Below are 48,487 nucleotides of genomic sequence, written 5' to 3'. Positions count from 1 at the left end.
GGACCACCGCGGGCCCGGTGGTCCAGGCGCCGCCTGGCTATCCGCCGCCCCTTCCACCGGGCCCGCGGTGGTCGCGGGGCTGATGCTGCGATCACCGTAGGCGCTGCCGTCGGCGGTCACCAGCAGGGCCCGCACGCTACCCCCGTTGAGCTGGGCGGCAAGCAATTCGGGTGATGTGTGAGCGGCCACCAGCGCATCGGCGCGCGAGGTGGCCGCCATGAGCCGGTCGTGCAGATTTCGTCGGGCCTGCAGCCCTAGGGTGACGTCGACGGTGACACCCAGCACCACCAGCAGCCCCGCCAGCAGTGCCACCACCAGCAGCACCACCCGGCGCTGCAACGACGGCGTCGGCGTGGCGGGATCGACCGCAGGTCCCGTCGGGGTAGCCGTCATGACCGTGGTTGTTGGAGCCGGTATCCGATGCCGCGAACCGTGTGCAGCATCCGCGGGCCATGGGCCTCGAGCTTTCGCCGCAGACTGCTGACGTGGACTTGCACCAGATTGGTGTCGTAGGCGTCGTAACCCCACACCGCGCTGAGGATCTGACGGGCGCTGACAATCCGGCCGCGTTGCTGCACGAGAAAGTCGAGCAGCCGAAGCTCGGTGGCGGTCAGTTCCAGCTGGTGGCCATCGCGTGCGGCCACTCCGGCGTCGACGTCGAGTATCAGATCGCCGACCTGCACCACGCGCGGTAACCGGCCCCGGCGCCGCAGCACCGCCCCCACCCGTGACACCAGTTCGGCGAGCTCGAAAGGTTTGACCACGTAGTCGTCGGCGCCGCCGTCAAGACCGCGCAACCGGTCGGGCAGGCCGTCGCGGGCGGTGATCAACACGATGCTGATGTCGCCCCACGCCTGGATGACGTTGATGAGGTCGAAGCCGTCGCGACCCGGCAACATCACGTCGAGCACCACCAGATCCGGCCGCAGGCCCTCCAGCACCTCTTCTAAACCTTCACCGTCGCAACGGGTTTCGGTGTGATAACCAACGTCGGCCAATGCCTCGCCGACCATTTCCCGGATGGTCTCGGAGTCCTCGACCACCAGCACTCGCGGTGCGCCGACGCTGAACCGCCCGATGCGCCCCGCCGCCGAACGGCCTGCGACGCGGTCCGGACGCGAACGATCGGTCATGGCTCCATTGTTAGCGTGCGGTGCTGAGATCAATCTGAAGCGCGCACGTTTGTCCCAACCAATTTTGACGACACGGGGAGCTAGCATGACCGCCCACCACGCCAACCCGCCACCCCCACCGGCGACCGGAGCCGCAGCCGGGCGGCGCCATTCCACCGGCGTGATGATCGGGGCCGCGGTGGCGGGGTTGGCGATCGGCGCGCTCGCCGTCTTCGCGGTAACCGGCGTCACCTGGAAAATCCGCGTCGAGCTGCCCGCCCCGCTATATCCGCCCGCGCTGTCGTCGACGCCACCGGTGAGTAATCTCCCATCACCGCCGGCAGCGCCGACCACGGCGGCGACGGGTACGCCGAGCAGCTCCCCTGCACCGCCAGCAGCGCCGCCGGCGCCGCCGTTGCCGCCGTTGCCGCCTGGTCAGTAAACCGCTCGAGCAAACAATTATCTTCAGGTCCACTTCAAGTACGGCCGTTACCGTCGCGATTACCGAGCACACCGACAGAAACCGACGACGTGAGGAGCCGTATGACCGCCGACGAAAACACCACCGGCCCTGTCGCACCTCCGGCACCTGTTGCACCCCCGCCGGCGGTGGTCGCCGACCCCGGTCGTGAGCGCCATCGCTTCTCGCTGGCCGCGCTGATCGGCGCCGGGGTTGCGGGCCTGATCCTGGGCGCAGCCGGCAGCGTGGCTGCGATCGCGTTTGCCTGGCTGATCAGCGTCGGGCCACCGCCACCTCCCCCGGGGTCGGGGCCCATGCAAATGCCGGGGCAAGCATTCAGCCACGGCCAACCGCCTCCTCCCGGTCCCGGCGGCCCACCCGGACCCGTCGCGGGAGCTTTCCGGCCGATGCCTGGGCCGATGGGCGTGCCGCGTGGTCCGCGACCGCCGGCACCACCGCAGGCCGCGCCTTTCGGCCCCGGCCAACCGCCGGGGGCACCGGGCCAGCCACCCGGACCGCCGCCCTCCACGCAAACCTCGCCGACACCCCGTCCCTGAGCGGTCGCTGAGCGGCACCCCCGCAACCGTCGATGTAAACAATCGTTTATAATTATAAACGTGCGTTTACCCCAGTCGGATGACCGGACGGCGCGAGCACGAATCCGTGACGAGGCGCTGCGGCTGTTCGCCGAGCGTGGGCCCGTCGCGGTCACGATGCGCGACATCGCGACCGCGGCGGGGGTGTCTGCGGCTTTGGTCATCCGCCACTACGGCTCGAAGGACGGGCTGATCGAGGCCGTCGACAATCACGTCGTCGCGACCTTCGACGTGCTGCTGACCGAAACCGCCGACCAGACCGGGGCATCGGGCCTCGGCCCGGCGGCGGTGCCCGGCCTGCTCGACGGCCTGGCCACCCACCTGCCGCCCGACTCGGCGATCCCGGCTTATCTGAGCCGGATGTTGATCGCCGGGGGTCCGGCCGGGTCGACGCTGTTCGAACGCCTTTTTCGGCTCAGCAAAGCGGTTCTGGACGCCATGGTGGCCGCCGGCACGGCCGGCCCCGGCGCCGATCCCGAGATACGCGCCGCCTTCTTACTGGTCAACGATCTGGCTCTGCTGACCCTGCGACCGCGGCTGATCGAAGTGCTCGGCGTGGACCCGCTCACGGCTACCGGGATGCAGCGCTGGGCCGGCGAGGTGTTCTCGATCTACCGCGACGGACTACTCAGCACCTGATGCAGGAATGGAGGCGAACAATGTCCTTATTGGCCTGGCTCGGCGCACGGCTGTTGCGCTCCCGCAGGCTCATGCGCGCGCCCGCCTGGATTTATCACGCACGCGCCGGTGCCCTGTTCGGCTCGCGGATTCTGATGCTCGAACACATCGGCCGCAAATCCGGAACCCGGCGCAATGCGGAGCTCGAGGTGGTCGATCATCCCGACCCGCACACCTACGTCGTCGCCTCCGGCTTCGGCCGGAAGGCCCAGTGGTTCCGCAATATCGAGACCAACCCGCACGTTAGGGTCTACGCCGGCAGCCGCGCCCCCGCGCGCGTCCTCGACCAGGCGCACGCCGACCGCGCCCTAACCGCCTACCGCGGCCGGCACCCGCGGGCCTGGCGACGCCTCAAGCTCGCACTCGAGCAGACCCTCGGCACTGCCATCAGCGACACCGACACGCCGCTGCCGCTGGTCGAGTTGCGCCTCGGCTAAACCCGGTCCGGCCCCTTGGCCGTCATCACCGCGAACAGTGCCAGGAACAGAGCCGCCGGGATCGCGGTTACGCTGAAGTCCCGCGCGCGAATATGGGCGCCCAGCGCAAGGACGAAGTACACCGTCAGCATTGCCGTCGTCAATCGCGCCAGCGCGGGAAATTGGGTTACCGAGAGCAGACCGACCGCCGAGGCGGCCTTGGCCGCGGGCAGGACCGGACGAACACTGGCCGGCACACCCAGGTCGTTGAGCAGCTTCTCGATCGGTGCCAGCGGGATTGCGCATGCCACCGCATCGCCGGCTTGAAACACCGCCAGCGCCGCATAGGTTTTCGGCGAGGTCAAAATGCCCATCGGCTGCTCCTAGCGCCCGAGCTTCGGCGGTGCCCCCAGCGGGCCGTCCACCGGCTTGCGGGCTATCGCCTCGGCCTTGGCCACCGCCTGGGCGATCGTCGGGTCGGTCTCGGTGGAGAACCAATCGGCGACCTCCTCGTCGTCGGCACCGGCAGCATGCTTGGGCAGGTCCTCGACCGGAGACGGCTCGAAGCGGAACACGCCGTCCTCCCCCGGCGTGCCCAACAGCCGGGTGAACCCCTGCAACGCCGCACCGAAATCGCTGGGCACCACCCACACCTTGTTGGCGTCGCCGCGGGCCATCTCTGGCAGGGTCTGCAAGTACTGGTAGGCCAGCATCTCGGGGGTCGGCCGGCCGGCCTTGATCGCGGCGAACGTCTTCTCGATGGCCTTGGCCTGCCCCTGCGCCTGCAGATAGGCCGCGGCGCGCTCACCCTGAGCACGCAATATCCGCGACTGCCGTTCGCCCTCGGCGGCCAGGATCGCGGCCTGCTTGGCGCCTTCGGCCGCAAGAATCTGCGCCTGCTTCTGCCCCTCCGCCTGCTTGATCGCCGCTTCCCGCGTGCCCTCGGCGGTCAGGATCATCGCCCGCTTTTCCCGGTCGGCCTTCATCTGCTTTTCCATCGACGCCTGAATCGATGGCGGCGGGTCGATGCTGCGCAATTCCACGCGTGCAACCCGCAGCCCCCAGCGTCCGGTCGCTTCGTCGAGGACGCCACGCAGGTGGCCATTGATCTGGTCGCGCGAGGTCAACGTCTGCTCCAGCGTCATGCCGCCGACCAGGTTGCGCAGCGTGGTGGTGGTGAGCTGCTCGACGCCGACGATGTAGTTGCTGATCTCGTACACCGCGGCCTGGGGCACCGTGACCTGGAAGTACACCACGGTGTCGATGTTGAGGGTCAGGTTGTCCTCGGTGATCACGGGCTGCGGCGGAAACGACACCACCCGCTCGCGCAGATCCACCCGGGCGCGGACGCGGTCGATGAACGGTACCAGCAACGTCAGCTGCCCACTGACGGTGCGGCTGTAGCGACCCAACCGCTCGATCACCGCTGCCTCGGCCTGCGGGATCAGCGCAACCGACTTGGCCACCACAATGATGGCGAATATCACCAGAACGGCCAGAAACACCAGGCCGGCAACGGCACCTTCCACCGGGATTCCTTTCTCGAGTTGCTACGCGTCTTTGAACACGACCGCGGTGGCCCCGTCGATGTGCACCACGGTCACCGAATCACCCGGTTCGAACACGTCGCCCTCGTTCAGCGGCCGTGCCGTCCACACCTGGCCGTCGATTTTGACCTGGCCTTCGTCACGGGCGACCCGGTTTAGCACCCGCGCGCTCTTGCCCTCCAGCGCCTTGATACCCATCGGCACGCCTTTGCCGGGGGCCAGCCGCCGCCGCACCGCGGGCCGAACCAGCACCAGCAACAGAACCGACACGATCAGAAACACCGCGCCGTCGGCCCACACCGGCCAGTCCATCAGCCAGCTGCTTCCCGCTGCCGCCAGCGCGCCGCCGCCGAGCATCAGCAGGAACATGTCGCCGGTCAACGCCTCTGCGCTGACGAGCGCCAACGCTGCGACGAGCCAGATCAGGGCGACGGGCATGCGCACAGAATACGCGTGATCCCCGGCAACCGCGGCCAACAACTACACTGCGAGATCATGTGGTGTCCCAGTGCAACGCTTTCGATGTGGGCCAACGCCTGGCTCGCCGGCAAGGCCGCGCCCGACGACCTCTTGGACGCGTTATCCCTCTGGGCGCCAACGCAATCGGTTGCGGCATATGACGCGGTCGCGGCTGGGCATACCGGCCTGCCATGGCCGGACGTGGATAACGCCGGGACGGTGTCGCTGTTGTCAACGCTGCGCGCCGCCACAGGCCGGGCAACGACGTCGGCGCCCGGCCCGCCGGATCGGCTGCGCGGGACGATCAACGTGGTGCTGCCGGTGCCGGGCGATGTGCGCGGGCTTTCCGCCGGAACACAATTCGAGCGCGACGCGCTGGCCGCCGGTGAAGCGATCATCATCACCAATCCCGATGACCCCGGCACATCTATCGGGCTGGTCCCCGAGTTCTCTTACCGCGACATCGAACAGACTCCCGACGACGATTCGGCCGTACCCGAGTTGTGCGCCTTGTCGTGGATGGTGTATTCGCTGCCCGGTACCCCGGCGTTGGACCCCTGCGAGCTGGGAGACGCCGAGTACGCCCTGCGGGCCGCGGTGCGCTCGGCAGCCGACGCGTTGGGCGCCATCGGCATGGGACCCAGCGCCGCCGGCGTCGCCAATCCGCGCGGCCTGGTTGAGCAGTTGCTGGAATCCGCACGGCAACACCGCATTCCCGACCATGCGCCATCGCGCGCACTGCGGGTGCTGGAGAACGCCGCACATGTCGACGCCATCATCGCGGTCAGCGCCGGCCTCAGCCGATTGCCCGAATCCGCCGCGGACCGCTTCACCCCGCGCCTGGCGGCCCGTCTCGAGCCGATCAGAGCGCAGTCGTCGTCGGAAGTACAGACTGCGTTCGACGCGCTGCGGCCGCTGACCACGGTGGTGCGGTCCGCGCGGATAGCCGCCGTCAGCGCGATCCTGCATTCGGCTTGGTCGGACTGACATCCAGTTCGCGCGCAACGCAATGCGGTGGACGGCAGGGCTCACCGTTGATGCCGGCCAGACAGCCGGGCACCGGATCGGGGCCGCTGACCCGCGACGGCGCGCGACCGTAGCGAAGTTCGTCGATCAAATCCGCGGCCAGCCGGGCGAACCGCCGATCGGCGTTGGGAGTGCTGGCCCGGGCGAATTCGATGCCCAATGCCTCTGCCTGTAAGCGCAATTCATGGTCGAGGTCCCACACCACCTCGATGTGGTCGGCGACGAATCCGAGGGGACAGACGATCACTGCGGTGGTACCCGCGTTCGCCAGCGCGGCGAGGTGGTCGCCGACGTCCGGCTCCAGCCAAGGAACCTGCGGCGGGCCAGAGCGCGACTGCCAGACCAGGTCATAGTCGGCATATCCGGCGGACTTTGCGACAAGGGTTGCGGCATAAGCGACTTGGCGGCTGTAGAGGCGGGGCCCCCAGCGCTGGTCCGCGGCCACCGGGATCGAATGCGCGGTGAAAAGCAGTCTTGCGTTAGCGGGCACGGTCGCCGCAGCCCCAGCGATGCTGGCGGCGAACATCTCGACGAACAGCGGATGGTCGAAGTAGGGCCGCAGCTTCACCAGCTCGGGCGCGTCCGGGGCGGCCGCCCGGCGGGCCCGGGCAACGTCCTCGGCATACTGCGCGCAGCTGGAATAGCCGCTCCACGCCGATGTCGCGAACACGGCGGCACGACGAATTCCGTTGTCGCGCATGGCTATTACCGCATCTTCGACATAGGGCTCCCAGTTGCGGTTGCCGAAATACACCGGCAGGCCCAGTTCGGCTTGCAGCTGGGCGATCAGCGCTCGGTTGATGCCGTTGATCGGTGATACGCCACCGAAATGCAGATAGTGCTCGGCCACCGCATCGAGGCGCTCGGGTGGCACACCGCGGCCCCGGGTGACGTTGTCCAGGAACGGCCGCACCTGCTCGGGCCCCTCCGGCCCACCGAAGGACAGCAGCAGGACGGCGTCAAATTCCATGCGGGCTAGAGCAACTGAGTGTGTGCGCCGCCGTCGGCGAAGATGATGTCCCCCGTGGTGGCCGGCAGCCACTCCGACAGCAGCGCGCAGACGGTCTTGGCGACCGGCGTGGGGTCCTTCATGTTCCAGCCGATGGGCGCCCGCTGGTCCCAGCCCTCCTCAAGCAGCTGGATCTGCGCGCCGGCCTCCTCACCCAGCGCCCCGCCGACAATGGCCGCCATCGCCAGCGTCCGGATCGGCCCGGCGGCAACGAGGTTCGAGCGCACACCGTACTTGCCGGCCTCGCGCGCCACGAACCGGTTGACCGACTCCAGCGCGCTCTTGGCGACCGTCATCCAGTTGTAGGCCGGCATCGCCCGGCTCGGGTCGAAGTCCATGCCGACAATGGAGCCGCCGCGATTCATGATGGGCAGCAGCGCCTTTGCCATCGATGCGTAGGAGTATGCGGAGATGTGGATACCCTTGGACACGTCCTCGTAGGGCGCGTCGAAGAACGGGTTGATACCCATCCCGCTTTGCGGCATGAAGCCGATCGAGTGGACCACGCCGTCGAGTTTGTTGCCCGCACCGATCACTTCGACAACCCGGTCTGCGAGAGTCGCCAAGTGCTCGTCGTTTTGCACGTCGAGTTCCAGCAGCGGCGCCTTCTGCGGCAACCGGTCGGTGATCCGCTGGATCAGCCGCAACCTGTCGAAACCGGTCAGCACCAGCTGCGCGCCCTGCTCCTGGGCTACCCGCGCGATATGGAACGCGATGGAGGAGTCGGTGATGATCCCGGACACCAGGATCCGTTTGCCGTCCAGCAGTCCAGCCATTGTTTGTCCCCTCTTGCTCTTAGTGGCCCATGCCCATGCCGCCGTCAACCGGGATGACCGCACCGGAGATGTAACTCGCGTCCTCCGACGCCAGGAAGCTGACCACCCCGGCGACCTCGGCAGCGGTACCGACCCGCTTCGCCGGGATGAATTGCAGTGCCCCCTCCTGGATCCGCTCGTCCAGCGCTCGGGTCATATCGGTATCGATGTAACCCGGGGCGACCACATTTGCGGTCACGTTGACCTTGGACAGCTCTCGGGCGATCGAGCGGGCCATGCCGATCACACCGGCCTTGGAGGCTGCGTAATTGGCCTGGTTGCCGATGCCCCAGCTACCGGAGACCGAACCGATGTAGATCAGCCGGCCGAACTTCTTTCGCTGCATACTGCGCGCCGCCCGCTGAGTCACCCGGAACGCCCCGGTGAGGTTGGCGTCGATGACCTTCTCGAACCGCTCCTCCGTCATCCGGATGAGGAACGCGTCCGCGGACACGCCGGCGTTGGACACCAGCACCTCGACCGGACCCTGGTGCTCCTCGACCTCTTTGAAGGCACGGTCGACGGCGTCGCTGTCGGTGACGTCACACTCGACGGCGAACAGCCCCTCGGGCGCCCCGGATCCGCGATGCGTGACGGCCACCTGGTGGCCGTCGGCGGCCAGCCGCTGGGCGATCGCCAGCCCGATCCCGCGGTTTCCGCCGGTGACCAGGACCGAACGGGATACGAAGGGGGGTTTGCCGCCGTCGGTGGCGGCCTCGCTTGTGGTGTCGGTGGCTGTGTCAGTCACCCCGTCAACCTAGCGTCTCGTTGAGGCAACGCCGAAATCGGCTCGTCGCATGTCGCGAACGTCAACACCAGGGCGAGAAATCGGGCGGGGCCAGATCTCGCCGTGGCGTTACATTCGGCGAGACGTCAGGTCGGCAGCCGGCGGTTGATCAGCAACGCGGCCAGGCCGGCCAGCGCCAGCACCAGCGCACCCAGGCGCAGCCAGCCCGCGCTGGCGTCACCTTTGATGGTCTCGTAGCCGATCTGCTGCTGCAGCGACGTGTACACCGCCTTCAGCTCGGCCAACGAAGCTGCGTTGTAAGCGTTTCCGCCGGAGAGTTGGGCCACCTTCTTCAGGGTCTCGTCATCGACCGGTACCGGCTGACGCTGACCGTTGATCTCCACGAAGCCATAGGGGGTGCCGAACGAGATGGTCGAGATCGGCACGCCCTGGTCCTTGGCGGTGCGAGCAGCGGTAAAGGCGCCCTTGGGGTTGTCCGGATTGGTCGGCATCGTCTCCTTGCCGTCGGAGAACAACACGATGCGCGCCGGCGGCGGCGTGTCGCCCCCACCGATCACCGCGCCGACGGTGGCGATGGCCTGCAAGGCGGTGAAGATCGCCTCCCCGGTGGCCGTGCGATCGGCGAATTGCAGCTTGTCCAGCGCGTTCTTGGTCGCGTCACGGTTGGTCGTCGGCGACACCAGCACCGTCGCGGTGCCGGCGTAAGCGATCAGTCCGAGATTGATGCCGGGGGTGAGCTCGTCGGCGAACTGCTTGGCGGCCTCCTGCGCGGCGACCATCCGGTTGGGTTCGACGTCGGTCGCGCGCATCGACTGCGATACGTCGATCACCAGCATCACGACCGCCCGGTTCCGCGGAATCCGGACGTCATGCGTCGGTCCGGCCATCGCGGTCGTCAACAGCACCAGCGACAACGCCAGCAGGATCGCCGGAACATGCCGCCAGCGGGAGGGCCGCTTGGGCGCCACACTCTCGAGCAACTCCATGTTGGCGAATCGCAGCATCCGCTTCTGGCGGGCCAGCTGCAGCACGATGTAGAGCGCCACCAGCCCGACGACGACAAACAGGAACAGGAAGAACCACGAGTGTTCGAAGCCGGACAGCGTCATCGGCCCGAGCAACGGCAGTGTCATATCAGACCCGTCATAAAAGATGCGAGCAGGTGTGTCACTGAGCCCCCGCCATGGCACCACGTCGGCGGGAGGCGACGAAGCGGACGATGTCGGCCAGCCAGTCGCGGTCGGTGCGAAGCGTCAGCACCGGTGCGCCACAACCGCGGAGGGTCCGGGCCACGTCGGCGCGGTGCGCCGCCGCCGCCCTGGCGAAATCGTTCTGCAGCTGTGTGTCGATGGTGAATTCGCGGGTGACGCCGCTTTCGGCGTCCTGCAGGATCACGTCGCCGATATCGGGCAGCTCGACATCGCGCGGATCCAGTACTTCGATGGCCAGCACCTCGTGGCGGGCCGCGATCGCCCGCAGCGGCCGCATCCAGTTGATCGGCCCCAGAAAGTCGCTGATGACCACCGCCATCCCTCGACGGCGTTCCGGCCGGCGCAGCGCGTCGATGGCCACCGCCAGGTCCCCGCGTACCCCGGCCGGAGCCTTGGGCATGGTGGCGATGGTGCGCAACATGGTGTGCTGATGCTGGCGGCCGGTACGGGCCGGCACCCGAGTCATCGTGGCGCCGTTGGCGACCAGGGCGCCGATCCGGTTGCCGCCACCGCTGTTGAGGAAGGTGATGGCGGCCGCCGCCGCCACGGCGAGGTCACGTTTCTCGCAGACGGCGGTACCGAAGTCCAGGCTGGCCGACATGTCCACCACGAGCCAGGTTTCCAGTTCCCGGTCGGCGATCATCTGCCGCACGTGGGGGTGGGTGGTCCGGGCGGTGACCGCCCAGTCCATCCGGCGCACGTCGTCGCCGGGCTGGTAGAGACGCGACTCGCCCGGCTCCGTGCCCGGCCCGGGGATCAAGCCGAGGTGATCGCCGTGCAAGACACCGTCGAGCTTGTGCTTGACGGTCAGCTCCAGGGTGCGCAGCGCCGCCGACAGCTTGGGGTCGTCGATGTCGCCACGCAGCAACGACGGCGGATGGACGACCGCCGGCGCCTTGCTTTCGGTCACCGGCCGCTAGCCGCAGCCGCCGCCTGCATTACCGGCGGTACCGAATGGCCTTGTTGCGGAACGGCGTTCACTTGCGGCAAGGCGACGGTCTGCAACACCCGGTTGATGATGATCTCCGGGGTGATCTCGTCGGCCAGCGCGTCGTAGGTGAGCACCAGCCGGTGCCGCAGCACGTCGGGGATGACTTCGATGACATCCTGCGGGATCACGTAGTCACGCCCGCGCACCAGCGCCAGCGACCGGGCGGCGGCGATGATGCCCAGCGAAGCTCGCGGAGATGCGCCGAAGGCGATCCAGCTCTTGACGTCGTTCATCCCGAGCTGTTCGGGTGCCCGGGTGGCGAAGACGACCCGCACCACGTAGTCGACCAGCGCGTGGTGCACGAAGTTGTTGGCCGCGATTCCCTGTAGCCGCACCAGGTCGCCGGGGTTCAGGATCTGCTTGGGCTGCGGCGGGGTGACGCCCATCCGGTAGATGATCTCGCGCTCTTCCTCAGCCGAGGGGTAGCCGACGTTGATCTTGAACAGGAAGCGGTCGCGCTGCGCCTCGGGCAACGGGTAGACGCCCTCGTGTTCGATCGGGTTCTGCGTCGCCATCACCAGGAACGGGTTGGGCAGCGGGAAGGTCTTACCGCCGATGGAGACGTGACGTTCCTGCATCACCTCCAGCAGCGCCGATTGCACCTTGGCGGGGGCACGGTTGATCTCGTCGGCGAGCAGGAAATTGACCACCACCGGCCCGAGCTCGGTGTCGAATTCCTCCTTGCCCTGCCGGTAAATGCGAGTACCGACGATGTCGGTGGGCACCAGGTCGGGGGTGAACTGGATCCGGGCGAACGTCCCGCCGACGACCCGCGCGAAGGTCTCCACCGCCAGCGTCTTGGCGACCCCGGGCACGCCTTCGAGCAATACGTGGCCCTTGGAGAGCAGGCCGACCAGCATCCGCTCCACCAGCTGGTCCTGGCCCACGATGATCCGCTTGACCTCGAAGATGGCCCGCTCGAGGGTGTGCACCTCGGCGGCCAGCCCGTCAGAACCACCAGGACCACCCGCGGATGCCTCATGGGCCGGCGCGCCGGATTGCCCGCCCGGACCCGGGTAACCGCCACCTGCTGCTGTCATCGACAACCCTCCACCGCTCGATCAGACACGACTGCTGATACGACCAACGTCGCGGGGCAGCGACGTGCCCGCGTTCAACTATTCCAGGCGCCGTGGATTCCGTCGACGCCGCGGTTCCTGCCCGGCCACCCTAGACCCTCCGGGCGGGACGCACCCGTCCGGGGGAAGCCGGACCAGGCGCCCCGACAGTCGCCGGAGCCGCACCGGCTCAGTACTCGATGATCCTGGTCACGAACGGTGTCATGCCGGCCTTGCGCACCGGGCTCACCGTGACCTTGCCGGCAAGGCTGGACGCTTCCAGCATCTGACCGTTGCCCAGGTACATGGTGACGTGCTGGCTACCGCCCGGGCCGTAGAAGATCAGGTCGCCGCGTCTGGCCTCGTTGGGCGGGATGTGGCGCCCCGCGTTGTACTGGTCACCGGAAAACCGCGGGATCAGCACGCCCACGCCCGCGAAGGCGTAGCGCATCAACCCCGAGCAGTCGAAGCCGACGGTCCCGGCGCCGGAGTCCACGCCCTTACTCGGCCCCTCCAGAGTGCCGCCGCCCCAGGAATAGGGGACTCCCATCTGTGATCCGGCCCGGCGGATCACGTACTCGATGGCCTGCCGGCCGTTGGCACGCGGAATCCGGCTGGGGCTGGTGTTGGCAGCACCGGGGGCAGGACTGCCGCCGAGGTTGATGCCCAGCCCGCCCAGAAACTGTCGACCCAAGTCGAGGGTGGTCTGGGTGGCCTGGGCGGTGGCCTGAAGCGACGCGTTGGCGACGGCCAGCGCATCTCCGGGTGCGCCCGCGCTGGCGGTTGCCGGCAAAGTCGGATCCCACGGACCGGGATCGGCGTCGGCCGGCGTCGCTACAGCAACCAAGAGCCCGGTCACCATCGCGGTGATCCAGGCCAGGTTGATCAGGCGAAATCGCTTGTGCCGCATAAATCCCCGTTCACCACTCGATGTAGCGCACCACGAAGGGCGTCATGCCGCTGGTGCGCACGGGCGCAACGCGGACCTTCAGGCCGATGTCGGGCGCCTCGAGCATCTGACCGTCGCCCAGGTAGATCGTCACGTGCTGGCTGCCGCCGGGGCCATAGAAGATGACGTCACCGCGACGCATCTGGGAAGTCGGGATCTTGCGTCCCAGGTTGTATTGCGAACCCGAGTAGTGCGGCAGCTTGATGCCGACCCCGGCAAACGAATACAAGACCAGGCCGGAACAGTCGAAGCCGGTAATGCCGGCCCCGGAGTCGATCCCCTTACTGGGACCCGCGGCATTGCCGCCACCCCAGGAATACGGCACCCCGATCTGTGACATGCCCCGACGGATCACGTACTCGCTGGCCTGACGTCCGTAGACCCGCGGAATCCGGCTGGCATGCGTCGAACCCGCCGGGGCGTTGGTGATCCCGGTATCGGTGGGCTTGAGGATGCCCAGCTGCTGCAGGAAGTTTCGTCCCATCTGGGCGGTGACCTGTGCCGAGGTCGCCGAGTAGCCCAACACCTGGTTGACCACCGCGATCGGGTCCCCGGGGATGTTGGCGCTGGGAATCTGCGGCAACGAGGGGTCCCACCCGTCCCAGCGGCGGCCGCCGCCGGGTCCTGTGCCCGGGTCCCACATCTCACCGGGCGTGCCCTGCCCGCCGGCCGAGGACCAGGCGACCAGCCTGGCCGCCTGCAGCCTGGCCTGCGCCTCGTCTCGTTCTGCGGCCAGGCGGTTGACTTCCTCGCGTTGTTCGTCGAACTTGCGCTGGGTGTCGGTGAGCGCGGCCACCGCCGCGTCCTGGCTGGCTTTCGCATCGGCAGCGGCCTTGTCGGCCTTCTGCTTGGCCAGCCGGGCCGCCGATTCCTTGTTCACGTGTTCGGTTCGGGCCCGCTGCAGGTTGGTCATCACCGTCTCGGTGCTGACGGTCATCGCCCTCGTCGCGGTCGCCGCGGCGATGATGTCGTCGGGGCTCTTGGCTGTCAGGTAGCTGTCGGACGGGCCATTCATATAGGTGGCCGCCGCGAAGGTGTCGAATCGGTGTTGGGCTGCGGAGATCGCCGCGTTGGCGTCCTTGACAGCCTGCTGGCTGATCTCGAGCTCATGTTCGGCAGCGGTGGCCTCGTCGCGAGCGGTTTCCACGGCGACCATCGCTTTGTTGACGCTCTCCTGCTCCATCTCCACGGTGGCGCTGAGGTCCTGCAGCCGCTGATTGGCCTTGGCGACCTCCGCGATCAGCGCGGCGATGGGGTCAGTGCCGGGATTGGCGGGTGCCAGGCCGGGAGTCGATACCAGCAAGATCACGCTCAAGACCGACGGAATGGCCGGCCGCACCAACCGTGCTGCCGATCGTGAAGCAGAGCCACCTCGGGTCCGTCTCATCGACTCTGGTCTCCTATGGCTCAAACCGGACGGACGGCAGTCGGCGCCGAAAGCGCTAATGGCATCACAATCATCATTCGCACCGTACGTCACACCTGACGCTAAAGAAACGTATGTCACAAAGTGCACCCTGGACGTGCAATTAATGTGACCGAATGGTGATGTGAAGCGTTTGCCACCGGCCAAACACACGGCCGGTGCACTACCCTCGGCCGAGGCTCACGTGCTGGCTAGACGCCCTGGCCGGTTTGATCCGACGTTGTGTCGGCGCTGTCACCCGAGGTTGCTGACCGCCGGGCGCGCAGCTGCATGAACCGGGTGCCGACGGCTGCGGCAAGCACCGCAATCAGCATAAAAATGGTCAACCCGGCCCAGGGAAACTCCGGTGTGTCCAGCTCGTGCAAGAAATTCTGCGCGGACTGCACCGGGTTGCCCGTCTTGGAATGGTCCTCCCCCGCCTCCAGCGTGACCCGCGGGTACTGCGTGCTGTAGCTGCCGACGTAGCTGGGACTGAGCACCAACACCGTCGCGTCCTTGTAGTCGGCGCCCACGACGGTCGCGACATCCCGCAACGGAGTGTCATTGGGCGGGTTGTGGTCCAGCAGGACGATCTTGAGGTTGATGCCCTCGTCGTGAGCGTGGTTGACCACCTCGAGCAATCCCGGCACGGCCGCCGGCGGCGCGCTGACGCCGACCGCGGCGACTTGTGCCTTGACCGCCGTCATGTCGACGTCCTGTGGAATGTAGACCGGCAGGAACGGGATCGTCTGGGGTAACGGCAGCTGGCCTGCGGTGTCGTGCCAGGTCATGGTCTCGCTCCTCTCACACCTCCCGCGGTGCTACCGGAACCGTACGCGTTGAAGTTGCGTCGCCAGCGTTCAGTGTGCCCGTCGGGACGGCAATTTCGCGATGTATCCGCCCTGGCGACGCACTCGAAGCCAGCAGAGCGCCCTCGACACTGCTGCCGTGTCGTCGGTATCCCGGCCAGTCGAATCGGCGGGGGCTTTTCAACTCGCGCCCGGCACGACAAGACTGAAGGGCACGGGTACCAACCGCAATGCAGGACAACCGTACTGTTAAAGTGGCTGAGCATGTGAAGCACCGTCGACACGGCCCGTCGGCGGCAGAACTGAATCCTCGGGAGTTGATGTGACCAGCAAAGAGTCAGTGAACTCGTTCGGAGCCCGCGACACACTCAAGGTCGGCGACCGGAGTTACCAGATCTATCGCCTCGACGCCGTCCCCAACACCAGGAGACTCCCCTACAGCCTCAAGGTCCTCGCGGAGAACCTGCTGCGTAACGAAGACGGCAGCAACATCACCAAGGATCACATCGAAGCCATCGCGAACTGGGACCCCGAAGCCCAGCCCAGCGTCGAAATCCAGTACACGCCCGCCCGGGTCGTCATGCAGGACTTCACCGGCGTGCCCTGCATCGTCGACTTGGCCACCATGCGGGAGGCCATCGCCGACCTGGGCGGCAAGCCCGACAAGGTCAACCCGCTGGCGCCGGCAGACCTGGTGATCGACCACTCGGTGATCGCCGACCTGTTCGGGCGGGCCGACGCGTTCGAGCGCAACGTGGAGATCGAGTACCAGCGCAACGGCGAGCGCTATCAGTTCTTGCGTTGGGGCCAGGGCGCTTTCCGCGACTTCAAGGTGGTGCCGCCGGGCACCGGCATCGTGCACCAGGTCAACATCGAATACCTGGCGAGCGTCGTGATGACCCGCGCAGACGGCGCGGGGGGAAAAATGATTGCCTACCCCGACACCTGTGTGGGCACCGACTCGCACACCACGATGGTCAACGGCCTGGGGGTGCTCGGCTGGGGTGTGGGCGGCATCGAAGCCGAGGCGGCCATGCTGGGTCAGCCGGTGTCGATGCTGATCCCGCGGGTGGTCGGCTTCAAGCTGACCGGTGAGATCCAGCCCGGCGTCACGGCCACCGACGTCGTGCTGACCGTGACCGAGATGCTGCGCAAGCACGGCGTGGTGGGCAAATTCGTCGAGTTCTACGGCGAGGGGGTGGCCGAGGTGCCGTTGGCCAACCGCGCCACCCTGGGCAACATGAGCCCCGAATTCGGTTCTACCGCAGCCATTTTCCCGATCGACGAAGAGACCATCAGCTACCTGCAGTTCACCGGCCGCAACGACGAACAGCTGGCGTTGGTCGAGACCTATGCCAAAGAACAGGGCATGTGGCACGACCCGAAGCATGAGCCCGCGTACTCGGAATACATCGAACTCGACCTGTCCGACGTGGTGCCGTCGATTGCCGGACCCAAGCGCCCGCAAGACCGCATCGCGTTGTCGGCCGCCAAATCCACGTTCCGCGAGCAGATTCCGAACTACGTCGGCGACGACCCCGACAAAAAGGACTACTCGAAGCTGGACGAGATGGTCGACGAGACGTTCCCGGCCAGCGACCCGGGGGCATTGAGCAACGGCCATGCCGACGACCACACTTCGGTGGAGTCGGCAGCCAAGCACGCCAAGGGCAGGGTGAGCAGCCCGGTGACGGTGAAGTCCGACGAACTCGGCGAATTCGTGCTCGACCACGGCGCGGTGGTGATCGCCGCGGTCACCTCGTGCACCAACACCTCCAACCCGGAGGTGATGCTGGGCGCGGCGCTGCTGGCGAAAAACGCCGTCGAAAAGGGGCTGGCCGCCAAGCCGTGGGTGAAGACCACCATGGCCCCGGGCTCCCAAGTGGTCAGCGACTACTACGACAAGGCCGGCCTGTGGCCGTATCTGGAGAAGCTCGGCTTCTATCTGGTCGGCTACGGGTGCACCACGTGTATCGGCAATTCGGGCCCACTGCCCGAGGAGATCTCGAAGGCGATCAACGACAACGACCTTTCGGTGGCGGCCGTCTTGTCGGGCAATCGCAACTTCGAAGGCCGGATCAATCCCGACGTGAAGATGAACTACCTCGCCTCACCACCGTTGGTGGTTGCCTACGCGTTGGCCGGGACCATGGACTTCGACTTCGAGTCACAGCCGTTGGGCACCGATAAAGACGGCAACGACGTCTACTTGAAGGACATCTGGCCGTCGCAGAAAGACGTCTCCGACACCATCGCGTCGGCGATCAACCAGGAGATGTTCACCAAAAACTACGCCGACGTGTTCAAGGGTGACGAGCGCTGGCGTAGCCTACCGACCCCGAGCGGCAATACCTTTGAGTGGGACCACGATTCGACCTACGTCCGCAAGCCCCCGTATTTCGAGGGAATGTCGGCCGAACCGGAGCCGGTGGGCAACATCACCGGCGCCCGGGTGCTTGCGCTGCTCGGTGATTCGGTGACCACCGACCACATCTCCCCCGCCGGCAGCATCAAACCGGGCACCCCCGCCGCGCAATACCTCGACGAGCACGGCGTGCAGCGCAAGGACTACAACTCCTTCGGCTCGCGCCGCGGCAACCACGAGGTGATGATTCGCGGCACATTCGCCAACATCCGGCTTCGCAACCAACTGCTCGAGGACGTTTCCGGCGGTTACACCCGCGACTTCACCCAGGAGGGCGGACCGCAGGCGTTCATCTATGACGCGGCGCAAAACTATGCGGCACAAAACATTCCGTTGGTGGTGCTCGGCGGTAAAGAGTATGGTTCCGGCTCCTCACGCGACTGGGCGGCCAAGGGCACACTGCTGCTGGGCGTGCGGGCGGTGATCGCCGAGTCGTTCGAACGCATTCACCGCTCCAACCTGATCGGGATGGGGGTGATTCCGCTGCAATTCCCCGAGGGAAAGTCGGCTTCGTCGCTGGGGCTGGACGGCACCGAGGTCTTCGACATCACCGGGATCGAGGCGCTCAACGACGGCAAGACACCGAAAACGGTGCATGTCAAGGCCAGCAAGGACGCCGGCAGTGACGCCGCGGTTGAGTTCGACGCGGTGGTACGCATCGACACACCCGGCGAGGCCGACTACTACCGTAACGGCGGCATCCTGCAGTTCGTGCTGCGCAACATGCTCAAATCGGGTTAACGCCAGCCGACCCCAGCCCTGGCCATGCCGAAAGTCAGCGAGGACCATCTGGCGGCTCGCCGCCGCCAGATCCTCGACGGCGCACGTCGCTGCTTTGCCGAGTACGGCTACGACAAGGCCACCGTCCGGCGTCTGGAACAGGCGATCGGTATGTCGCGCGGTGCGATCTTCCACCACTTCCGGGACAAGGACGCGCTGTTCTTCGCGCTGGCGCACGAGGACGCCGAGCGCATGGCCGATGTCGCGTCGCGCGAAGGCCTCATCCAGGTGATGCGTGACATGCTCGCCGCGCCCGAGCAGTTCGACTGGCTGGCCACCCGGCTGGAGATCGCGCGCAAGCTACGCAATGACCCGGTGTTCAACCGCGGCTGGGCGGAGCGCTCCCTGGAACTGGCCGCCGCCACGACCGATCGACTGCGCCGGCAGAAGCAAGCGAAAAGGGTGCGCGACGACGTTCCCGGCGACGTGTTGCAGTGCTACCTGGATCTGGTCCTCGACGGACTAGTGGCCAGGCTCGCCTCCGGCGAAGACCCCCAGCGGCTCTCCGCCGTACTGGACCTGGTGGAAAACTCGGTGCGCCGCCGCTGATTTGTGCCGGGTGCGTAACGCCACGGCGAAAAATCCGAAACTGGCCGTGGTGTTACGCTCGCGCCGGGCGGGCGCGATGATTTGGTCCGCCGCGGCTGCGCATCGTGGTACCGGATTCGAGCAGCATGCTGTGAACCGATCCGTACGATCGCCCGACGCTGGCCGCCAAGTTGCGGATGCTGGCTCCGCCCTCATAAGCGTTGCGCAACTCGTGCAACAACTGATCGCGCGTCTTCTTCGACTTCCGCTGGGTTCTCACCGGCTGCCTCCCACGCATGGTCACGATCCCCGGGTTCCAGGGTAAGAACCGGCCGGCGACAGCGGGACCGCTTTGGCCGAAAACGCTTGCGATTTCTCAGGCCAGCTCGATGAGGTCCCGATACTCCTCGGACCAATAGTCCTCGGTGCCGTCGGGCAACAGCACGACCCGTTGCGGGTCGAGCGCCTCGGCGGCACCAGGATCGTGGGTCACCAGCACCACCGCGCCGCGGTAGCTGCGCAGCGCGTCAAGGACCTGTTCACGCGAGGCGGGATCGAGGTTGTTGGTCGGTTCGTCGAGTAACAGCACGTTCGCCGTGGAGGCCACCAGCCCGGCCAGCGCGAGGCGCGTCTTTTCGCCGCCGGACAGTGTGCCGGCCGGTTGCTCGAGCTGTGGGCCGCTGAACATGAACGCGCCCAGCAGGCCGCGCAACTCCTGGTCACCGGTTTCCGGTGCGGCGTGCCGAACGTTCTGCCAGACGGTCGCGTCGTTGTCCAGCGTGTCGTGCTCCTGCGCGAAATAGCCGATGCGCACACCATGTCCGGGCTCCAGCGCCCCGGTGTCGGGTGTTTCGACACCGGCCAGCAGCCGCAGCAGTGTGGTCTTGCCGGCGCCGTTGAGTCCGAGCACGACGACGCGCGAGCCCCGGTCGATGGCCAGGTCGACACCGCTGAACACTTCCAGCGATCCGTAGCTCTTACTGAGCCCCTTGGCCACCAGCGGGATGCGGCCGCAGGCGGCCGGGGTGGGGAACTTGATTCGGGCCACCTTGTCGGCTACCCGTTCCTCGTCGAGCGCCGCCATCATCCGATCGGCCCGGCGCAACATGTTCTGTGCCGCAACGGCCTTGGTGGCCTTGGCGCCGAGCTTGGCGGCCTGGGTTCGCAGCGCGGCGGCCTTGCGTTCGGCATTGGCGCGTTCCCGGCGACGACGCTGCTCGTCGGTCGCGCGGGCATCGACATATTTCTGCCAGCTCATGTTGTAGACGTCCATCTCGCCGCGCACCGCATCCAAGAACCACACCCGGTTGACCACATCGGCGATCAGGTCGACGTTGTGGCTGATCATCACCAGCCCGCCGGTGTGTGACCGCAGAAAATCCCGTAGCCAGCCAATCGAATCCGCGTCGAGGTGGTTGGTCGGCTCGTCGAGCAGTAGCGTGGTCCCCGATCCAGCGCCGGTGTCGGAGGCGGCGAACAGAATCCGCGCCAGCTCGACCCGGCGGCGCTGGCCTCCGGACAGGGTACGCAATTGTTGGGTCAGCACCCGTTCGGGCAAGCCGAGACTTGCGCAGATCCGGCCCGCCTCACTTTCGGCGCCGTAGCCGCCGAGCGCGACGAAGCGCTCCTCGAGCTGACCGTAGCGGCGGATCGCGCGGTCGCGCGCGTCGTCGTCGGCGACCTCGGCCATCAATGCCTGCTGCTTCTCCAGATCGGTGAGCAACACGTCGAGCCCGCGAGCCGACAGCACCCGGTCCCGAGCCAGCACGTCAAGGTCTCCCTCTTTGGGATCCTGTGGCAGATAACCTATTTCGCCGTTGCGACTAACCGATCCGGCATAGGGTTCGCTCTCCCCGGCCAGGATGCGCAGCGTGGTGGTCTTGCCGGCGCCATTGCGGCCCACCAACCCGATGCGATCGCCCGGCTGCACGCGCAAATCCGGACCCTCGGGCGAGAGCAGGATGCGCGCACCAGCTCGGACCTCGAGGTCCGTTGCCGTGATCACAATCGCTCTCCTTGGGCGCTGCTGTCGTTACTTGTCGTCGGTGAAGACCGGCGGCCGCTTCTCGGCGCGCGCGGCAACCGCCTCTTCGAAATTGGCTGTGAGCAGCCGGACGAAAAGTTGCCCCAGACCCTCGGCCTGCATATGCCCTTCCAGGCTGGCGGCGTCTAGTCCACTCCACAGTGTACGTTTGGTCAACTCAATTCCCGGCCGCGAGAACGCCGCCATCCGCGCCGCGATCGCATAACAGGTGTCCAGCAGCTGGCCGGCGGGCACCCTGCAGGACACCAGCCCGATGCGCTCGGCTTCCTCGGCGCTGACGTCGCGCCCGGTCAGCATGATCTCGAAGGCACGCGAGGATCCGATGGCCCTGGGCAACAGGTAGCTCAGCCCCAGTTCGCTGGCCGTCAGCCCGTTGTTGATGCCGGCGGCCCGGAAATAGGCACTGGTGGAGGCCACCCGGATGTCCGCGGCCAGCGCCAGGCACAGCCCCCCGCCGATGGCCGGGCCGTTGACCGCGGCGATCACCGGTTGGTGCAACCGGCGCAGCTTCAGGATGACCTCGTCGAGCAACTCCATCGATCGCAGCGCATAGGTCGGCCGGGTCAGGCCCTCGACATTAGGCACCGCACCCGCGGACTTGTGATCCGCACCGGAGGAGAAGCCCCGCCCCGCCCCGGTCAGCACCACCACCCGCACCGAATTGTCGTAGCTCAGCGTCTCCAGGGCCTCCTTGAGCGGCACCATGACGTCGAAAGCCATGGAGTTCATCCGCTCCGGCCGGTTGAGGGTGATCAGCGCTATTTCGGGGCGCGGGTGTTCCAGCAGGACCAAACTCACCCGTGCACGGTATCGCGTACGGCAGCGCGCCCGGCCGTCACCGCCGCCGGATTGTTGACGGTCTAGGCGACTTCATAGGCCTTGAGCTGCTGTACCAAGTCTTCCAGAGCTGCCGGGGGCAGGGCCCCGGGCTGGTTGAACAACAGTTGACCCTTCTTGAATGCCATCAGCGTGGGAATCGACCGGATCTGGGCCGCCGCTGCCAGTTCTTGCTCTTCTTCGGTGTTGACCTTGGCATAGACCACGTCGGGATGTTGCTCCGAGGACGCCTGAAACGTGGGCGCGAAGGCGCGACACGGGCTGCACCAGGAGGCCCAGAAATCGACAAGCACCATGTCGTTGTCGTTGACGGTTTCATCGAACTCCGCAGCAGTGAGGTCTTTGGTTGCCATGACTGCCGTAACGCCCCGGGCAGGCGACTTTGTTCCAAGGAGGTCGAGAGCAGGCCGCGCTGCCGTGGCGGCGAGATCTGGTAGGCCCGGAGCTGGCGCACCAGGTCATCCATGATCGCGGGATTAGCGACACCGGCCTGCTTGAACACCAGCTTGCCCTTCCTGAACGCCATCAACGTGGGCAATAGCTTGACCCCGGCGATCGAGACCAACTCCTGCTCGGTTCCGAAGTTGACCTTGCCGTGCACGATGTCGGGATGCTTGTCCGACGAGCCCTCATACGTCGGCGTCAACACTGCACACGGGGCGCACAGCGGCGCCCAGACGTAGACGAGCACGTTGTCGTTGCCGTAGACGGTCTGTTTGACGTTTTCGGCGGTGAGATCTTCGAGTCGCCACGTGTCCCCTTTATCCGCTCAGGCCCGGTGGGTCCGGCGACGTCGAGCGTACGTCGAGCACACCCGGAACCGCTGCGGATTCAGGCCGTTGGTGCGCCCATCGACGCCGCCGCCCGCCAGGACCGGTTGGTCAGCAGGCGCATGCCGTTGAGGGCGACCAGCACCGTGGACCCTTCATGGCCGGCCACGCCCAGTGGTAACTGGCAACTGCCCCAACAGATCCCACAACACCAGAACGCTGATGAACGTGCCGGCGATGATCAGGTTGACGGTCACCACGTGGCGGGCTTGTCGGGCCAGTCCGATGATAGTCGGGATGACCTGCAGTTCATCCCGAACCGTGACGCCATCGGCCGTTTGCAAGGTCAGGTCGGCGCCGGCGCCCATCGCGACGGAGGTGCGGGCCGCGGCCATGGCGGGAGCATCGTTGACACCGTCGCCGACGACGAGCACCCGGTGACCGCTGGCTTGCAGATCGCGGACCGCCTTGACCTTCTGCTCGGGCAACAGCGCGGCCCGCACATCGGTGATCCCGGCGCGCCGGGCCGCCCACCGGGCCGCGCACCCGTTGTCCCCGGTCAACAGAACCGGCGGCGCCGACGTCAGTGCGGTCAGGGACGCGACGGACTCCGCGGCATCGGGGCGCACCTCGTCGGTGAGCCCCAGCACGCCGGCCGCGACGCCGTTCAGCATCACGATGGCGGCCGTGGCGCCTGCGTCGAGGATCGGCGCGAGCTCGGGTAGCGGCACCCCCCGGTAGCTCTGCGGGCTGCACACCTCGACGAAATCGCGGCCCACGGTGGCTCGCACCCCGCGGCCGGGCAGGGCACGGAAATCCTCGGCCTCGGGGATGGTGATACCGCGGCGGCGAACTTCCTCGACAATGGCCCTGCCCAGTGGGTGCTCACTGGATTGCTCTGCAGCAGCAGCTAATTGGAGCAACTTTCGCACACCCACCACATCCGGGTGCAACGGCTCGACGGTGGTCAATTGCGGTGTGCCACAGGTCAATGTGCCGGTCTTGTCCAAGGCGACGATGCTGGTGTCGGCCAGATGTTCCACGACCACAGCCGATTTGACCAGGACCCCGTGGCGGCCGGCATTCGCGATCGCCGAAAGTAGCGGCGGCATGGTTGCCAGCACCACCGCGCACGGCGAGGCCACGATCATAAATGTCATGGCGCGCAATAGAACTGGTTGCAGCGGCGAGCCCAGCAGCAACGGGATGACGATCAGCGCGAGGGTCGCCACCACCATGGCCACCGAGTACCGCTGCTCGATCTTTTCAATGAACAACTGGGTTTTGGCTTTAGTGGCCGACGCCTCGGCGACCAGCTCGACGATGCGGGCCACCACTGTCTGCGACGGGTCCCGGGTCACCAGCAGCTGCAACACCCCGGACCCGTTGACCGTGCCCGCGAACACCTCGTCACCGCGGCCCTTGGCCACCGGGATGGACTCGCCGGTGATCGAGCATTGGTCGACTTCGGAGCAGCCCGACAGCACGGCGCCGTCGGCGGGTATGCGCTCGCCCGGCCGCACCAGTACCCGGTCACCGACGCCCAGCTCGCCGGCCGCAACCAGCCGCTCGTGGCCGTCGCCATCGACGACCACGGCCTGCTCCGGTGCGAGGTCCAGTAACCCCTTGACCGAGTCGGCGGTGTGTTTGGTGGCCACGTCGTCCAAGGCGCCCGACGTCGCAAAGATCACGATCAGCAGGGCACCGTCGAAGATCTGCCCGATTGCCACCGCTCCGATCGCTGCCACGACCATCAGCAGGTCGACGTCGAGCGCCTTGTTCCAAAGCGCCTGTGCCCCAGCCCATGCCGAACCCCAGCCGCCGGCGAGGTAACAGGCCAGATACAGCGTCCACCACACCGGCTGCGGTGCGCCGTTCAGCTGGGCAGCCAGCCCGGCCAGAAACAAGACCAACGCGAACGCGGCCCAGCGAACCGACATCACCGACCACAACGCCGCACGCCAACTCAGCTGCCGCGCGACAGCGACGGGAATGTGGTCGAAAGAAACCTCGGAGGTGCACGCTTCAGCAGCGGTCAAGGTCATTCCGGCGGCCTCACAGAGGGGTGGGAGTTCGTCAGGATGAACCGAGTCTAGGGACGCGGCGATCGCGCGATATCTCGATTGCATTGCGGTATGCGATTGAATTGGTCACTGGCACAAGGTAAGCGGTCTTCTTCCGGCCCCGGCTCCGGCGCCGGCGCTGCCGTGCGCTCGAACCGCCGGGCGCCAGCGCGACCCCGGCTACTACCTTGGCGGGTATTTCGCAGCCGATTGAAATTTGCATTCGCGCAGAAAAATTCGTCATGAAAATTGCTCGGTGAATGGGCAATCACAGCTGCCGAAATCACGGTAAGATTCGGCAGTCGCTGACGCTCACTGTGGAGGTGCGGGATGCCATTCGTCGTCACTAATACGGAGTATGTGTCGGGGGCGGCCGGGAATCTGGCGCGCATCGGTTCGGTGATCAGCGAGGCCAACTCGGCGGCGGCGGCCCAGACGACCGCCGTGGCGGCGGCCGGCGCCGACGAGGTGTCGGCCGCCATCGCGGCGTTCTTTCGAGCCCACGGCCTGAGCTATCAGACGCTCGGCGCGCAGGCCGCGGCGTTCCACGACCAATTCGTGCAGAACCTGTTCGGCGGCGCGCAGGCCTACGCCAGCGCAGAGGCCGCCGCGGCGAACCCCTTGCAGCCGCTGCTCGACGCGATCAACGCGCCCGCCCGGGCGCTACTCGGGCGTCCGCTGATCGGTGACGGCGCCGACGGCGGGGCGGGAAAGGCCGGCGAGGACGGCGGAATCTTGTTCGGCAACGGCGGTAGAGGCGGAGATGGAGTGGCTGGCCAGGCCGGCGGCCGGGGCGGCTCGGCGGGCCTGATCGGCAACGGCGGGGCCGGCGGCGTCGGTGCGGCGGGCGCCAACGGCGGCGCCGGCGGCCTCGGCGGGTGGCTCTTGGGCAACGGCGGTGCCGGCGGCAACAGCGGCGGCGGCGGCGGTGCGGGCGGTGTCGGGGGCTCCGCCTTCTTGCTTGGGGCCGGCGGCGCCGGCGGTATCAGCCCCAACGGTATAGGAGCCGGTGGCGCGGGCGGCAACGGCGGCGTGTTGTACGGAAACGGCGGTGGTGGCGGCAGCAGCTTCCTCGGCGGCGGCGGCAACGGCGGCAGGGCCTTCCTGTTCGGCGACGGCGGCACCGGCGGGGACGCCCTCTCCAATGGGCTCGGCGGGGCCGGCGGCAACGGCGGGTTCTTTGTCGGCAACGGCGGCAACGGCGGCAACGGCTTTAGCAACGCCAGCGGCGGGCTCGGCGGCCAGGCCGGCTTGATCGGCAACGGCGGGGCCGGCGGCAATGGCGGGTCGTTCCCACCAGGCAACGGCGGCAACGGCGGCAACGCACTGCTGATCGGCAACGGCGGCAACGGCGGCCGTAGCACAGTCGGTACCCCCGGCACGGGCGGCGTGCGCGGGCTGCTGTTCGGCCAAAACGGCGCGAACGGCTAGCCGTAGCGGCAGGTCAGCCCACCTCGCCGCTGGTTACGGTTGCGTACGTTTTCCTCACTCGGGGAAACTGGGCCGGATTAAAACCCGGCCAAGGGTCGAGCCGCCAAAGTGAAGGGAACCGCATTGGGCCACTACATCGCCAACGTCCGCGATCTCGAATTCAATCTCCTCGAGGTCCTCGATGTGGGCGCCGTCCTCGGCACCGGGCGTTATAGCGAGCTCGACGCAGACACGGTGCGCACCATCCTGGCCGAAGCGGCCCGCTTGGCCGAAGGTCCGGTCGCCGAAACCTTCGCCTACGCCGACCGCAACCCGCCCGTGTTCGACCCGGCCACCCACTCCATCAGCGTGCCCGACGAGTTGGTCAAGACGGTGCAAGCGATCAAAGACGCCGAGTGGTGGCGCCTGGGTTTGGCCGAGGAGATCGGCGGCATGCCCGCCCCCGCACCGCTGGTCTGGGCTGTCAACGAAATGATCTACTGCGCCAACCCTGCTGCGTCCTTCTACAACCTGGGCCCGACGCTGTCACAGTCCCTGTACGTCGAGGGCAACGAGCAGCAACGGCAGTGGGCGGCGATGGGTGTCGAACGCGGTTGGCAGGCCACCATGGTGCTCACCGAACCCGACGCGGGCTCCGATGTGGGTGCCGGCCGGACCAAGGCCGTCGAACAACCCGACGGCACCTGGCACATCGAGGGCGTCAAGCGGTTCATCTCCGGCGGTGACGTGGGCGACACGGCCGAGAACATCTTCCACCTGGTCCTGGCCCGGCCGGAGGGCGCCGGTCCGGGGACCAAAGGATTGAGCCTGTTCTATGTGCCCAATTACCTTTTCGATCCGGACACCGGTGAACTCGGCCCCCGCAACGGCGTCTACGTCACCGGCCTGGAACACAAGATGGGTCTCAAGTCCTCCCCGACGTGCGAGTTGACCTTCGGCGCCACCGACGTGCCCGCGGTCGGCTACCTGGTCGGCGGAGTGCACCACGGGATCGCACAGATGTTCACCGTGATCGAGCACGCCCGTATGACCATCGGCGTCAAATCCACGGGCACGCTGTCCACCGGCTACCTCAACGCGCTCGCCTATGCCAAAGAACGGGTGCAGGGCGCGGACCTGACCCAGATGACCGACAAGACCGCGCCTCGCGTCACGATCATGCGCCACCCCGACATTCGCCGCAGCCTGATGACCCAGAAGGCCTACGCCGAGGGCCTGCGGGCGCTGTATCTCTATGCCGCCGCGCACCAGGACAACGCTGTGGCGCAACATGTTTCGGGCGCCGACCCAGACATGGCGCACCGCGTGGACGATCTGCTGCTGCCGGTCGTCAAAGGGGTTGGCTCGGAACGGGCCTACGAGGTCCTGACCGAGTCGCTGCAGACCCTGGGTGGTTCGGGCTTCTTGACGGACTACCCCATCGAGCAATACATCCGCGACGCGAAGATCGATTCGCTCTATGAGGGCACCACCGCCATCCAGGCGCTGGACTTCTTCTTCCGCAAGATCGTGCGCGACCACGGCAAGGCGCTGCAGTTTGTGACGGCTCAGATAACGCAGACCATCGACAACATCGACGAAACGCTGAAACCGCAAGCCGCGCTGCTGCAAACCGCGCTCGACGAGGTCACCGCAATGACGAGCGCGCTGACCACCTACCTGATGTCCGCCGCGCAGCACCCGACCGACATCTACAAGGTCGGGCTCGCGTCGGTGCGATACCTGCTGGCCGTCGGCGACCTGATCATCGGCTGGCGGCTGTTGGTGCAAGCCGGTGTTGCCCATGCGGCGTTGGCCAACAAACCTTCCAAGGACGACGAAGCGTTCTATCGAGGCAAGGTCGCGGTTTCGGGTTTCTTCGCCAAGAACATGCTGCCCAAGCTGTCCGGAGTTCGGGCCGTCATCGAATCCGTCGACGACGAGATCATGCGCGTGCCTGAAGCTGCCTTCTGACGGGCGTCGGCATCGAAGCCATGCCGCTATGGCCGCGGCAGTGCGCGGTGCAGTGGGTTCATCGCGATGTTGGACCTGCCACGTCGGGCAGGAAGCGGGCCGCTGACCACTTGCGGTGAGTCAGCGGTGGCCCGGGTGCGATCATGGAGTTGCATCGCGGCGGTGCGACCGATACCGACCATAGGTGCAGCGGGAATCCTTTTGGCCAGGCGAGCGCACTGCGGGCAGTCGGCACTGTCGGGCACTGAGGCCATCGGATACTGCTCGACGAATTTCGGACAGCCCTGCGCGCAGCGGAATAGGTAGGTCGGCACCCCGCCGACTATAAATCGTCGGCCGCGACGTGTAGGCCGCTGCCGACGCTGTCGCGGACGGTTTGCAGAAGATCATCAGCGCCATCACAGTTACCGGCCATCTTGGGCTGCAAGGGTCGTCATGTGCAGAGAGTGCCGCATGCCTGAACTACTGTTCCCGCTGGATTCGGCCAAGAAATTCACCGAACAACACATAATCGGACACAATCGCTGGCATCCGGATATCCCGCCGGCCGTCACCGTCAAGCGCGGTGCCACGTTCCGCGCACACTGCCGCGAATGGTTTGACGGCGCCATACACAACGACGATTCGGCCGAAGACATCCTCAACGCTCCCCTGCAGAATGTGCACTGCCTGTCTGGACCGTTCGCGGTCGACGGCGCCGAACCGGGCGACCTGCTGATCGTGGACATCCTGGACCTCGGTCCCATCCCGCAGGAGGACTCGGGCCCGCTTGCCGGACAGGGCTGGGGCTATACCGGGATATTCGCCAAACTCAACGGCGGCGGGTTCCTCACCGATCAATTCCCCGACGCCTACAAGGCGATCTGGGACTTCGCCGGACAAACCGCGACCTCGCGACACATTCCCGGCGTCAAGTACACCGGCATCGTGCATCCGGGCCTGATGGGAACGGCCCCGTCCGCGCAGCTGTTGGCGACCTGGAACAGGCGCGAGGGAGCCCTCATCGCGACGGATCCCAACCGGGTGCCGCCCCTTGCCCTGCCACCGGAACCAGACGGCGCCATTCTGGGTGCCCTGACCGGCGACGAGTTCGGCCGCGTCGCGGCCGAGGCCGCCCGCACCGCTCCGCCCCGCGAGAACGGCGGCAACCAGGACATCAAAAACCTCACCAAAGGAAGTCGGGTGTTCTATCCGGTGTTCGTGCCCGGCGCCAACTTGTCGTTCGGCGATCTGCACTTTTCTCAGGGCGACGGCGAGATCACCTTCTGCGGCGCCATCGAAATGGGTGGCTTCATCGACGTCCATGTGGACGTGATCAAAGGAGGCATGCAGACCTACGGCGTCTATGAGAATGCCATCTTCGTCCCGGGCAATACCGCCCCGCAGCATTCGGAGTGGATCGCTTTCTCGGGCACGTCGGTGACCTTGGACGGCGAACAGAAATACCTCGATTCGGATCTCGCCTACCAGCGCGCCTGCCTCCATGCGATCGACTACCTGACAAAGTTCGGCTATAGCCCCGAACAGGCTTATCTGCTACTCGGATCGGCCCCTATCGAGGGACGCCTGTCCGGAGTGGTCGATATTCCCAATTCGTGTGCCACCGTGTACATCCCGACTGCGATCTTTGACTTTCCGCTGACGCCCTCAGCATCCGGACCGCATCGGATCGACCCCGGCATGGGGGCGCCGCGGGCCAGCTTCACCGGTTGACCGGAGTGCCTGCAACGGCGCTGATCTGGTCACTGACGCAGCTATCCCGCGAATTACCGATGCAGGCGGCACACAGTTAGCCCGCCTGTCAGCGACACCTTAAGGCGCGCAACGGATTTGTCGCTCACAGGCGGGCACGAGGGGGTACCCTCACCTCCGGGTGACCGATGTGACCAGTCGCCATCTCGCCCGGCAGCGAACGGCACTACAGTTATCCGCGGCGCCCTGGAAGTCAGACGGTGAAGCCGAGCGCGCGCAGTTGCTCGCGGCCGTCATCGGTGATCTTGTCCGGACCCCACGGTGGGTTCCACACCCAGTTGATCCGTATCTCGTCGACCAGACCGCTGCTGACCAGTGCGCTGCGCGACTGATCCTCGATGACATCGGTGAGCGGGCACGCCGCCGATGTCAAGGTCATGTCGATCAGCGCGACGGTTCCTTCGTCGCCGTCCGCCACGTCCAGCCCGTAGACCAGGCCCAGGTCGACGACGTTGATCCCCAACTCCGGGTCGACGACGTCGCGCATCGCCTCCTCGAGATCGGCAAGCAAATCTTCGTTGGGAGCGGCGGTTTCACTCATTGCTGACCTCCTCCAGGGCATGACTGGCCTGAGCCAGCGCATCTTTGCAAGCCATCCATCCGAGCAGTGCGCATTTCACCCGTGCGGGGTATTTCGCCACGCCGGCGAACGCGATTCCGTCTCCGAGAACGTCCTCGTCACCCTGCACCGTTCCACGCGAGGACACCATCTCGGTGAACGCGTCGATGATCTGCAACGCTTCAGGCACGCTGCGGCCGATCACCTGCTGGGTGAGCACCGACGTCGACGCCTGGGAAATCGAACAGCCCTGGCCGTCGTAGGAGACGTCGGTGACCGTCGTGCCGTCGTCGGACAACGCGACCCGCAGCGTGACCTCATCGCCGCAGACGGGGTTGACATGGTAGACCTGCGCGCCGAACGGTTCCCGCAGCCCGCGGTGCTGCGGGTGCTTGTAGTGATCCAGAATGACGTCCTGATACATCTGCTCCAGTCGCAACGTCACTCTCTCCCAAAGAACTTCAGCGACCGTCGCACCCCGGCCAGTAGCCGGTCGACCTCGTCGAGCGTGTTGTACACCGCGAAGGATGCTCGCGCGGTGGCGGCCACGCCGAACCGCCGGTGCAGCGGCATGGCGCAGTGATGTCCGACCCGTACGGCCACACCCTCGTCGTCGAGAATCTGGCCGACGTCATGGGCGTGCACCCCGTCGACGACGAATGCGACTGGGGAACCGCGGTTTTCCACCGTTGTGGGCCCGATGATGCGGACACCGTCGATACCGGACAGGCCCTCGATGGTCGCGGCGACCAACTCACGTTCGTGAGCCTCGACGGCGTCCATGCCGATAGCGCCCAGATAGCTCGCGGCGGCAGCCAATCCGACAACCTGGGAGGTCATCGGGGTGCCGGCCTCGAAGCGTTGCGGCGACGGCGCATAGGTGGACGCTTCCATGGTCACCGTCTCGATCATCGAACCGCCGGTGAGAAATGGGGGCATTGCGGCCAGCAGCTCGCGACGGCCATACAGAATGCCGATTCCATTAGGACCCAACATTTTATGTCCCGAGAAAGCGGCAAAGTCGACGCCCAGCGCGGGGAAATCCACCGGCTGGTGTGGCACCGACTGGCAGGCGTCCAGTACGGTCAGGGCGCCGACTTCGGCGGCACGGGATACCAATTCGCTTACCGGCGCCAGCGCACCGGTGACATTGGAATGATGGCTGAAAGCAACGACTTTGACGCGCTCGTCGAGGTCCAGCGAGTCCAGGTCAATGCGTCCGTCGTCGGTTATCCCGTACCAGCGCAAGGTGGCACCGGTCCGTCGGGCGAGCTCCTGCCACGGGACGAGGTTCGCGTGGTGTTCGAGCTCCGTCGTGACGATGACGTCACCGGGACCGACGGCGCGCTCGAACCGCTTGTCGCCCAAGACATATGACACCAAATTCAGTGCCTCAGTGGCGTTCTTGGTGAACACCAATTCGTCGGCTGATCCGGTTGAGGCGCCGACGAATGCCGCGATGTCGGCGCGGCCCTGCTCATAGGCGTCGGTGGCCTCTTCCATCAGCTGGTGGGCACCTCGATGCACCGCGCCGTTGGACGTCAGCAGAAACTCCCGCTCGGCATCGAGCACCTGGACCGGACGCTGCGAGGTCGCGCCGGAATCCAGGTACGCCAACTGGTTTCCCCCGCGCATGATGCGCTTGAGGATGGGGAAATCGGCGCGGATCGCGGCGAGATCCAATGGCGTCGCGGAGATGGTCATGCTTACGCCCCCGCGGCCGCCGCTTGGGTAAAGCGTACGTAGCCATTTTCCTCGAGCTCGTCGGCTAGTTCGGGGCCGCCGGATTCCACGATGCGGCCGCCGACGAACACGTGCACGTGTTGCGGATGGATGTAGCGCAGGATGCGGGTGTAGTGGGTGATCAGCAGGACGCCGCCGTGCTCGGTTTCGGCGTAGCGGTTCACGCCCTCGCTGACCACCCGCAATGCGTCGACATCCAAGCCGGAGTCGGTTTCGTCGAGGATGGCGATCTTGGGCTTGAGCAGCTCGAGTTGCAGGATTTCGTGACGCTTCTTCTCGCCACCGGAGAAGCCTTCGTTGACGTTGCGTTCGGCGAAGGCCGGGTCGATGTCGAGTGCGGCCATGGCCGCCTTGACCTCTTTGACCCAGTGCCGCAGCTTCGGCGGCTCGCCGCGGATGGCGGTTGCCGCCGAACGCAGGAAGTTCGACATCGAGACACCGGGCACCTCGACGGGATACTGCATGGCCAGGAATATTCCCGCTCGCGCTCGCTCGTCGACGCTCATGGCCAACACGTCGGCGCCGTCCAGCGTGATGGATCCCGACGTCACCTGATACTTGGGATGGCCGGCGATGGCGTAGGACAGCGTCGACTTCCCCGAGCCGTTGGGACCCATCAGGGCATGCGTCTCACCGGAATTCACGGTCAGGTTGACACCGTTGAGGATGGGAATTTCTCGCTCCCCGTCGGCGGCGGCGTTGGGATTTTCGACGCTGACGTGCAGGTCTTTGATTTCCAGGGTCGTCATCAGGCTGTTGTCTTCTCCGTTGCCGTTGCTTCGGTGATTTCCAGTTCGTGTTCAATGGCTGTGGTCAAACGTTCGCGTACCTCGGGCACCGCGATCTTGGAGATGATCTCGCCGAAGAAGCCGCGGATCACCAGCCGGCGGGCCTGCTCTTCGGGGATGCCGCGAGAGCGCAGGTAGAACAGTTGCTCGTCGTCGAAACGTCCAGTGGCACTGGCGTGTCCGGCACCGGCGATCTCGCCGGTTTCGATCTCCAGGTTGGGCACCGAGTCCGCGCGCGCACCGTCGGTGAGCACCAGGTTGCGGTTGACCTCGAAGGTGTCGGTGCCGGTGGCCGCGGCACGGATCAGCACGTCGCCCACCCACACGGTGTGCGCATCGGGTAGCGACGATGCCGGATCTCCTTGCAGCGCACCCTTGTACAGCACGTTCGACTTACAGTCAGGGTGCGCGTGGTCGATCAGCAGCCGCGATTCCAGGTGCTGGCCGTCGTCGGCGAAGTACAGCCCGAGTAGTTCAGCATCTCCGCCGGGGGCATCGAAGCGCACGTTGGCCGCCATCCGCACCACCTCCCCGCCCAGCATGACGACGACGTGCCGCAGTACGGCGTCCTTGCCGAGCCGGGCGTGGTGGGCACTGATATGAACGGTGTCGTCGGCCCAGTCGGCGATCCACACAACCGTCAGCCGAGCGGCGTCGTCGACGACGAATTCGACATTGTCGGCGTAGGTTCCGCTCCCCCGGTCATCGATGATGACGACGGCCTCGGCGAGCTCCTCGAGCCGGATCTGCAGATGCCCGTAGGCGACCGCGCCTTCGCCAGGGCCGGTGACGGTGATGTTCACCGGCTCGGCGATTTGCGTGTCCCGTCCGACAGTGACCACGGTGGCCGAGTTAAACGACGAAAATGCTTGCGCCGCAACCCGGTCGGCTGGAACGCCGCCTTGCCCGAGCCGCTCGTCACCGCGGCGCACCTTCTCCACGCTGATGCCGGGCCGGTCGCTGACGCTGATCTCGGCAGCACCGGTGGCCGGCGCGGAGCCGTCGTGCAGGCCGCGCAACCGCTTCAGCGGCGTGAACCGCCAGAGCTCGTCGCGGCCGTGCGGAACCTCGAAAGCGTCGACGTCGAAGGACGCGAACAGCTCACCTTTGTTCAGTGGGCCTTGCACAGCGGTCGACGTCATCCGACCGCGCCCTCCATCTGCAGCTCGATCAGCCGGTTGAGCTCGAGCGCGTACTCCATGGGTAGCTCCTTGGCGATCGGCTCGACGAAGCCGCGCACCACCATCGCCATGGCCTCGTCCTCGGTCATCCCGCGGCTCATCAGGTAGAACAATTGGTTTTCGCTGACCTTGGAGACGGTGGCCTCGTGGCCCATGGTGACGTCGTCCTCGCGGATGTCGACATACGGGTAGGTGTCGCTGCGGCTGATCGTATCTACCAGCAGCGCATCGCATTTCACGCTGGACTTGGATCCGTGCGCGCCCTTGTTCACCTGGACGAGACCGCGGTAGGAGGTGCGGCCGCCGCCGCGGGCCACCGACTTGGACACGATGTTGCTCGACGTGTTGGGCGCCAGGTGCAGCATCTTGGCGCCGGTGTCCTGGTGCTGGTCTTCGCCGGCGAACGCTACCGACAGCACTTCGCCTTTGGCATGTTCGCCGGTCATCCAGACCGCCGGGTACTTCATGGTCACCTTGGACCCGATGTTGCCGTCGACCCACTCCATGGTGGCGCCGGCTTCGGCGCGGGCCCGTTTGGTGACCAGGTTGTAGACGTTGTTCGACCAGTTCTGGATGGTGGTGTAACGAACGCGCGCATGCGGTTTCACGACGATTTCGACCACCGCTGAGTGCAACGAGTCCGACTTGTAAATGGGAGCAGTGCAGTTGTGCACCGCAAACCCGTAGGCCAGATAGCTGTCCGGCTCCTCGACATCGAGGTTGTACACCGGTTCGTGCGCCTCGCGTACTGTCCGCTTCTTGATCGGCACCGCGAAGTAGCCGCCACAATCGCGGGCCTGCTTGGGCCCGTGGCCGCCCTCGGTCCATTGAACCTGGTAAATGTCCTTGCGGATGACGTTGCGTCCCTGGATCACCCCGGGACCGCCCGCTCGACGTAGTTCGATGGTCGCGTAGTGACCCAGCCGAGCCAGAATGGCCTGCAACTGGAACGCCCAGACACGCGAGGTCGTGTGTGCCCGCTTCCACAGCGCGCCGCCTCGCCGGGTGGTGTTGCCGTCACCGTTCACGTAGGCGTCCACCAGCTCCCGCAGGAACGTCTCGTCCTGGCGCATCAGTAGATCCGACAGCTTCTTGTTCGACGACCCGATGCCGACGTTGTCGCGCATCGCGGCATAGCCCGCCTTGGTGTAGACAGTGACGCGAGCCGAATGCTTGTGCTCCTCGACCAACACAGAGCCAGACTTCTCGTACAGCGCCTTGCACGCCTGTCGCACGTCCTCGACATACTCGAACTCGTCGCTGTGGAACGAGAAGATCAGTGACTCACAACTATTGGTCAAGCACGCATGACCCTCGGCCAGGTAGTAACCAGCCAGGCGCGCAAACTCAAGCGGCAAGACCGTTTTGTGCGGGATTGGCTTCGGCTTGGGGTAGACCAGGAAGTCGCCCTCGGCCACGTCTTTCGCCGGGATCCAGCGCGGCTCGGCACGACGCAGCTTGGCGCTGTCGACTTCAGCCTTCCAGCCGTTGCGTTCGTTACGCATGACACGCACCTCTTGGCGCGGAATGACAAGCAACGGGTGCTCTGCCGTGACGGAGAACTGGTTTGCGGGCGACATCGGGGTAAAGCTGAACAGCTCGCCGTTAAGGTCGCGCATTTGCACGGCAGTCACGCGGTGTGGCAGCCCGTCGTGGCCGGCGACGTAGTCGCCCACACGGATCGATTCGATGGGTCGCAAGTCACCGTCGGCGGTCGTGATCAGCTCCCCGGCGGGCAGACAGCCCTCTACGTAGTGCACGTAGGAACCCTCGTCGGCGATGATCAATGTTCGCTCGAACTGGCCCATGTTCTCGGTATTGATCCGGAAGTAGGCCTGCAGCGGAATGTCGACGTGCACGCCGGGCGGGACGTAGATGAAGGATCCACCGCTCCACGCTGCGGTATTCAGCGCGGAAAACTTGTTGTCCCCTGCTGGAATTACTGTTCCGAAGTATTTCTTAAATATTTCCGGGTGTTCCCGCAAACCAGTATCAGTGTCTAAGAATACGACCCCTTGGGCCTCTAAATCCTCTCTGATCTGGTGATAAACAACTTCTGACTCGTATTGTGCCGCTACACCAGCAACTAATCTCTGCTTTTCCGCCTCCGGAATTCCCAGCCGGTCGTAGGTATTTCTAATGTCCTCTGGCAAATCATCCCAAGTGGCGGCCTGCTTCTCGGTAGAGCGCACGAAGTATTTGATGTTGTCGAAGTCGATGCCCTCGAGGTTGGAGCCCCAGCGCGGCATCGGCTTGCGCTCGAAGATTCGCAGCGCCTTCAGCCGGTTCTGCAGCATCCACTCGGGCTCGTTCTTCTTCGCGGAGATGTCGCGAACCACCGCCTCGGACAGCCCGCGCTGGGCGCTGGCGCCGGCGACATCGGAGTCGACCCAGCCGTAGCCGTAGCGGCTCAGCGAAGCAATAGCCTCCGCCTGGGTCAGCGGCTCGGCAGCGGTCTTGCTGGCCTCGAGGGTCATACGGTCGCTCCTTTGATGCTCGTAGTGTCGCGGCGCGGGCTGGGCGCCGGCGTTAAAGGCACGTGGGTGGTGCAGGCGCAGTCGCCGTTGACGATGGTCGCCAACCGCTGCACGTGGGTTCCCAGCACTTCGGCCATCGCCTGCTGCTCGGCTTCGCACAACTCCGGGAATTCCTCGGCGACATGGGACACCGGACAGTGATGCTGGCAGATTTGCACACCATGGATCGGCCCACCCACGCGGGTGGTGGTGGCGACGTAACCGGCTTTGGTCAACGCGTCGGCGATCCGCTCCGCGGCCGCTTCCACCGCGGCGTCGCCGTGGCCGTCGGCCCGGGCGACATCGGCCAGAATCGCGTCGATGCGTCGCCGCGCGAATGTCCGCACCGCGTCGTCACCGCCGATCTCCCGCAGTTGCCGCATGGCCGCCGACGCCAAGTCGTCGTACGAGTGGTCCAGCTTGGCCCGGCCGGCCGAGGTCAGCCGGTAACGCTTGGCGGGCCGTCCGCGTCCCGCCTGCTGCCACGGCGCGGCCGGTACGGATTCCGCGTCGCCCGCCTCGATGAGCGCATCAAGATGACGCCGCACACCGGCGGCCGACAGCCCCAACCGGTCGCCGATCTCACCGGCGGTGATCGACCCGGATTCCACCAGCAAGCGCACAATGGCGCGACGGGTGTGACCGTCGGGGACCGCGGCTGGGACAGCAGGAGTAGCTGCCTGGATTTTCACAACACAAGTGTGACGTAATTCCAGGGAGCTGTCTAGCGAGGGTGCCCTCACGCCGCAACGCGGCGTGACCGCTCGTCCCGAATCGCCGGGGCTAGGCTGCTCTGATGGCAGCCCGCCACCACACGCTGAGCTCGTCGATCGCCAGCCTCCACGGCGACGAGCAGGCGGTGGGCTCACCGCTGAACGCCGCCGAACTGACCGCACTGGCGCGCACCCGGCTGTTCGGCGCCACCGGCACGGTCTTGATGGGCATCGGCGCCCTGGGTGCTGGCGCCAGGCCGGTCGTGCAGGATCCCACCTTCGGGGTCCGGCTGCTCAACCTGCCGTCGCGAATCCAGACCGTGTCATTGACGATGACCACCACCGGAGCCGTCATGATGGCGCTGGCCTGGCTGATGCTCGGCCGGTTTGCGCTGGGCAAGAGGAAGATGTCGCGCGGCGACCTGGACCGCACCCTGGTGTTGTGGATGCTGCCGCTGCTCATCGCCCCGCCGATGTACAGCAAGGACGTCTACTCCTACCTGGCCCAAAGCCAGATTTCCCGCGACGGACTCGACCCCTACCGGGTGGGCCCGGCGTCCGGCCTGGGTCTGGGTCACGTGTTCACGCTGTCGGTTCCCAGCCTGTGGCGGGAGACGCCGGCCCCCTACGGTCCGCTGTTCTTGTGGATCGGCCGCGGGATCTCCGCGCTGACGGGAGAAAACATTGTCGCCGCGGTGCTCTGTCATCGGTTGGTGGTGTTGATCGGCGTGGCGTTGATCGTGTGGGCGACGCCGCGGCTGGCCCGGCGCTGTGGCGTTGCCGAGGTCAGCGCGCTGTGGCTGGGTGCAGCCAATCCCCTGCTGTTCATGCACCTGGTCGCCGGTATCCACAACGAGGCACTGATGCTCGGGTTGATGCTGACCGGCGTCGAAATCGCGCTGCGTGGCACCGATTTACTCGATGTAGGGGAAGCCACGCGTCTGATGCCCGCATCATGGCGCCCGGGCGCGGACTGGGAACCACTGGCCATGCTGCTCGGCGGATCGATCCTGATCACGCTGTCATCTCAGGTGAAGCTGCCTTCGCTGCTGGCGCTGGGCTTCATCACGATGGCCTTGGCTTACCGCTACAGCGGCACGATCAAAGCGCTGCTGCTGGCCGGCGGCGGCATGGCAGCAGTGTCGCTATCGGTAATGGCCATCGTCGGATGGGCAAGCGGGCTGGGCTTCGGCTGGATCTACACGCTGGGCACCGCCAACGTGGTGCGCAGCTGGATGTCGCCGCCGACACTGCTGGCCCTGGGCACCGGGCAGGTGGGCATTCTGCTGCGCTTGGGAGATCACACCACCGCGGTATTGTCGCTGACGCGTGCCATGGGCGTGCTGATCATCATGGTGATGGTCTGCTGGTTGCTGCTGGCGGTGTTCCGCGGCCGGCTGCACCCGATCGGCGGCCTCGGGGTCGCGCTGGGCATCACGGTGCTGTTGTTCCCGGTCGTGCAGCCCTGGTATCTGCTCTGGGCCATCATTCCGATGGCGGCGTGGGCGACCCGCACCGGATTTCGGGTGGCCGCCATCGTCATCACGCTCATCGTCGGCATCTTCGGGCCGACGGCCAACGGGGACCGCTTCGCGTTGTTTCAGATCATCGATGCCACCCTGGCCAGCGCGATCATCGTGTTGGTCCTGATTGCGCTGACCTACCACCGGTTACCGTGGCAAGGCCTGCCGACGGGGAACGGCGAAGCGAAACAACAGACGCTCATCGACCCGGTACCCGCAGCTGAGACTTCGGTGACCCGGCAGACGACGTCGGCGCCGGACGCCTACGCTGACTCCACGTGAGCTCGGCCCCCCAAGCGTCCTCAGGAGACGCCGTAGTAGTCCGGCTACGTGGAGTGACCAAGCGGTACGGATCCCTGACGGCCGTCTCCAGCCTCGACCTCGAGGTGCGGGCCGCCGAGGTGCTGGCGCTGCTGGGCCCCAACGGTGCCGGTAAGACGACAACCGTCGAGATGTGCGAGGGCTTCGTGCGCCCGGACACCGGAACCATCGAGGTGCTCGGGCTGGACCCGATCGCCGACAACGCGCGGCTGCGCCCACGCATTGGCGTGATGCTGCAGGGCGGCGGCGGCTATCCAGCCGCACGCGCCGGGGAAATGCTGAACCTGGTCGCCGCCTATGCGGCCGACCCGATTGATCCGCGGTGGCTGTTGGACACCCTCGGGCTCACCGAGGTTGCCCACACCACCTATCGGCGGCTCTCCGGAGGGCAGCAGCAGCGACTTGCCCTGGCCTGCGCTCTGGTGGGGCGTCCCGAGCTGGTTTTTCTCGACGAGCCCACTGCCGGCATGGACGCCCACGCTCGGCTAGTGGTATGGGAGTTGATCGACGCCCTGCGCCGCGACGGTGTGACGGTCGTGCTGACCACCCATCAACTCAAAGAAGCTGAGGAACTCGCGGATCGGCTGGTCATCATCGACCACGGCGTCACGGTGGCCTCGGGGACCCCGACCGAGCTGACCCGCACCGGCGCCAAAGACCAGTTGCGGTTCACCGCACCACCGCGGCTTGACCTGTCGCTGCTGGCCTCCGCGTTGCCGGAGGACTATCAGGCCTCCGAGTTAACGCCCGGCGAGTACCTCGTCGAGGGCCCGGTCAACCCGCAGGTACTGGCAACCGTCACCGCCTGGTGCGCGCAGATCGACGTACTGGCCACCGATATGCGGGTCGAACAACGCAGCCTCGAGGACGTGTTCCTGGATCTCACCGGCAGGAAGTTGCGACCGTGACCGACAACACGCTGTTTCCCCCGGGGACCTTCACCCCGAACCCACGCCCCAACGCCATATCCCGGATGCTGGCCGCACAATTCGGGCTGGAACTCAAACTGCTGTTGCGCAACGGCGAGCAGCTGCTGCTGACCATGTTCATCCCGATCACCCTGCTGGTCGGGCTCACGCTGCTGCCGCTCGGCTCGTTCGGGCAGCACCGCGCCGCCACGTTCGTACCGGTGATCATGGCGCTCGCCGTGGTCTCCACCGCGTTCACCGGCCAGGCCATCGCGGTCGCGTTCGACCGCCGCTACGGCGCACTCAAACGGCTCGGCGCGACCCCGCTGCCGGTCTGGGGAATCATCGCCGGCAAGTCACTGGCCGTGGTTGCCGTGGTGTTTCTGCAAGCAATCATCTTGGGCGCCATCGGCTTTACGCTGGGCTGGCGACCGGCACCGGCCGCACTGGCCTTGGGGGCGGCCGTCATCGCGCTGGGCACCGCGGGCTTCGCCGCGCTCGGGCTGCTGCTGGGCGGCACGTTGCGGGCCGAGATCGTGCTCGCCGTCGCCAACCTGATGTGGTTCGTGTTCGCCGGGTTCGGCTCGCTCACCCTCGAGACCTCGATGATTCCGACGGCGGTCAAGTGGGCAGCCCGGTTGACCCCGTCCGGTGCGCTCACCGAGGCGCTGTCGCAGGCGATGACCCTGTCGGTGGATGCGTTCGGGCTGATTGTCCTGGCGGCGTGGGGTACGGCGGCGGCACTGGCAGCGCGTCGCTGGTTCCGCTTCACCTGATCGGGCGCCGGTCAGGCCGTCGATATTGCCGCCATGGTCGCTGGCCTAGCTGAAACCACAGCCATGGCGGCAATCTCGGCGCGACGCCCGCTTCTACTACGCGACGTAGTTGTCGTTACGATCGGGCGGTGGCCGTCGGACGAACGCTGATGCGGTTGGTGGACCTGCTCCCCGACCCGAGTCTGCGGGTGCAGCGCGCAATTGCCGCCGCCGTCATCTTGACCCAGGGTGGCATCGCGGTCACCGGCACGATCGTGCGGGTCACGGCGTCGGGCCTGGGTTGTCCGACCTGGCCGCAATGCTTCCCCGGAAGCTTCACCCCGGTAGCGGTTGCCGAGGTGCCGCGGATCCACCAGGCGGTGGAGTTCGGCAACCGGATGATCACCTTCGCGGTCGTGATCGCCGCGGCGCTGGCCGTGCTGGCGGTCACCAGGGCGCGACGGCGCACCGAGGTGCTGGTCTATGCATGGCTGATGCCCGCGTCGACGGTGGTGCAGGCCGTGATCGGCGGCATCACCGTGCGCACCGGGCTGCTGTGGTGGACGGTGGCCATCCACCTGGTGGCGTCCATGACGATGGTCTGGCTCTCGGTGTTGCTCTACGTCAAGGTCGGCGAGCCCGACGAGGGGATTGTTCGCCGGCTCGTGGTCCGACCGCTGCGCGTGCTCACGGTGTTGAGCGCGGTGAATCTGGCCGCGGTCCTGGTCACCGGCACGCTGGTGACAGCCGCCGGGCCGCATGCCGGTGACAAGAGCCCCACCCGCACGGTGCCGCGGCTGAAAGTCGAGATCAACACCTTGGTGCACCTGCATTCGTCGCTGCTGGTTTCCTACCTGGCGTTGCTGGTCGGCCTCGGATTCGGGTTGTTGGCTGTCGGTGCAGGACGGCCGATCCTGCGGCGCCTCGCCGTGCTGCTCGCCCTGGTTTTCGCGCAGGCGCTGGTGGGCATCGTGCAGTATCACAACGGGGTGCCGCCCGCCCTGGTCGCACTTCACGTCCTCGGGGCCGCAGCGGGTACGGCGGCCACCGCGGCGCTATGGGCGTCGATGCGAGAACGGGCCCAGCCCCAACCGCTCCAGAGCTGACTCCACGCACAGCGCGAACCGACGCTGGCCCCGATCGCGGGCCGATGCGTCCAACCGGCGCCAGCCCAGCGACGGGTCCACCAATTGCAGTTCCAGCAACTGCCTTCCGATCAGGTGGGCCCGCGCATAGAGCAGCTCGCCGACGCCGACGCCGGATGCGGTCGCGGCTGCTTCCAGCGCGGCGACGCCGATCTCCCAGAGTTCGAAATCGGGCTCACCCCGGCGCAGCGCGTCATCGTGCGTGGTGAAGGCGTGCGACGGCTGTCCCCCGAGGAAGATCAGCAGCGTTTCGGCGTCCGGGTCGGCCGTCTGCACCACCACCGAATGGCCGCCTTGCCGGCGTTCGGCGATATACGCGGCGGCCGACGAGGGATCACTGAACCGGCGGGCGCCGGTGCCGACCGTCGGGCTGACGAAGACCCGTCCGGCATGCGGCAGCCTGATCTGCTGGCGCGGCGCGCATACCTCACCGGGCAGGGTCGGCACTCCCCGACTCGCCAGGTCTTCCAGATAGCGACGGTCGGCGTTCCAGGCGATGACCGACGGCGGATTCAGTAGTTGGGCCACGCTGTTGGTCCAGGGCAGGAACTCGTCGAGGCGCGCGGCGTAATCGCGGGTGGCCCGCAATATCACCAGATGCGCGCGCGCTATGTCGGGATGGTCCCAAGGTAACCAGTGGGCGTGTAACCCACGGTGGCGCAGCGCCGCAACCAGCCCGACGTCGTCGCCGTCACCGGCGGGCTGCCGCGGCCAACCCGCCAGCACGACGCGCGGATGGAAGATATCCGGCCGGGCAAGCTTCATTGCCGGGCATGATAACCAGATGCACGCAATCGAAGTCAGTGAAACCGGTGGCCCCGAGGTGTTGCGTTATGTGGAGACGGCACAACCCGAGGCGGGCCACGGCCAATTGTTGGTCAAGGCCGAGGCGATCGGTGTCAACTTCATCGACACCTATTTCCGCTCGGGGCAGTACCCACGACCACTGCCGTTCATCGTCGGCTCCGAGGTGTGCGGCACGGTGGTGGCCATCGGCGAAGGGGTCGAGAGCGCCATCACCGTGGGCGACCGGGTGGTCAGCGCTTCCGCCAACGGTGGCTACGCCGAATTCTGTACGGCGCCAGCATTTTTGAGCGCTAAGGTGCCGGACGGCGTCAGCTCCGAGGTGGCGGCGTCGGCGTTGCTGAAGGGCCTGACCGCCCATTACCTGCTGAAGTCGGTGTACCCGGTGCAAGACGGCGACACGATCTTGGTGCATGCCGGCGCCGGCGGTGTCGGACTGATCTTGACGCAGTGGGCCACTCACCTGGGGGTGCGGGTGATCACTACCGTCTCGACCCCGGAGAAAGCCGAGCTGTCCCGGGAAGCCGGTGCGGCCGAGGTTCTCGACTACCCCACCGATGCCGTGCGGTTCGCCGATCGGGTCCGTGCGCTGACCGACGGGGCCGGTGTGGCGGCCGTATACGACGGGGTGGGCGCCACCACGTTCGACGCCAGCCTGTCCAGCCTGGCTGTCCGCGGGACGCTGGCGCTGTTCGGCGCCGCGTCCGGTCCGGTTCCGCCGGTCGACCCGCAGCGCCTCAACGCGGCCGGGTCGGTGTATCTGACCCGTCCGTCACTGGTCCATTTCCTGCGCACCGGCGAGGAATTCGGCTGGCGCGCCGCCGAGCTGTTCGACGTCATCGGCGGCGGGGTGGTCAACGTGGAGATCAGCGGTCGGTATCCGCTGTCCGAAGCTGCCCGGGCACATCAGGACTTGCAGGGCCGCAAGACCACCGGCTCAATAGTGTTGCTGCCGTGAGTCTCTGACCCCGCCGCGTGAATCGACGGAGATAACGTGAGCCCTGCTCATCACCCCCAGGTCAGACGGATGTTTGATCAGGCCGACGTCGTGATGTCTCTGCTCGACCAGCAGGTTCACCGGATGGACGCCGAGGCATTCACCGCGACACATCAGACAGGTGCCGTCGAGGTGACGGTCAATGGGCATCGACGCCTGACCGGACTCAGCATCGACCCTGGGATACTCGGCATGGGCGCCCACGAAGTTGCTCGGATGATCAACGAAACTATCAGTGCGGCAAGCGATTACGCAGAGGAATGCGTAACTGCTGACGTCGATGAGTTGGCAGACAGTATTGCCGACGCCCTGGCTGTGATGCGGGACCTGCCGCCTCCGGCGTAGGACCTCAAGACACCCAGATGCGGCGATCTTCCCGGTGCGCCGAGGGTGCCTCCAACTGATAATCGCCGTCGGCGCCGCGGGTGTAGGGGAAGATCAGCCCGATCGCCACACCTTCGCGGTGCTCAACGCTGAGCTCGATACCGTCCTGATTCGCCTCGGTCAATCTGACGTTGACCGCGACGGCGGCGGCGCGCAGGCTGTCCTTCAAGTCGGTGAGTGCGCGCCACTGTGTGGCGATCTGCTCTGCTATCGGCAGTTCGCGATCGCGGGGGTAATTGGGCGCAATGGCTTGTCGTGCGCCGCCGTTGGATACCGCGAGGGCGAACGGCAGGAATTCACCTGTCGAGGCGACCTGCTCGAGTGCGAACCTGGTTGCGGCGTCGACCAACTCGTCGAGGTCGGCTTGCGCTTCCTCCGTCACGGTGTCGCGCCAACCGGGCATAGTTCGCCATCTCCGCTTCGTCTAGTCGCATCTGGACTGCATGTGACAGTAGTCTGCGGATACGACGTCTTTTCGAGGGGTGGTCAGCATGGCGGCCGAGGAGCTGCGCGTTTACTGTGCAGAGCTGGCTCACGCGTCGAAGGCCACGACGGGCGCTGCCGACGAGATCGATGGCCTGCGGGACAAGCTTGGCGGGCAGATGGACGACCTTGCCGGCACCTGGACCGGTCAGGCAGCCAGTGCCTATCTGGATGTATGGGCCGAGATCGACGACGAGTGCGGCCAGATGCTCGCCGACCTGCGCTGGATCGGGGAATCGTTGGCCGCTGCCGCTGCGGGCTATGCGCAGATGGAGCACGCCGCGGCCGATGCTTTCGGCAGCATCAGACCCGCCGGCCCGGTTGACGGGCGCTGATCGTGGCGCGACGCACCGTCAACGAGGATGACTTGGTCGACGCCGCCGATGCGATGCGGCAGTTTTGCCTGGTGATGAAGGATCGCCTCAACGAGGTGGCCACCGAATTGCGTGGCCTGCAACATCATTGGGAAGGTGTGGCGTTCGACGCATTTCTGGAGCGGATGCAGCACTGGCAAGGCTGGGCAGACGAGATGAGCGAGGTGGTGTTCGACATGCACCTCAACGCGCACATCGCGCATCGCAACTATGTGCATAACGCGGAGGTCAACACCGCGATGTGGGGCGGTTAGCCCTGGCTGAGGTGAGGGCGGATCGCCGCGGGGCTGTTCCGGGGAGTGTTGATTGGCCCGTATTCCGAGGGAATGGCCGTGACGCGCAGCGACGCCGGGAAGGGATCGGGCAGGGCGGCGAGTTGGCCGCGGTCGGTGGGTTCGTCGGTCGGCGCGTATAGGGCGCCCTCGTCGTAGTAGGTGGTGTGTTCGGGCGGCAGGTAATCGCGGACCAGTGACAGGTAGTCGTTGCCCAGCCAGGTCCACCAGACCGGGTTGGCCGGCAGACCCAGGATCCCGCCGGGGCCGCGCAGTGAGCCGCTCAGATCCCAGCTGGTGTCCGTGGGTCCGGACAGTTTGTGGTTGCGTAGCACTTCGCCGGTGGCCAGCACGCTGCCGCGCCGGCGGGCGTACTCGACGAAGAAGCGCTGCACGGTGTTGCGCCACGGCGGGTCGTCCAACGGTTGGGCCACCATTCTGATGCTGTCAATCACGATGCCGTCCCATGGCTCGCGGTACAGCCCGCCGTCGATGCACGGCAGGGTGGCCTTGAACCATGCGCCATCGGAGGCGAAGGTTGCGATAAATTGGTCGTCCCCATCACGATCCAACCGATACCGCAGCGGGTAAACATTGCCGAACCGGCGTGGTAGCGCTTCGGGCAGAAACTTTCTTGCCAGCTCCAGCCACAGGGTCGCCGCGTTGGGCGCCGACTCCGGTGAGTACCAATGCAAGTCAAGGATGCGGATCAGCTCCGAACCGGGCGAGGCGATCTGACGGGCCCTCTTCGCGCCGAGAATCTCCTCGGTCTGCTCGTCGAACGCCACACCCCCCGCGGCCCGAGCCAACGCCTTGGCGAACCGCCGGGCGGGCCGCACTTCGGCCGGATCGCTGCCCTCGACGACGACCTGCCAACTGGTGGTCGGGTCCAGCACATGCGGCACCACGTCGTCGGGCACGTCCTCGGGCTCGATCTCGTGCGGCCCGAAGACGGTGAACGAGTACTTTTCTTGCTTACCGCGCAGCACGGTCACCTCATGGTCACCGCTATCGCCGACCGACAACCCGGGGACCGATGCGACGATTTCTTCCAACTGCTCGTCGTCGATGCTTGACGCGGCGTAGACGGTCAGGTCATAGGACAATTGGGTCAGCCCTTCTGTCGTCCGAATTCACCCGAAATCACCGAACGCCAGGTTGCCATACAATCGATCCGCTAGCGCGGGAGGTGGGCGGGGCGGCCATGACTGACGTTGACCCGGAATTGTTCTACGACGCGGCCGCGGCGTACAAGGAAAACAGCGACCACGCCGCCGCCGCGCTGCGCAAGCTGGCCGGGGTGGATGCCGCGGGAGCGGCCGGAACCCACGGGGTCGGCCCGCAATGGGCGAGTTCCTACGACGCCGCGGCCGAGGAGGCCGGCCAGGTCGCCTACCGGTTGGTCAACGTGTTCCACAATTTGGGCAGCCTGCTACGCCAAAACGGCATCAACCACGACCAAACCGAGGAAGCCTCGACCCTCAACCAGCGCGATGCCTATGGCGCGCCGATCACCCCGCCGGGTGAATCCGCCGGCACCTTCATCGACGCGGCGGTGGCTGTGAGTTCGGTGGCCGGTGGCGGCGATCCCGAACCGCCGCACTGGAATCTGGTCGCCGACCGCATCGTGGACGGCTGGCCCGACGGGCATCCCGACCATGCGCTGGCGGCCTCGGCTGCCTGGGAAACCTTCGGCCACGACCTCGTTCGCATCGACGATCAACCCGGCCCCGAAGAGCAACGGCTGATCGTCGATGTGGAGGCCGCAGAGATTGCGCCGCTGGTCGACCGGCTGGAGGAGGCGCGCGGTGTCAACACCGATATCGCCGGCGCTTGTGGCGATTTGTCGCGTGCGGCAAAGGATTACGGCAATAAGCTGAAGTCCGTCAAGGACGACATGGCGTCGTCAACCAGTTGCATTGGCTGATAATCATTTTGGATAGCTATCCGCCGGTGCTGCACCGACTGACCGGGCCCATCAAAGAGGCCTTCATCGCCGCGGCCGTCACCCAAATCAACGGCCTCAACGCCGCGCTGCGCACCACCGCGACCGCGTCGATGACCGACCTGACCGCAGCCGGCAGCGCGATGGGCACGGCATTGCCCGCGGTGAAGCGGCTGTTGGATCTAGTGCCGCGTCGGGTCAATCCGACACCGACGCAACGGGTCAACGACAACCGTCGCAAAGGCCGCCGCGCCGAGGACATCGCCGGCATCGACCAGACCAAGAAGGTGCCGATTCGTGTAACGGACCCGAAGACCGGGGCAAGAAGAACCCGGATACCTGACGAAATCGACCCAACAACACGCGTGGTACGTGAAGTCAAGAACGTCAAGAAGCTCGATTCGACCCAGCAGCTTCGTGACATGGCTCAGTGGGCACGAGATAACGGCTACAAACTGGTCATCGTGGTTGATAAGGGACGCACCGTATACGGCGACTTGGAGGCGAGGTTGAAAGATCAATTCCCGGGGCTGAATGTGGAAATCGACGATAGTAAGAATTTGTCATGAGGTCGCCAGGGAAACCCGACACGTGGCCAGAATCCGAACAAGCGATGAAAGCTGAACTCGACGCTGCAGGCATCCCCGAAGACACCGTCTGGGAGTTGATGAACTCTCGCTATGACTATCCGCAGGCGGTGCCAATCATGGTCGACTGGCTACAGCACCTCGACGAACGCGTCCCACCCAACGAGGACCGCCGTGCCTGGCGAGTGGGCCTGATCCGCAACCTGATCACCAAGCACGCCAAGGGTAACCGCGCCGCCGCGGACATTTTGTTTCACCAGTTTGATATCGACCCCCCGCTTTGCAACGAAGAGCTCGAGGCCACCGGCTTTGCGCTGGCTCAAGTCTGTGACCGCTCCGACTTTCCCCGGGTGGCCGCGTTGATCCGTTCCGAGCGCGATTTTCCGACAAAATCGGACTTGGTGCGTTGGCTGGGGCAGTTCAAGACCGAAGAAGCCAAGCAACTGGCGGTTAGTCAACTGTGTGACCCGGGAACACGGACCGACGCGATGGCAGCTCTGGTGCGCCAGCGCGCCACCGGGGTACGTGATGAGGTCGCCAAATACCTCAACGACAAACACGAGTATTGGCGCAAGGAAGCACAAAAAACCCTCGACAAACTACCCCCGGACTAGCCC

The 48,487-nt window shown here is 66.2% G+C and carries 47 protein-coding genes and 4 pseudogenes; 21 read left to right on the top strand and 30 right to left on the bottom strand.

The annotated features are described in order from the left end of the window. Both EET03_RS11450 and EET03_RS11445 read right to left on the bottom strand, forming a co-directional pair. Nucleotides 1–393 (bottom strand): annotated as a pseudogene (locus tag EET03_RS11450) (hypothetical protein); the annotation flags it as partial. Further along, nucleotides 390–1,133 (bottom strand): response regulator transcription factor, encoded by a 744-nt coding sequence (locus EET03_RS11445; RefSeq protein WP_075543291.1) that lies wholly within the window; start codon nt 1,131–1,133, stop codon nt 390–392. The pseudogene EET03_RS11450 and the gene EET03_RS11445, both read right to left, overlap by 4 nt. Nucleotides 1,134–1,218: 85 nt before the next feature. On the opposite strand from EET03_RS11445, the gene EET03_RS29850 reads away from it, so the two are divergent. The 4 genes from EET03_RS29850 (at nt 1,219) to EET03_RS11430 (ending at nt 3,283) form a co-directional block, all read left to right on the top strand. Further along, nucleotides 1,219–1,554 (top strand): hypothetical protein, encoded by a 336-nt coding sequence (locus tag EET03_RS29850; RefSeq protein WP_136625687.1) that lies wholly within the window; start codon nt 1,219–1,221, stop codon nt 1,552–1,554. A gap of 101 nt (nt 1,555–1,655) precedes the next feature. Further along, complete coding sequence (locus EET03_RS11440; RefSeq protein WP_099194134.1) at nt 1,656–2,129, top strand: hypothetical protein; 474 nt, start codon at nt 1,656–1,658, stop codon at nt 2,127–2,129. 54 nt (nt 2,130–2,183) lie between these two features. After that, nucleotides 2,184–2,807 carry a TetR/AcrR family transcriptional regulator gene (locus EET03_RS11435; protein WP_099194133.1) on the top strand — a complete coding sequence of 208 codons (624 nt, stop codon included), beginning with the start codon at nt 2,184–2,186 and terminating at the stop codon, nt 2,805–2,807. Between the two features lie 20 nt (nt 2,808–2,827). Then, nucleotides 2,828–3,283 (top strand): nitroreductase family deazaflavin-dependent oxidoreductase, encoded by a 456-nt coding sequence (locus EET03_RS11430; protein ID WP_075543285.1) that lies wholly within the window; start codon nt 2,828–2,830, stop codon nt 3,281–3,283. Here EET03_RS11430 and EET03_RS11425 read toward each other — a convergent pair. From EET03_RS11425 to EET03_RS11415, 3 genes are read right to left on the bottom strand one after another with little or no spacing between them, the layout of a single operon-like run. Next, nucleotides 3,280–3,636 (bottom strand): DoxX family protein, encoded by a 357-nt coding sequence (locus EET03_RS11425; RefSeq protein WP_075543284.1) that lies wholly within the window; start codon nt 3,634–3,636, stop codon nt 3,280–3,282. The genes EET03_RS11430 and EET03_RS11425 overlap by 4 nt on opposite strands. 9 nt (nt 3,637–3,645) lie before the next feature. Further along, nucleotides 3,646–4,791, bottom strand: coding sequence for an SPFH domain-containing protein (locus tag EET03_RS11420; protein ID WP_075543283.1), 1,146 nt, complete (start codon nt 4,789–4,791; stop codon nt 3,646–3,648). A 21-nt stretch (nt 4,792–4,812) separates the two neighbouring features. Continuing rightward, nucleotides 4,813–5,247, bottom strand: coding sequence for an NfeD family protein (locus EET03_RS11415; protein WP_063470139.1), 435 nt, complete (start codon nt 5,245–5,247; stop codon nt 4,813–4,815). Between the two features lie 57 nt (nt 5,248–5,304). Here EET03_RS11415 and EET03_RS11410 point away from each other — a divergent pair, with 57 nt between their 5' ends. Continuing rightward, nucleotides 5,305–6,255: a hypothetical protein gene (locus EET03_RS11410; protein ID WP_063470186.1), complete on the top strand. Its 951-nt coding sequence runs from the start codon at nt 5,305–5,307 to the stop codon at nt 6,253–6,255. Here the strand turns inward: EET03_RS11410 and EET03_RS11405 are convergent. The 9 genes from EET03_RS11405 to EET03_RS11365 all read right to left on the bottom strand — a co-directional run bounded on the left by EET03_RS11405 (nt 6,221) and on the right by EET03_RS11365 (nt 15,271). Next, nucleotides 6,221–7,264 carry a ferrochelatase gene (locus EET03_RS11405; RefSeq protein ID WP_075543282.1) on the bottom strand — a complete coding sequence of 348 codons (1,044 nt, stop codon included), beginning with the start codon at nt 7,262–7,264 and terminating at the stop codon, nt 6,221–6,223. The genes EET03_RS11410 and EET03_RS11405 overlap by 35 nt on opposite strands. Nucleotides 7,265–7,269: 5 nt before the next feature. After that, nucleotides 7,270–8,079, bottom strand: coding sequence for an NADH-dependent enoyl-ACP reductase InhA (inhA, locus tag EET03_RS11400; RefSeq protein ID WP_075543281.1), 810 nt, complete (start codon nt 8,077–8,079; stop codon nt 7,270–7,272). A 19-nt stretch (nt 8,080–8,098) separates the two neighbouring features. Beyond that, nucleotides 8,099–8,866 carry a 3-oxoacyl-ACP reductase FabG1 gene (gene fabG1, locus EET03_RS11395; RefSeq protein ID WP_099194132.1) on the bottom strand — a complete coding sequence of 256 codons (768 nt, stop codon included), beginning with the start codon at nt 8,864–8,866 and terminating at the stop codon, nt 8,099–8,101. 125 nt (nt 8,867–8,991) lie between these two features. After that, on the bottom strand, nt 8,992–9,999 hold the full coding sequence (locus EET03_RS11390; RefSeq protein ID WP_063470143.1) for a VWA domain-containing protein: 1,008 nt from the start codon (nt 9,997–9,999) through the stop codon (nt 8,992–8,994). Between the two features lie 34 nt (nt 10,000–10,033). After that, nucleotides 10,034–10,987 (bottom strand): DUF58 domain-containing protein, encoded by a 954-nt coding sequence (locus EET03_RS11385; RefSeq protein ID WP_063470144.1) that lies wholly within the window; start codon nt 10,985–10,987, stop codon nt 10,034–10,036. Beyond that, the gene (gene moxR1 / locus EET03_RS11380) at nt 10,984–12,108 is read right to left on the bottom strand and encodes a chaperone MoxR1 (protein WP_099194131.1); all 1,125 of its coding nucleotides are present in this window, start codon (nt 12,106–12,108) and stop codon (nt 10,984–10,986) included. The genes EET03_RS11385 and moxR1 overlap by 4 nt, the downstream gene beginning before the upstream one ends. 208 nt (nt 12,109–12,316) lie before the next feature. Next, nucleotides 12,317–13,036, bottom strand: coding sequence for an NlpC/P60 family peptidoglycan endopeptidase RipB (gene ripB, locus EET03_RS11375; RefSeq protein WP_075543278.1), 720 nt, complete (start codon nt 13,034–13,036; stop codon nt 12,317–12,319). A 10-nt stretch (nt 13,037–13,046) separates the two neighbouring features. Beyond that, nucleotides 13,047–14,462 (bottom strand): NlpC/P60 family peptidoglycan endopeptidase RipA, encoded by a 1,416-nt coding sequence (ripA, locus tag EET03_RS11370; RefSeq protein ID WP_075543277.1) that lies wholly within the window; start codon nt 14,460–14,462, stop codon nt 13,047–13,049. A gap of 230 nt (nt 14,463–14,692) precedes the next feature. Next, entirely contained in the window at nt 14,693–15,271 is a 579-nt protein-coding gene (locus EET03_RS11365) for an Rv1476 family membrane protein (protein WP_075543276.1), read from the bottom strand. A 340-nt stretch (nt 15,272–15,611) separates the two neighbouring features. On the opposite strand from EET03_RS11365, the gene acnA reads away from it, so the two are divergent. After that, nucleotides 15,612–18,455 carry an aconitate hydratase AcnA gene (acnA, locus tag EET03_RS11360; protein WP_136625686.1) on the top strand — a complete coding sequence of 948 codons (2,844 nt, stop codon included), beginning with the start codon at nt 15,612–15,614 and terminating at the stop codon, nt 18,453–18,455. A gap of 24 nt (nt 18,456–18,479) precedes the next feature. Beyond that, nucleotides 18,480–19,043: a TetR/AcrR family transcriptional regulator gene (locus EET03_RS11355; protein ID WP_063470149.1), complete on the top strand. Its 564-nt coding sequence runs from the start codon at nt 18,480–18,482 to the stop codon at nt 19,041–19,043. Nucleotides 19,044–19,095: 52 nt separating this feature from the next. Here the strand turns inward: EET03_RS11355 and EET03_RS11350 are convergent, their stop codons facing one another. The 6 genes and pseudogenes from EET03_RS11350 to EET03_RS11325 all read right to left on the bottom strand — a co-directional run bounded on the left by EET03_RS11350 (nt 19,096) and on the right by EET03_RS11325 (nt 24,718). After that, nucleotides 19,096–19,302: a helix-turn-helix domain-containing protein gene (locus EET03_RS11350; protein WP_244232312.1), complete on the bottom strand. Its 207-nt coding sequence runs from the start codon at nt 19,300–19,302 to the stop codon at nt 19,096–19,098. 96 nt (nt 19,303–19,398) lie between these two features. Beyond that, nucleotides 19,399–21,027 carry an ABC-F family ATP-binding cassette domain-containing protein gene (locus EET03_RS11345; RefSeq protein WP_075543275.1) on the bottom strand — a complete coding sequence of 543 codons (1,629 nt, stop codon included), beginning with the start codon at nt 21,025–21,027 and terminating at the stop codon, nt 19,399–19,401. 27 nt (nt 21,028–21,054) lie between these two features. Then, nucleotides 21,055–21,876: pseudogene (locus EET03_RS11340) on the bottom strand (enoyl-CoA hydratase); the annotation flags it as partial. A 50-nt stretch (nt 21,877–21,926) separates the two neighbouring features. Continuing rightward, on the bottom strand, nt 21,927–22,256 hold the full coding sequence (trxA, locus tag EET03_RS11335; RefSeq protein ID WP_075543273.1) for a thioredoxin: 330 nt from the start codon (nt 22,254–22,256) through the stop codon (nt 21,927–21,929). A 50-nt stretch (nt 22,257–22,306) separates the two neighbouring features. After that, a pseudogene (locus EET03_RS11330) lies at nt 22,307–22,594 on the bottom strand (thioredoxin family protein); the annotation flags it as partial. A gap of 140 nt (nt 22,595–22,734) precedes the next feature. Further along, nucleotides 22,735–24,718: pseudogene (locus EET03_RS11325) on the bottom strand (heavy metal translocating P-type ATPase). 348 nt (nt 24,719–25,066) lie between these two features. On the opposite strand from EET03_RS11325, the gene EET03_RS11320 reads away from it, so the two are divergent. The 3 genes from EET03_RS11320 to fmdA all read left to right on the top strand — a co-directional run bounded on the left by EET03_RS11320 (nt 25,067) and on the right by fmdA (nt 29,833). Then, nucleotides 25,067–26,167: a PE family protein gene (locus EET03_RS11320; protein ID WP_099194128.1), complete on the top strand. Its 1,101-nt coding sequence runs from the start codon at nt 25,067–25,069 to the stop codon at nt 26,165–26,167. A 123-nt stretch (nt 26,168–26,290) separates the two neighbouring features. Next, complete coding sequence (locus tag EET03_RS11315; protein ID WP_075543289.1) at nt 26,291–28,120, top strand: acyl-CoA dehydrogenase; 1,830 nt, start codon at nt 26,291–26,293, stop codon at nt 28,118–28,120. 453 nt (nt 28,121–28,573) lie between these two features. After that, complete coding sequence (fmdA, locus tag EET03_RS11305; protein WP_075543268.1) at nt 28,574–29,833, top strand: formamidase; 1,260 nt, start codon at nt 28,574–28,576, stop codon at nt 29,831–29,833. Between the two features lie 232 nt (nt 29,834–30,065). Here fmdA and EET03_RS11300 read toward each other — a convergent pair whose 3' ends face one another. Genes EET03_RS11300 through EET03_RS11270 form a run of 7 tightly spaced genes read right to left on the bottom strand, consistent with a single transcriptional unit; the run spans nt 30,066 to nt 37,402 of the window. Continuing rightward, nucleotides 30,066–30,413: a metal-sulfur cluster assembly factor gene (locus EET03_RS11300; RefSeq protein ID WP_063470157.1), complete on the bottom strand. Its 348-nt coding sequence runs from the start codon at nt 30,411–30,413 to the stop codon at nt 30,066–30,068. After that, a complete protein-coding gene (sufU, locus tag EET03_RS11295; RefSeq protein WP_082274712.1) occupies nt 30,406–30,876 on the bottom strand; it encodes a Fe-S cluster assembly sulfur transfer protein SufU in 471 nt (156 codons plus the stop codon). Before sufU ends, EET03_RS11300 begins: the two co-directional genes overlap by 8 nt. Next, on the bottom strand, nt 30,873–32,135 hold the full coding sequence (locus EET03_RS11290) for a cysteine desulfurase (RefSeq protein WP_075543267.1): 1,263 nt from the start codon (nt 32,133–32,135) through the stop codon (nt 30,873–30,875). The genes sufU and EET03_RS11290 overlap by 4 nt, the downstream gene beginning before the upstream one ends. 2 nt (nt 32,136–32,137) lie before the next feature. Next, nucleotides 32,138–32,923 carry a Fe-S cluster assembly ATPase SufC gene (gene sufC, locus EET03_RS11285; RefSeq protein WP_075543266.1) on the bottom strand — a complete coding sequence of 262 codons (786 nt, stop codon included), beginning with the start codon at nt 32,921–32,923 and terminating at the stop codon, nt 32,138–32,140. Beyond that, nucleotides 32,923–34,104 (bottom strand): Fe-S cluster assembly protein SufD, encoded by a 1,182-nt coding sequence (gene sufD / locus EET03_RS11280; RefSeq protein WP_075543265.1) that lies wholly within the window; start codon nt 34,102–34,104, stop codon nt 32,923–32,925. The genes sufC and sufD overlap by 1 nt, the downstream gene beginning before the upstream one ends. After that, on the bottom strand, nt 34,101–36,620 hold the full coding sequence (gene sufB / locus EET03_RS11275) for an intein-containing Fe-S cluster assembly protein SufB (protein WP_075543264.1): 2,520 nt from the start codon (nt 36,618–36,620) through the stop codon (nt 34,101–34,103). The genes sufD and sufB overlap by 4 nt, the downstream gene beginning before the upstream one ends. Further along, entirely contained in the window at nt 36,617–37,402 is a 786-nt protein-coding gene (locus EET03_RS11270) for a helix-turn-helix transcriptional regulator (protein ID WP_075543263.1), read from the bottom strand. The genes sufB and EET03_RS11270 overlap by 4 nt, the downstream gene beginning before the upstream one ends. A gap of 53 nt (nt 37,403–37,455) precedes the next feature. On the opposite strand from EET03_RS11270, the gene mptB reads away from it, so the two are divergent. The 4 genes from mptB to EET03_RS11250 all read left to right on the top strand — a co-directional run bounded on the left by mptB (nt 37,456) and on the right by EET03_RS11250 (nt 41,985). Then, nucleotides 37,456–39,177 carry a polyprenol phosphomannose-dependent alpha 1,6 mannosyltransferase MptB gene (gene mptB / locus EET03_RS11265; protein ID WP_075543262.1) on the top strand — a complete coding sequence of 574 codons (1,722 nt, stop codon included), beginning with the start codon at nt 37,456–37,458 and terminating at the stop codon, nt 39,175–39,177. Beyond that, nucleotides 39,174–40,124 carry an ABC transporter ATP-binding protein gene (locus EET03_RS11260; protein WP_075543261.1) on the top strand — a complete coding sequence of 317 codons (951 nt, stop codon included), beginning with the start codon at nt 39,174–39,176 and terminating at the stop codon, nt 40,122–40,124. Before mptB ends, EET03_RS11260 begins: the two co-directional genes overlap by 4 nt. A gap of 65 nt (nt 40,125–40,189) precedes the next feature. Further along, entirely contained in the window at nt 40,190–40,900 is a 711-nt protein-coding gene (locus EET03_RS11255) for an ABC transporter permease (protein WP_244232313.1), read from the top strand. 149 nt (nt 40,901–41,049) lie between these two features. Next, entirely contained in the window at nt 41,050–41,985 is a 936-nt protein-coding gene (locus EET03_RS11250; RefSeq protein WP_075543287.1) for a COX15/CtaA family protein, read from the top strand. On the opposite strand, the gene EET03_RS11245 is transcribed toward EET03_RS11250, so the two are convergent. Further along, the gene (locus tag EET03_RS11245) at nt 41,935–42,789 is read right to left on the bottom strand and encodes a hypothetical protein (RefSeq protein WP_075543259.1); all 855 of its coding nucleotides are present in this window, start codon (nt 42,787–42,789) and stop codon (nt 41,935–41,937) included. The two genes, EET03_RS11250 and EET03_RS11245, sit on opposite strands and share 51 nt — an antisense overlap. A 19-nt stretch (nt 42,790–42,808) precedes the next feature. Between EET03_RS11245 and EET03_RS11240 the strand changes: the two genes are divergently transcribed. Next, nucleotides 42,809–43,786, top strand: coding sequence for a quinone oxidoreductase family protein (locus EET03_RS11240; RefSeq protein WP_075543258.1), 978 nt, complete (start codon nt 42,809–42,811; stop codon nt 43,784–43,786). A gap of 69 nt (nt 43,787–43,855) precedes the next feature. Further along, on the top strand, nt 43,856–44,170 hold the full coding sequence (locus tag EET03_RS11235) for a YbaB/EbfC family nucleoid-associated protein (protein WP_082274711.1): 315 nt from the start codon (nt 43,856–43,858) through the stop codon (nt 44,168–44,170). Between the two features lie 4 nt (nt 44,171–44,174). Here EET03_RS11235 and EET03_RS11230 read toward each other — a convergent pair whose 3' ends face one another. Further along, a complete protein-coding gene (locus tag EET03_RS11230) occupies nt 44,175–44,612 on the bottom strand; it encodes a hypothetical protein (protein ID WP_075543256.1) in 438 nt (145 codons plus the stop codon). Nucleotides 44,613–44,700: 88 nt separating this feature from the next. On the opposite strand from EET03_RS11230, the gene EET03_RS11225 reads away from it, so the two are divergent. After that, nucleotides 44,701–45,027 carry a WXG100 family type VII secretion target gene (locus tag EET03_RS11225; RefSeq protein WP_136625685.1) on the top strand — a complete coding sequence of 109 codons (327 nt, stop codon included), beginning with the start codon at nt 44,701–44,703 and terminating at the stop codon, nt 45,025–45,027. A gap of 2 nt (nt 45,028–45,029) precedes the next feature. Then, on the top strand, nt 45,030–45,320 hold the full coding sequence (locus EET03_RS11220) for a WXG100 family type VII secretion target (RefSeq protein WP_075543254.1): 291 nt from the start codon (nt 45,030–45,032) through the stop codon (nt 45,318–45,320). Here EET03_RS11220 and EET03_RS11215 read toward each other — a convergent pair. Continuing rightward, nucleotides 45,317–46,444: a hypothetical protein gene (locus EET03_RS11215; protein WP_075543253.1), complete on the bottom strand. Its 1,128-nt coding sequence runs from the start codon at nt 46,442–46,444 to the stop codon at nt 45,317–45,319. The genes EET03_RS11220 and EET03_RS11215 overlap by 4 nt on opposite strands. A gap of 98 nt (nt 46,445–46,542) precedes the next feature. On the opposite strand from EET03_RS11215, the gene EET03_RS11210 reads away from it, so the two are divergent. The 3 genes from EET03_RS11210 to EET03_RS11200 are packed head-to-tail and all read left to right on the top strand — an operon-like array spanning nt 46,543 to nt 48,484. Further along, complete coding sequence (locus EET03_RS11210; protein WP_075543252.1) at nt 46,543–47,265, top strand: WXG100-like domain-containing protein; 723 nt, start codon at nt 46,543–46,545, stop codon at nt 47,263–47,265. Continuing rightward, nucleotides 47,253–47,852, top strand: coding sequence for a putative toxin (locus EET03_RS11205; RefSeq protein WP_099194126.1), 600 nt, complete (start codon nt 47,253–47,255; stop codon nt 47,850–47,852). The genes EET03_RS11210 and EET03_RS11205 overlap by 13 nt, the downstream gene beginning before the upstream one ends. Then, complete coding sequence (locus tag EET03_RS11200) at nt 47,849–48,484, top strand: hypothetical protein (RefSeq protein ID WP_136625684.1); 636 nt, start codon at nt 47,849–47,851, stop codon at nt 48,482–48,484. The genes EET03_RS11205 and EET03_RS11200 overlap by 4 nt, the downstream gene beginning before the upstream one ends. The last annotated feature ends 3 nt before the right edge of the window (nt 48,485–48,487 follow it).

Source organism: Mycobacterium innocens (assembly GCF_900566055.1).
Classification (GTDB): domain Bacteria; phylum Actinomycetota; class Actinomycetes; order Mycobacteriales; family Mycobacteriaceae; genus Mycobacterium; species Mycobacterium innocens.
This window is presented reverse-complemented; position numbering and strand designations above follow the sequence as displayed.

Coding starts and splice junctions, on each gene's coding strand:
- EET03_RS11445 (WP_075543291.1), bottom strand. CDS start 1,133: ATGACCGATCGTTCGCGTCCGGACCGCGTCGCAGGCCGTTCGGCGGCG.
- EET03_RS29850 (WP_136625687.1), top strand. CDS start 1,219: ATGACCGCCCACCACGCCAACCCGCCACCCCCACCGGCGACCGGAGCC.
- EET03_RS11440 (WP_099194134.1), top strand. CDS start 1,656: ATGACCGCCGACGAAAACACCACCGGCCCTGTCGCACCTCCGGCACCT.
- EET03_RS11430 (WP_075543285.1), top strand. CDS start 2,828: ATGTCCTTATTGGCCTGGCTCGGCGCACGGCTGTTGCGCTCCCGCAGG.
- EET03_RS11425 (WP_075543284.1), bottom strand. CDS start 3,636: ATGGGCATTTTGACCTCGCCGAAAACCTATGCGGCGCTGGCGGTGTTT.
- EET03_RS11415 (WP_063470139.1), bottom strand. CDS start 5,247: ATGCCCGTCGCCCTGATCTGGCTCGTCGCAGCGTTGGCGCTCGTCAGC.
- EET03_RS11410 (WP_063470186.1), top strand. CDS start 5,305: ATGTGGTGTCCCAGTGCAACGCTTTCGATGTGGGCCAACGCCTGGCTC.
- EET03_RS11405 (WP_075543282.1), bottom strand. CDS start 7,264: ATGGAATTTGACGCCGTCCTGCTGCTGTCCTTCGGTGGGCCGGAGGGG.
- inhA (WP_075543281.1), bottom strand. CDS start 8,079: ATGGCTGGACTGCTGGACGGCAAACGGATCCTGGTGTCCGGGATCATC.
- EET03_RS11390 (WP_063470143.1), bottom strand. CDS start 9,999: ATGACACTGCCGTTGCTCGGGCCGATGACGCTGTCCGGCTTCGAACAC.
- moxR1 (WP_099194131.1), bottom strand. CDS start 12,108: ATGACAGCAGCAGGTGGCGGTTACCCGGGTCCGGGCGGGCAATCCGGC.
- ripB (WP_075543278.1), bottom strand. CDS start 13,036: ATGCGGCACAAGCGATTTCGCCTGATCAACCTGGCCTGGATCACCGCG.
- ripA (WP_075543277.1), bottom strand. CDS start 14,462: ATGAGACGGACCCGAGGTGGCTCTGCTTCACGATCGGCAGCACGGTTG.
- EET03_RS11365 (WP_075543276.1), bottom strand. CDS start 15,271: ATGACCTGGCACGACACCGCAGGCCAGCTGCCGTTACCCCAGACGATC.
- EET03_RS11355 (WP_063470149.1), top strand. CDS start 18,480: ATGCCGAAAGTCAGCGAGGACCATCTGGCGGCTCGCCGCCGCCAGATC.
- trxA (WP_075543273.1), bottom strand. CDS start 22,256: ATGGCAACCAAAGACCTCACTGCTGCGGAGTTCGATGAAACCGTCAAC.
- EET03_RS11320 (WP_099194128.1), top strand. CDS start 25,067: ATGCCATTCGTCGTCACTAATACGGAGTATGTGTCGGGGGCGGCCGGG.
- fmdA (WP_075543268.1), top strand. CDS start 28,574: ATGCCTGAACTACTGTTCCCGCTGGATTCGGCCAAGAAATTCACCGAA.
- EET03_RS11300 (WP_063470157.1), bottom strand. CDS start 30,413: ATGAGTGAAACCGCCGCTCCCAACGAAGATTTGCTTGCCGATCTCGAG.
- EET03_RS11290 (WP_075543267.1), bottom strand. CDS start 32,135: ATGACCATCTCCGCGACGCCATTGGATCTCGCCGCGATCCGCGCCGAT.
- sufC (WP_075543266.1), bottom strand. CDS start 32,923: ATGACGACCCTGGAAATCAAAGACCTGCACGTCAGCGTCGAAAATCCC.
- sufD (WP_075543265.1), bottom strand. CDS start 34,104: ATGACGTCGACCGCTGTGCAAGGCCCACTGAACAAAGGTGAGCTGTTC.
- sufB (WP_075543264.1), bottom strand. CDS start 36,620: ATGACCCTCGAGGCCAGCAAGACCGCTGCCGAGCCGCTGACCCAGGCG.
- mptB (WP_075543262.1), top strand. CDS start 37,456: ATGGCAGCCCGCCACCACACGCTGAGCTCGTCGATCGCCAGCCTCCAC.
- EET03_RS11255 (WP_244232313.1), top strand. CDS start 40,190: ATGCTGGCCGCACAATTCGGGCTGGAACTCAAACTGCTGTTGCGCAAC.
- EET03_RS11250 (WP_075543287.1), top strand. CDS start 41,050: ATGCGGTTGGTGGACCTGCTCCCCGACCCGAGTCTGCGGGTGCAGCGC.
- EET03_RS11245 (WP_075543259.1), bottom strand. CDS start 42,789: ATGAAGCTTGCCCGGCCGGATATCTTCCATCCGCGCGTCGTGCTGGCG.
- EET03_RS11240 (WP_075543258.1), top strand. CDS start 42,809: ATGCACGCAATCGAAGTCAGTGAAACCGGTGGCCCCGAGGTGTTGCGT.
- EET03_RS11235 (WP_082274711.1), top strand. CDS start 43,856: ATGTTTGATCAGGCCGACGTCGTGATGTCTCTGCTCGACCAGCAGGTT.
- EET03_RS11230 (WP_075543256.1), bottom strand. CDS start 44,612: ATGCCCGGTTGGCGCGACACCGTGACGGAGGAAGCGCAAGCCGACCTC.
- EET03_RS11225 (WP_136625685.1), top strand. CDS start 44,701: ATGGCGGCCGAGGAGCTGCGCGTTTACTGTGCAGAGCTGGCTCACGCG.
- EET03_RS11210 (WP_075543252.1), top strand. CDS start 46,543: ATGACTGACGTTGACCCGGAATTGTTCTACGACGCGGCCGCGGCGTAC.
- EET03_RS11200 (WP_136625684.1), top strand. CDS start 47,849: ATGAGGTCGCCAGGGAAACCCGACACGTGGCCAGAATCCGAACAAGCG.